We start from the raw sequence: 57,671 nt of genomic DNA on the forward strand, positions 1-57,671 counted from the left end.
AAAGCGCAGCGCAAGGAGCACTTCACTCGTCACCTTCCACTCCAATCAACGAGTTTGCAACTACCCACTATCCACAACTAACAACCAAATATAAAAGAAATCAACCCTGTCAACCTATTTTTATATAAACAAAAAGCAGAGGCTACGATTGAACCTCTGCTTTTTGTTTCTTACTTATTGTGTACCTGTCGAATACGTTTCGTAAACTTACAGGTTTTTGATTAGCTCGTCAGCGAACTCAGAAGTCTTCACTTCAGTTGCGCCTTCCATCAAACGGGCGAAGTCATATGTGACCACTTTAGAAGCAATCGTCTTTTCGATCGACTTCGTGATCATGTCTGCAGCTTCGTTCCAGCCAAGGTGCTCCAGCATCATAACTCCAGAAAGGATTACAGACGATGGGTTCACTTTGTCAAGTCCCGCGTACTTCGGTGCAGTACCGTGAGTAGCTTCAAAGATTGCGTGTCCAGTCAGGTAGTTGATGTTAGCGCCTGGTGCGATTCCGATACCGCCTACTTGTGCAGCAAGAGCATCTGAAACGTAGTCACCATTCAAGTTCATCGTTGCAACAACGTCGAATTCCTTCGGACGCGTCAAGATCTGCTGAAGGAAGATATCAGCGATGGAATCTTTAACGATGATTTTACCTGCAGCTTCAGCGTCAGATTGCGCTTTGTTTGCAGCGTCCGTGCCTTTTTCTTCTTTAATCCGGTCATATTCGTTCCATGTGAATACTTTGTCGCCGAATTCTTCTTCAGCCACTTCATATCCCCAGTTTTTGAATGCGCCTTCTGTGAATTTCATGATGTTTCCTTTGTGGACAAGAGTCAATGATTTGCGTCCTTCTTTGATAGCATAATTCAAAGCACCGCGGACGAGGCGTTTAGTACCCTCTTCAGAAATCGGCTTAATGCCGAGTCCAGAAGTTTCAGGGAAACGGATATTTTTAACATCCAGCTCGTCTTGAAGGAATTTAATAAGTTTCTTGACTTCGTCAGAACCTTCTTTATACTCGATTCCTGCATAAATGTCTTCTGTGTTCTCACGGAAGATGACCATATCACAATCTTCAGGACGTTTCACTGGTGAAGGTACACCTTCGAAGTAACGTACTGGACGCAAACATGTATAGAGATCGAGTTCTTGACGAAGTGCTACGTTCAATGAACGGAATCCACCGCCAATTGGAGTAGTCAATGGACCTTTAATCGCAATCAGGTATTCTTCGATCGTATCAAGTGTCGCTTGTGGAAGCCATTCTCCAGTTTCGTTGAAAGCTTTCTCTCCTGCCAACACTTCTTTCCAAACTAGCTTACGTTTACCGTTGTAAGCTTTTTCCACTGCACCTTCAAGAACGCGAGAAGCTGCATGCCAGATATCCGGGCCTGTTCCGTCACCAATGATGAATGGAACTGTTGCGTGATCGGGAACGTTTAATACACCGTTTGTTACTGTGATTTTACCTTCGTTAGCCATTATAATTCCTCCCAAATTCATGAGTTTAGGGCCGGTATGTTGAGATACCGACCCAAAGATTTTTGCTGATTAGCGCTGATCGATTGGCACATATTTCTGCATATCAGGTCCGATGTATTCCGCACGCGGACGGATCAGACGGTTGTTTTCATACTGCTCTAGAATGTGTGCAATCCATCCTGAAATGCGGGAAACCGCAAAAATCGGAGTGAATAGATCGTGATCGATCCCAAGTGAATGATAAACCGAAGCTGAGTAAAAATCAACGTTTGGCGGTAATTTCTTCTCACCTGTAACGATTTTTTCAATTTGCTCGGACATACGGAAATACTTGCCTTCTCCGCGAAGTTCAGTCAGTTTTTCAGACATTTCGCGAAGGTGCTTGGCACGTGGATCCCCTTTACGATAGACACGGTGGCCAAAGCCCATGATCTTTTCTTTGTTCGCGAGTTTGTTATGAATGTACTCGTCCACTTTGTCTTCATCGCCAATTTCCATAAGCATGTTCATGACTTGCTCATTTGCACCACCGTGCAATGGACCTTTAAGAGCTCCGATTGCAGCTGTAACACCTGAATACATATCAGAAAGAGTTGCCACACAAACACGAGCTGTAAACGTGGATGCGTTCAATTCATGATCTGCATGCAGGACAAGTGCTTTGTTGAAAGCTTCCTCTTCGATTGGCTCAGGTTTTTTGCCATTCAACATGTAAAGGAAGTTTGCTGCATATCCCAGTGTTGTATCTGGAGCTATAGGCTCAAGACCTTTGCGAATACGTGCAAATGCAGTAACAACAGTTGCAATTTTCGCTTGTAGTTTAATCGCTTTCAGATAGTTCTGTTCTTTGGACATATCTTCAGCGTTCGCGTCATATAACCCTAATAAGGAGATTGCTGTGCGCAATGCCGCCATTGGGTGGACGTCTTTGATTGGATACGTTTTGAAATGAGCGAGAACTTCTTCTGGCACGGACATGTTGTCTGCCAATTGCTGCTTCAATTCAGCTAGCTCTTGTTCTTTTGGTAGACGCAGGTGCCAGAGAAGATAGACGACTTCCTCGAAACTTGCATTGTTTGCAAGATCGTCAATGTCGTACCCGACGTATGTAAGGGTATCATCGATGATTGAACTGATCGCGGATTGTGTCGCTACAATTCCTTCTAAACCTTTAGTAGATGTCATGAAACTCTCTCCTTCAGTCAGCAGCCGTCTAACCTACCCGTAGATTTATTTAACGTTAGGGGGCTTCGGCTAATCTGCTAATATTGTTTCCGCCTAAAAACGCTTACAAAATTCATTATAATCAACTTTGTCGGTTTTGTGAATGAAAATGCATACGATTTCCAGGAAATCTATAGAATCGGAGTGAAAACCAATAAAAAAATTGAATAAGACATCGTTTTACAAACAGTATATATTGCCGTTCCTACCTGGAGTTATCGGGGGAATTTTTATATTTCTCGTCCCCCCCGCCGGTATCGCAATCATTCTTGCGTACTTTGCCGCGCCTGTGGTGAACTTTACCAACAACATCCTGCGTTTACCTAGAACACTTTCCACTTTAGTCGCCATGTCCGTGATCATCAGTGGGGTAGTCGGGATTTCCACAATGGCTATACAAGGTTTAATGGACACATTACCAATCGCAGAGCGTCATTTGGAACCTTATACAGGCAACCAGGATTGGTCAGGGGTCGCGATTACGTTTTTAAAAGAACATGTCCTCACTGCGGGGCATACACTTATCGAACATACCTTCGCTTTTACAGGAGTCCTTTTTCAGCAAGTGTTCACTCTCTTCATATTTCTAGTCGCCTTTTTCTTTGCACTCCGAGAAACGGGAAAAGATCGATTTTGGTTCCTCGTCTATTTTCCGGCATCTATGCGTCGTCAGGCACATCGACTCTTCAAGAAATCCGGTGAACTTATCGGACATTTCATTTCAATCGAGGCACGTCTCGTCTGTTTAACATTTCTTCTGTTGTGTATCGGTTTCTTTTTCCTATCGTTTTCTTCCCCTATCGGAACTGCATTTCTTGTATCTCTTGCAGATAGTCTGCCATTTTTAGGAATCGGATTATTCCTATTGCCGATGATGCTCTTCTATTTTTACACTGGAGAATATATTTTCGGCTCAGCACTCTTATTGCTTTATATACTGACACTTGTGAGTCGGCAAATTGCTGAGTCCTATTTGTGGGCATCCACTTTTCGGGTAAAGCCTGTCCATGCATTTCTAATCACTGCAAGCTCTTTCTACCTTTTTGGAATACCTGGGATTTTGCTGACGCCATTCCTCCTGTTTACAGCGATGAAAATCAGAAACCATCCAAAGTTCATCGAATGATAAGCGTCCCTTTTTTCATTTTCTTGTAAATTTGATGAATGATAAACGGACGAATCATTTTTCTTGGCCAACTGAAAAGCAGCAGCAAACCCATCATGTCTGTAAGGAAACCTGGAACAAGTAACAGCAACCCCCCTGCAAAAATACACAATCCATCAATAATCGGGGGCCCTGGTGCATCTCCGGCTGCAATTCGTTCCCTGAATTCCGTGATTGCCTTGAATCCTTGCTTTTTCGCTAAATAAGCGCCGCCGATTCCAGTAAGTAGAATAATCGCAAGAGTCGGCATTACGCCTAATTGGTTTCCTACAACAAGAAGTAACGTGAGTTCACTTGCAGGAACGATCAAAAATAGAAGTACTAACCATTTCATTTTCATGTCTCCTCTTTGAGAAAAACCGCTATCCTAAAATTAGGCAGCGGTTTTTGTTTATAGCACTTTAGCATGACCTTTATAGATAACGCCAGTTTCAGCGTCCATCGTAATTTCCTTATCATGCTTAATGATTTCAGTTGCATTCTTCACACCGACAATGACTGGAATTCCCAAGTTCAATCCTACGATTGCCCCATGACTTGTTAGTCCGCCCTCTTCGGTAATGAGGCCGGAACACTTTTCAAGTACCGGTAGCATATCACGGTCAGTGGAGTTCGTCACGAGGATTGCTCCTTCAGCATCGAACGCTTCCGCTTCCGCTGCACTGCGAGCGACAATTGCTCGACCATAGGCCACTGACTTCCCAATCCCTTGCCCTTTTGCAAGAAGATCACCAATGACATGGATCTTCATCAGATTGGTAGTTCCAGCTTCTCCCACGGGGACTCCCGCTGTGATGATGACAACATCGCCGTGCGTCACATATTTATGCTTAACACTTTCTTCGACGGATTCTTCAAGAATCGAGTCAATTGAACTGACACGTCTGCCAACGATTGGATACGCTCCCCAAACAAGTGTGAGACGGCGAGCGACTTGCGCAGAAGATGTTACGGCAATGATAGGACATCCAGGACGATATTTTGAAATCATCCGGGCAGTTGTTCCGCTTTCAGTAGGTGCAATCACAGCGTTCACATTCAAGTTAATCGCAGTGTAGGCAGCAGCTTGTCCAATGGCATCCGTCAAGTTACCATGCTTTTCTCTGCGACGCGTTGAGATGAACGAACGGTAATCGAAAGATTCTTCGATCTTGTTAGCAATTCGAACCATTGTTTCTACAGATTCTACAGGATATAAACCAGCTGCAGTTTCACCTGACAGCATGATCGCGTCAGTACCGTCAAAAATCGCATTCGCCACGTCACTCGCTTCAGCACGTGTCGGACGCGGATTCCGCTGCATCGAATCGAGCATCTGTGTCGCCGTGATAACAGGTTTCCCTGCCTGATTACACTTTTTAATGAGCTGCTTTTGAATGACTGGTACTTCTTCAGCAGGAATCTCAACACCAAGATCTCCTCGAGCGACCATTAAACCGTCGGATACTTCGATGATTGCGTCAATATTATCAACGCCTTCTTGGTTTTCAATTTTTGGAATGATATGGATATTTGAACCTGCATTTTTTTCTAACAGTTCCCGTATTTCCAATACATCTTCTGCACGTCGAACGAAGGAAGCAGCTACGAAATCGATCTCCTGTGCAATACCGAAAAGGATGTCTTCCTTATCTTTTTCCGTGATTCCAGGAAGCTGTACTGAAACGCCCGGTACGTTGACGCCTTTTTTATTCTTCAGTTCACCCGAGTTCATCACTTCAGTGTGAATCAATCCTTCAGCTTCACTTTTACCGAGCACTTTTAACATAACGAGACCGTCATCCAGAAGAATGGTATCGTCCTTATCCACATCGTCAATCAGCTGGTCATACGTAATGGAGAATCGCTCTTTTGTCCCAACGACTTCATGCATGGATACGTCAATCTTTTGACCGGCTGTCAATTCGATTAAACCATTTTCCATTGAATGAGTTCGAATTTCAGGTCCTTTCGTATCGAGTAGAATCCCGACAGTCTTTTGTTTAGCAGCAGCTACTTTGCGGATCGCTTTTATGCGTAGAAGGTGTTCGTCATGATCTCCATGGGAGAAATTCAAGCGCGCCACGTTCATACCTGCATCAATTAGTTGCCCCAGACGTTCTGGTGATTCACTTGCCGGACCGATTGTACAAACGATTTTAGTTTTTCTCATTGGTTAGGACCACTTCCTTTTCACTGATTTCCATCAAATAGATAATTCTTTAGATAACGTATACATATCATTCTCAAATTCAGAAGCTTCATCAAAAACACGAGCTAAGTTATATTCGACGACTTGTTGATTTTTCATGCCTATTGCGACGGTTTTGCCGCCGTTTTTCAGCGCTTCAACTGCGCGTGCGCCAAATTGGCTAGCAATAACGCGATCCCTGGCAGATGGAGAGCCTCCGCGCTGGATATGACCCAATACGGAAACACGTGTATCAATGCCTTCTTCTGTATTCAGCTTCTCGGCAAGCAAGGAAGCAGACATTACACCTTCCGCGACAATAATGATACTATGCTTTTTACCACGTTCCGTCCCTCTTCTCAGACGTTCCAGGATATCCGGTAAATCATACGTTTCTTCAGGGATGAGAATGGTCTCCGCCCCGCCCGCAAGACCTGCCCAAAGAGCTAAATCCCCGGCATTTCTCCCCATCACTTCTACGATGAAAGTCCGCTCGTGTGATGTTGCTGTATCCCTTATTTTATCAATTGCATCGATGACAGTATTCAGCGCAGTGTCGAAACCGATTGTGAAGTCCGTTCCGTTAATATCATTATCAATTGTAGCCGGAACACAAGCACAAGGAATTCCAAGTTTCGATAATTCCAATGCACCTCTGAACGATCCGTCCCCACCAATGACTACCACACCTTCAATACCATTCAACTTCAGCTGCTTAAGCGCCTGTTCACGCCCTGCAATTGTAGTGAATTCCGGACAACGCGCTGAACGCAGCATGGTGCCGCCACGCTGGATAATATCACCTACAGACCCCAGTTGCAAAAGTTCGATTTTACCATCGATCAATCCCTGGTATCCGTTGTAAACGCCTGCAACTTCAAGCCCTTCATAAATCGCTTTCCGAACGACGGCACGTACAGCAGCATTCATTCCAGGAGCGTCTCCGCCACTTGTTAATACAGCGATTTTCTTCATCCGTAACTCCTCCTTACAGGAAAGTCAAATTGCACTCATCACTCCGCGAACACACCGATCCTCCTGAATTTATCATAACGGTCTTGAACAAGTCCATCCGCATCCAGCTTACCTAAATCTCTAAGAGCATTTGCTAAAACAACTTTCATGTTCTTCGCCTGTTGTTTCGGGTCGCGATGTCCTCCACCTAATACTTCCGGAATGATATCATCAATGATTTCCATCTTTAACAAATCCGGTGCAGTGATTTTCATCGCTTCTGCCGCTTCTTTTGCATAAGCAGCATCTTTCCAAAGGATGGAAGCTGCGCCTTCCGGCGAAATGACCGAATAGGTAGAGTGCTCAAGCATATAAACCCGATTCGCAACACCTAGAGCCAGTGCGCCGCCACTTCCTCCTTCTCCAATAACTATAGAGATAACCGGAACTGTAAGACTTGCCATTTCCACAAGGTTGCGAGCAATCGCTTCACTTTGTCCACGCTCTTCTGCTGCGCGTCCAGGGTATGCCCCTTTTGTATCGATCAGACATATGATTGGTCTTCTGAACTTTTCAGCCTGTTTCATAAGTCGCAGCGCTTTTCGATAGCCTTCGGGATGCGGCATTCCAAAAGTGCGTTTCACATTTTCTTTTGTATCTTTTCCACGTTGATGGCCGATAATTGTAACCGGTTCTCCATCAAACGAACCGATCCCGCCTACTATCGCAGCATCATCTCCAAAAGCCCGGTCCCCATGGAGTTCGATGAAGTCCACGAATAACTCTCCAATATAGTCGTAGGTTGTAGGGCGCTCAGGGTGACGCGCCACTTGGACACGTTCCCACGTTTCCATATTGCCATAGATATCGTTTTCAAGCTTGGCTAAACGATCATTCAAGTTCCGGATCTCATCGGATAAATCGACTTCGTTCGTTTCAGTGAACTCTTTTAGTTCCTGGATTTTTTCTCGTAATTTTATAATAGGTTCTTCAAATGACATGGTCTTTTTCATTGTGCCGCCTCCCCCTTCGTATGAAGTCGGATAATGCGGGATAGCATATCCTGCAAGTCTACACGGTGGACCACTGCATCCAACTGACCATGGGCCAGCAGGAATTCAGCCGTTTGAAAGTCTTCAGGTAACTTTTCCCTCACAGTTTGCTCAATCACCCGGCGGCCTGCAAATCCAATGAGTGCTTTTGGTTCAGCAAGGTTAATGTCACCGACAGAAGCAAAACTTGCTGAAACTCCTCCAGTTGTCGGGTAAGTCATTATGGATATATACAAAAGTCCTTTTTCTGAGTGACGGTTTAACGCAACACTTGTTTTGGCCATCTGCATTAGGGACAGAACACCTTCTTGCATGCGTGCACCTCCACTTGCAGAAAAAATAAGCATTGGAATCCCAAGCTCTGTCGCTTTTTCTACTGCTCTTGTGATCTTTTCGCCTACAACTGAGCCCATGGATCCCATACGAAAATGGGGGTCCATGACAGCAATCGCTACCTCGTTGCCATCAATCTTTCCAGTACCTGTCAGCACAGCTTCATTGAGTCCCGTTTTTTCCGCGTCTTTTTTCACTTTCGCTGCGTATGCAGGAAACTCCAATGGATTTTCAGTTACTAAATGGTCATCCATGGAAACGAAAGTTCCTTCATCGATTAACGAGTCAATTCGTTCTTGCGCAGTCATTTTGAAATGGAAATCACATTTAGGACAAACTTTAAGCAGCTTGCCCAACTCTTTTGTCGGTTCAACGTGCTTGCATGATGGACATTTCGTCATAATCCCTTCAGGTACATCGCTTTTAGACTTCGCATTCGGCATGATTGCCTGCTGTTTTTTCACATTTGTAAATAGATCCCTTAGCATTCCTGTTCGCCCCTTCTTTCACCATTGACAATGTTAAGCCATTCCGTATACCGCATAACGGCTAGCTGGCTGTTGCCGTTCATCATCTCATTGAGTAAATTCGATGCAACATCTCTTTCTTCTTCCGCCATAACTTCATGGAACGGAACGCGGCTATATTGCTTCAACAAGAACCAAATTTTCAACGACAAACGATTTCCTGAAATCACGACGATTTCTTGAAACAATTCTTCCCTGACAATCGGTTCAGTGCCTTTGAGTTTCACTAAAAAACTTTCCCAAACTGGCAGGGTTCTTCGCTCTGCATCATTTGAGATACTTTCAATAGCCGCTCTTTCATGAATCCGTCGAGTATCATCCACGTATTTCAATGATTGCGGATTTTGCAAAATGAACGTAGAAAGAATTTCCACTAGTTGATGCTTTTTATAGTCAGCGAGAAACGTTCCCTCTCCCCTTCTTGTTTCAATCAGTCCAAGAAGTTCCAGACTTCGGAGTGCTTCTCGAATTGTGGATCTACCCACTTGCAACCGATCCGCCAGTACACGTTCAGAAGGCAACTTATCCCCAATGACGGCACCTTCTTCTTTAATGATCGTACGCAGATCCGAAACAATATCCAAAAACCGTTTCGATGATGGACGAGTGTTTTCCATGTCCAAACTCCTTTTATGCTGCATTTTAAAGTGGTCAGACCACTATCCTTTATTAGCATACAAAAAAGCACGCCTGCCGTAAAGTGATATCTGGAAATCATTTTTCTGTTTGTTACGGAGTGGTCTGCACTCTTGCCCCTAGAAAAAGGCGCGTGAAAAATCCTATTAGTCTGCCACAATCTCCTGAACGACAAGCTGCGGCCTGCCGTTCCTCACTTCCACAGTACCTTGAAAAACGATGAATGACTGTTCCTTGAGCTCACTGCTGCAAGCAGCATATTGTCTCGGAAATAACGTGCACGAAATTTCGCCAGTCTCGTCTTGTAATTCGAGAAACGCCATCGCTTCTCCTTTTTTTGTCCGGATGCGTTTCAATTCCAGTACAAGCCCTGCTAGCACCACTTTAGCTCCAGATGATTTCACCAGTGAGTCTGCAATCGTATCCGATTCAATAGAGAGTTTCTTTTTAAAAGAAGCAATGGGATGTTCTGATAAGTAGAATCCGAGTGTCTCTTTCTCATATTCCAGTCGCTGCATATCTGACATCGTTCCGCCGGGACTATATTTAGGACTCGCCATCCCTTTCATCATTCCAGCGAGGAGGTCTGTTTCATCAGTTGACGGTCTAACAAAGAGCGCATGTTTTCTTGCTGCTTCTATTGTAGCCAGGAGGACTTCGCGCGTTTGGCCGAATTCGTCCAATGCTCCTGACTTCACGAGAGGAGGAATTGTTTTTTCAGTGAAACTCTCGGCCCCGAGTGCGACAGACAAATCAAATAGAGTTTTTAATTTCAATTCTTGCTTCCGTGCCCGTTTCAGAATTGTATAAAACGGATAACTGATTCCTTTTACTGCACTCAAACCAAGTCGGATGGAACCATTTTCTGCAGTCGCCGACCAGTGACTTTTTGTAATGGAAGGGCCAAGGACAGGGATTCCCTTCGCTTTCACTTCACGCATGAACTCCACCGTCTTCTCCGGAGAACCCGCTAACACGGATAGGCATCCCGCATAGAAATACTCAGGTTTGTTCGCCTTCAAATAGGCAAGCTGATAGGAAATCAACGAGTAGGCAACTGCGTGACTCTTCGGAAATCCATAATCCGCGAACTTGACAATCAAATCATAAATTTCTCCAGCAATCCTTTTAGGAAAACCGTTTCGCTGTGCACTATCTGTAAAATGGACGCGTTCCTGCATCAGCACATCACGCTTCTTTTTACTGATCGCGCGCCGTAATAAATCCGCTTCTCCTAAAGTGAATCCTGCAATCTGAACAGCGATCTGCAAAATCTGTTCTTGGTAAACAATAATGCCATAGGTCTCTTTCAAAATCGGTTCCAGCGCGGGATGCATGTAGTGAATCGGCTCAATCCCCTTTTTCCTTCTGCTATATAGAGGGATATTTTCCATAGGACCCGGACGGTATAAGGCGGTGATTGCATAGATGTCTTCGAATGCATCCGGGGAAATCTCACGGAGCGCTTTCCTCATGCCGGGCGATTCAAATTGAAAAATCCCGGACATGTCCCCTTTCCTGAACAACTCCATCGTTCCCTCATCTTGCAGAGGGATTGTGTCGAGTGAAAGGTCATCCCCAGTTTGGAAACGAATCATTTTTCGTATCCTATCCAGCAAAGTAAGATTACGCAATCCGAGGAAATCCATTTTTAACAGTCCCGCTTCTTCCGAATCATTCATCGCCCACTGCGTTAAATAGATGGAGTCCCCGCCACTTTGAAGCGGAACAGTTTCAACGAGTGGTGTTGGTGATAATATGACTCCAGCAGCGTGTGTTGAAGCGTTTCGCGGTAATCCTTCCAATGCCAGAGACGCTTTGTACCAGCTGGCACGGACAGATTCTTTTTCAATCCACTTTTTAAGTTGTGAGGACTGACTCACTTTTTCGTGAAGTGTTTTTCCGGGAGCTTCAGACAATGCTTTAGATAGGAACGACATATCATCATTTGAAAAACCGAATACCCTAGCTGTGTTTCGCGCAACGGATTTAGCTGATAACGTACCAAATGTAATAATTTGAGCTACATGTGCTTTCCCATACTTTTGAGCGACATACTCGACAACTTCCATTCTTCGCGTATCGGCAAAATCGACGTCAATATCCGGCATTGTCACTCTGCTTTTATTTAGAAACCGCTCAAAAATCAGCCCGTATTTCAAAGGATCTACTGCAGTGATCCCAAGCGAGAATGCAACTAGCGAGCCGGCAGAGGATCCACGGCCAGGTCCAACTTCAATATCTTGTTGTTTTGCATAAGCGATGAAATCTTCCACGATTAAGAAATAATCCTGATAGCCCATGTCCACGATGACATCCAATTCGTACCGGAGCCGTTCTTCGTATGCGGAGGAAATCTCAGAAAATCGTTTTTGCAAACCGGTGCGACAATGGTCTTCAAGCAGTTGCGCTGCAGACCTTTCTTCGCCCACAGGAAACTTCGGCATGAGTAATTGTTTTTCCGGCAATTGGACATCACAAGCCAATAGCACATCTGCCGCCTTCTCTAGCCAATGTGGTTTGTCCGCAAACCATTGTTCCAGCACTTGCTGTTCAGGTACATAAGCGTCCGTGTATAGATTGGCAGGACGTGCAGGGTCATTCAGCTTGTAGCCTTCGCGAATCGCTTGCGCTGTTTCAAAACTGAAGGCATCTTCAGGATCGATGAACCTTGCTTCACTGCACGCCACAATAGCCAAATCTTCTATTTCAGCTAGATGTTCAATTACCGTTTCTTCAGGATGCACGGACCCTGCAGGTCTTGAAATCCCTATATACAGGTTTTCGGTAGCGCAGTGCCTCTTCAATCGCTGGAGCGTTTCTTCAGTTCGGATTTCCTTCCAAGAGGGGTCTGTAAGCGGGAAAATAACGGAACAGTTCGCGGTATAGGATTTCAACCATTTTTCAGGTAAGTTCGCAGCGTCTCTTGTTGCAGCAGCACTACTGATCTTTAATAACTGACGGAAACCTATTTCGTTTTCAGCATAGATGTAACATAAAGGCGTTTCTCCAGTTGATAATTCAATTTTTACGGAGAGTCCGATAACAGGGTGAATGCCATATTTCTTCATCACTTTCCAAAACGAGCGGATTCCAGAAAGGGTCGAGTTCACAATTGCAGCTGAAACAGCCCCTCTTCTTTGCAGAAGAGGAGCTAATCGGTCAAGCTTTATAATGCCATTCAGCAAATCGGCACCTGTTATAATTTGCGGATAAACAAGCTTCATTGTCTATCCCTCCATTCACTAGTTACGTGCACATAACGTTTGTACTTTCCGGATCACTTTATCGGCTTCTTCCCAATTCTTCACAGAGGCACCTGCAGCAAGCGGATGTCCGCCGCCACCGTATTCAGCAGCCAGTCCGTTGATGACAATTCCTTTTGAACGCAGTCGGACACGGATCTGGTCCTTCTCTTCAACAAAAATCAACCAGGCACATATGCCTTTGACATCTCCAAGTGAACTGACGAGTGAAGAGGTTTCTTCCGCCTTCACATTGAATTGATCCAATATTGTTTTCGTGAGTTTAATGTACGCTGCTCCATTTTCATCTATGGAAAAATTCTGGTAGACATACCCTTGTAGGTGAAGAAGATTTCGTTCCACTTCATACATTCCAGCAAAGATCTGCTGGCGATCAAAATTATACTTGATCAATTCACTTGAAATTTCAAACGTTTTTCCAGTCGCGCTCGGATACATGAACCGTCCTGTATCCCCTACTATTCCTGCAAACAGGAGTCTAGCTGATTCGTCAGGAAGCTTCCATCCTTTAACATCTCTTCCTTCAACAAATAATTCATAGATCATTTCCGAACAAGAACTCGCATCCGTATCAATCCATAAGATATCCCCATATGGATCCACATTCGGATGATGGTCGATCTTTGCTAAAAAGCTCCCTTTCTTGTAGGACTGGCCATCTACTCTCTCAGTGTTTGCTGTATCCGTGACAATGACTAGCGCACCTTCATACATGTCATCGGTAACATGATCTTGACCAGACAAAAATGACAGCTGGCCATCATCACTCCCTGCCGCATACACATTTTTTTCAGGATAATTTGCTTCTATGAGTTTTTTCAACCCAACCTGTGAGCCAAATGCGTCCGGATCCGGGCGGACATGCCTATGTATAATAATGGTTGAATACTGTTCAATTGTGTCAATGATTTGTCTTTTCATTTTCCATTTCCTCCATTATTTAAAGAATTGCGGTCGCATTTGTGCTGTAAAGCCGCTACAATAGAAGAAGTGCTGGATTCTTTTGGAGGGCTATGTTGTGAAAACTTTTAATTTCATACTTGTGTTTTTGATTATTGCTTCGGCGGTATTCTACTTCTATTTTAAAACGAGGCAGTTCCGGACAAGCCATGTATTTCCGATCCGTAAAAAGATGTATGCGTCAAAAGCGGGAACTTTTTTAGGACTCTTGCTCGTCTCCTTCGGTATCAATCAGCTGTTGCTGTTCGGCGGAGTAACGACTTACATAATCTCCGGAATTTTCATCGTACTCGGAGGCTATGTATCCATCTTTAACTGGAAAGCCGTACAGTATTACAAAAAATTCGTGGACGAAGAGACAGAATTGAACAAGCGCTGATGCTCATGCATCGGCGTTTTTCTATCGTTCCAATAACTGATATGTGACTAGGGCTTTGCCAATCATATCACCTTCTGAGTATAAGGAAATATCCATTTTCACAACACGGCGGCTCATATGTAGAATATGAGGTTCAACAGTTACCTTACTCCCAAGCTGGACATGTCTCATAAAGTAGATTGACAAGTTCTCCGGAACACTTTCTCCCCGCTTATAGAGCTTGATGGCACGGTTGCCTGTTTCAGCTAGCAATGTGGTCAGGGCTCCATAGGACAAGGAACCAAGTTGGTTGGTCATCTGAGGAACCACTTCAAAAACCACATTTTGAGGGTTTTCCGTATCGGAATGCATTTGGTTTTTTACGATGTCATCAATTGTTTGACCTTGCTGCGGCTGCCGTTGTGCCAATTGAAATGCTTTCAGCACGTCTTGCCTGCTAATAACACCATCCAGCTGCCCTGCCTCAGTAACGACAGGGAGTAAATCGATTCCTTCCCACACCATGATGTGGCCAGCTGAAGCGACACTCATCTTTCCGGTTGCCGTGATCGGTGAAGAAGTCATGACTTTTCCAATCGGTTCGGATTCTTGTTTTCCGACAACATCTTTGGATGTAACCATTCCTACTACTTTCCCATTCCGTTCAATTACTGGAAACGCAGAGTGGGAAGTTCTGCGGCTCAGTTCGTTAAATTGTCCAACCGTTTCTTGTATGAACAATGTAGAAGTATTGGGAAGTTGATGTTGAATATCTTCTACGAGAAGAATTTCTTTTTCAATCATCTGGTCGGATATCGCCCGGTTGAGCATGGTAGCAACTGTAAACGAATCATAACTGGTCGTGATGACCGGCAAATCGAGTGAATTGGCGAGTTTTTTCACTTCATCAGTCGTATCAAAACCACCCGTTACAAGTACCGCGGCCCCTTCACTGATTGCTAATTGATGTGCTTTTTGCCGGTTCCCGACTATAAGCAAGCTTCCTGCATCGATATAACGGCGGATATCTTCCAGCTGCATCGCCCCGATCAGGAATTTAGTCAGCGTTTTGTGTAAGCCTCCACTTCCGCCAAGCACACTGCCATCTACTATATTCACCACTTCGGCAAATGTCAGCCGCTCGATATTCTCTTTTTTCTTCTTTTCAATGCGCACTGTACCGACACGCTCGATTGTATTGACAAGTTTGTTATTTTCAGCTTCCTTAATCGCTCTGTAGGCAGTCCCTTCACTTACCGTGAGGGCTCTGGCAATTTGCCTAACTGAAATTTTTTCACCTACAGCCAGCTCTTCAATGTGGCGCAAAATTTGTTCATGCTTCGTCGACATTGCATTCACCTTTTTCTATGTATGCCTTGTCTTCAGTTTACCATAAATCCATAAAAAATAACCGAGCTGAAAGAGATTTATCTCTGCCAGCCCAGTTGACTCATAACCGCGTCACTTCACCTGCATTCATGACAAGTACTTCATGGTCTTTCACAAGCTTTTTGAAGTCTTCAGGATCTTGCACAATCGGTGGGAAGGTATTGTAATGTACCGGTACTGTCAGCTTCGGAGTGAGCAGTTCCACAGCATACGCAGCATCTTCAGGTCCCATTGTGAAATTATCACCTATCGGTAAAAATGCGAGATCGATAGTGTGACGTTTGCCGATCAGCTCCATGTCTCCAAATAGGGACGTATCTCCTGCATGATAAATCGTCTTCCCTTCTGCCATAAAAAGAATTCCTGCAGGCATGCCCATGTAAATCAGCTGCTGATCATGCGTAGTATAGGATGAACTATGGAACGCTTTTGTGAACTTCACCGTTCCAAAATCGAATTCACACGCTCCTCCGATATTCATGCCATGCGTTTCTAGTCCTTGCCATCCGAGCCATAATGCAAGTTCGTTAGGAGCGACAACTAATGCCCCGCTCGCTTTTGCTATCTCGACCGTATCGCCTACATGGTCATTGTGTCCATGCGTCAATAAGATAACATCCGGTTTTTCAGTTTCCACTACCAGATCCGTCAAGTCATTTCCTGTAATATAAGGATCGATCAAAATCACCTTACCGCCTGTTTTGATTTTTACAATAGAGTGTCCATGATATGAAATTTCCATCGGGTTCTCCCCCTTCACTTATTGTTCTATCCTTTCTACCAATTCGTGAAACCAGATTTAAACCCTCTTTTTTGGTATGATACATAAGTGTACTAAGGAGGAATAATTATGAAGAAACTTACGAAAATTCAACAGTATTTACAGGACAATAACGTGGAAGCAGCATTTGTAACGACGCCTGATAACGTGTTTTATGTGTCCGGTTTTAGCAGTGATCCCCACGAACGACTTCTTGGAGTAATGATTTTCAAAGATGCAGAGCCATTCATCGTCTGTCCGCTCATGGAAGTTCCCGATGTGAAATCTGCGGGATGGACATTCGGAACGGTCGGTTACGAAGACACAGATGACGCATGGGAGTTTGTAAAGGCCGAAGTGAAAAGGAAAATGAGTGAACTCACTTCGATTGCAATTGAAAAATCACATCTTACCGTCGAACGTTTGGAACGTATGGAAGAACTTTTCCCAGCAGCTCAGTTCACCCGATTGGATGAACAGTTGAACACTATGCGGAGCCATAAGGATGCTTCAGAAATTCAGTTACTGCGCGAAGCTGCACAATTAGCGGACTACGCAATTGAAGTGGCGTGTGAAAATATTGCTGAAGGTGTTACAGAACTGGAACTCCAAACAGCAATCGAGTTTGCATTAAAGAAAAAAGGCGTCCAGAAGATGTCGTTTGACACGACGGTCCTATCAGGTCCTAAAACCGCATCTCCACACGGGACTCCGGGTGAACGGAAAATCCAACAAGGCGATTTCGTCCTGATGGACCTCGGTGTTGTGCATAAAGGATATTGTTCAGATATTACAAGAACGGTATCGTATGGTGAACCTTCAGCTGAACAACGGAGTATCTACGAAGCTGTTCGTATGGCAAACCAGGCAGCAATCGATTTGGTGAAGCCTGGGGTCCGAGCTAGCGACCTCGACAAAGCTGCACGCGAAGTGATTACTAAGGCTGGGTATGGAGAGTACTTCACTCACCGTCTCGGACATGGACTCGGTATTTCAGTTCATGAATTCCCTTCGATTCATGGAGCTAATGATTTCCAGCTGGAAGAAAGCATGGTATTCACGATTGAACCAGGCATCTACAACTCTGCAATTACTGGTGTTCGCATTGAAGATGACGTCGTCGTTACGGCGGATGGTATTGAAGTGCTAACAAAATTCCCGAAAGAACTTAAAATCATCAAGTGAAATAGAAGAAGCAGGGGCTCAACTTGCAGCCTCTGCTTCTTTGTTTATTATATGATTATCGGTTCAACAAAGATTGAGCGGATACGTATTCGATAGCCTGTGCGTCCGCTACCGCTTGATACGTCAAGTAGCCCTCTAGAGTGTTTACCCCTTTTAGCAACGCTTCATTGTCCAAACAAGCTTGCTTGTACCCTTTGTTCGCAATTTGCAATGCGTATGGGACTGTCACATTCGTCAGTGCCATAGTAGATGTGCGGGGCACAGCACCTGGCATATTAGCAACAGCGTAGTGGACCACTCCGAATTTTTCATAAGTTGGATCGTCATGTGTCGTAATCCGATCGGAAGTTTCAAAAATCCCGCCTTGGTCAATAGCTATATCGACAAGTACAGAACCTGGAGACATCGATTTAACCATATCCTCGCTTACAAGTTTAGGAGCACGAGCCCCCGGAATAAGAACACACCCGATAACTAGATCAGACTCCTTGACGGAATTTGCAATATTGAATGGATTGGATACGAGAGTTTGTACGTCATTTCCGAATAATTCATCCAGTTGACGAAGTCTTTCTACTGAAAGATCCAGAACAGTGACACGCGCACCCATGCCAATCGCAATACGGGCTGCATTGGTACCAGCTTGTCCTCCACCAATCACAGTCACGTTTCCACGTTGAACACCTGGGACGCCGGACAATAGGATTCCTTTTCCGCCTTCCATCTTCTCCAAGTATTGAGCTCCGATTTGAGTTGCCATGCGCCCAGCTACTTCACTCATCGGTGCGAGCAGAGGCAGCGAACGATTCGGCAATTGAACCGTCTCATAAGCAATCCCGATCACTTTGTTCTCGAGTAATGCTTTAGTTAACTCCACTTCCGATGCGAGATGCAGATACGTGAACAAAATGAGACCTTCACGGAAATAACCATACTCCGAAGAAACAGGCTCTTTCACTTTCATGACCATTTCTGCTGCCCAGGCTTCCGCAGCAGTTTCAACAATGACTGCTCCCGCTTCACGATATTCTTCATCGGTAAAGCTAGAGCCGATTCCTGCTTGAGTTTCAATTAGCACCTCATGTCCCGCTGATTTCAAGTTAAATACGCCAGCTGGTGTCATTGCGACACGATTCTCGTTGTTTTTAATCTCTTTGGGTACCCCAATACGCATAGTTAGTTCCTCCTCAAATGAATGTGTCCGGCTGTCCAGTATGTACCGTTCAAACCTTTTCACCATAAGTGTAGCAGATAGCATTCTTTTTTGCCGTACTTTTTGTTCCGATAAACAAATATTTTTAATTTGCCGATTTTTAATAGTTAAGCAGGTAATAACAAGAGATTTGGCGAATGGTATCTATAGCAGGATAATAAAAATGTAGGAGTGTGATCCCCATGTCATTAGTATATAACCAGATCATTGTTGCGGTAGATGGATCGAAAGAGTCGGAATGGGCATTTAAAAAAGCGGTAGCGATTGCTAAACGTAACGACGCTAACCTGAACCTCGTCAACATTATCGACACACGTTCGTACTCCGCTGTGGAGGCATATGACCGTTCAATCGCTGAACGCGCCCAATCTTACGCTGTGGAGTTGCTGGAAGGCTACAAAGCACAGGCAGCAACAGCTGGGTTAACTCACGTGAATGTGATAGTGGAATATGGATCACCTAAAACTATGATTCCGAGGGAAATCCCGAAAAAGATTGAGGCAGATCTGATTATTTGTGGCGCAACGGGGTTAAACCCGGTAGAACGATTCCTAATCGGAAGTGTTTCCGAGAACATTGTCCGCTCTGCAAAATGTGACGTACTCGTTGTCCGTACACCTGAAAGCGAATAACCAATAGCAAAAAGCGTCCTTCATTTTTAGAGAAGGACGCTTTTTTACTTACTTCGCAGTTCCTTTTGACCAATCTTCCATTTTTGAGAAGAAAGAAATCATCGCCTGTTTATCCGTCATATCCGGAACGGCAGCGAGCAATACATCTGGAGTCGGCATCGCGTGTTCTGAAGGTTTTTGCAAGATCAGTATACTTTTCGATTGTGCGGCATTCTTGAATAGTGTTTGCGGCAATTGCAGAATACCGCGAATAACCGTATGTTTTTTCAAATACGCGTGCAGCTCACCTGATTGTGCAGATTCGAATATTGAAGACGGAACGATGAATATACCGTACCCTTCAGGCTTCAGATGATGAATCGTTTGTTCAATGAACAAATGATGGGCATACGCATGTCCTTCAGCAGGCATCATTTCAAAATTCAATGCATTTTCATCATCTGGATAATACCCGACAGGTAAATCACATACGGCCAGATCGACCGGATCCACCAGCAATGGGCGAAGTGCGTCTTGAACGAAAATGCGAATCGATTGTTCCATGAGATCGGCACCCGCTACCATCAATCTCGCTAATAACTCATCAATTTCCACGGCTGTTGAAGACACTGGCATATCCAGTGAGTTCATGACAGTTAACAATAAATTACCGGTTCCCGCGGCAGGATCCAGCAATTGAACCATTTCTTTTTCAGGAAGTAGAAAACTTGAGATACGCGCGATCAGCATCCCAATGGCGTCCGGAGTCATTTGATGGTGAGGCTGAACATTTTGTCTCATCCCTTTTAATATCGCAAGCTGCAAACCACGGCGGATTTCCTCTTTTGTGGCTTCGCCTTGAATGTCAGGACCAGCTGTCCCTTGTGCCCAATTTTGACTGGCCACTATGAGCTGCTCTAAGTAAAGCGACTCCTTTTCACTAGATGCTTCATCTAAATAAGTAAATATCTGTTCTGTGTTTGTTTTCATCATAATCCCTCTACTTCCTTCTTTTCGATCAGTAAAACCACTTAACAGCCGCCATGAAAAACCCATCCGACAACCGGATGGGTTTTCTGCTAGCGGCAGCTGCCTGAAGACTACGCTTTCAATTTCGCTACAGCTTCCAATGCCTCTTGGTAGTCCGGGTGATCGGTAACCTCACTCACGTATTCCGAGTACGCAATCTTATCTTCTTTATCAATCACAAAAATTGAACGAGCGAGCAGCCGAAGTTCTTGTATCGCGACACCATATGCTTCTCCAAATGAGAGATCCCGGTGATCCGATAGAATTTGGATGTTCCCTATTTCTTCGGCAGAACGATATCGGGCTTGAGCGAATGGCAGGTCGACGGAAATCGTCAATACTTCCACGCTGTCTCCTAGCTTCCCAGCTTCCTCGTTGAACTTATGGGTCTGTTTTGAGCATACTCCAGTGTCAATTGATGGGACAACGCTAATCAGACGGATTTTCCCTTTCGAATCACCTAGCGTAACAGGTTGAAGGTCATTTGCCAATACTGTGAAGTCTGGAGCTTTGTCGCCTGCTCGCAGCTGTTTTCCGACCAATGTAACAGGATTATTCTTGAATGTGATAGCAGTCATTAAGATTCTCCTTTCAGTATCCATCTATCTTACTAGATTGACTGATCGCCTTGCAACTGACGGCTCTCATTTGCGTGTCCGCGTTTAGCTATATCCAGTTTCTCATAAATCTGCTCGTGAACGACTTCCGTATCAGCAAACAAGTCATGCAACGATTCCTTACGAGGCATAAAGATGACAAGTAAATATGGAATCAGTAGTGTTTTTGAAATATAACGACCGACGACTTCCCGGAAAATGAGGGTTCCCCAACCAAGTGGCTCTCCGGACTTCTTGACGACTCGTATCCCCATGATCATCTTTCCTGCTGTTTGACTGAAAAACTTGGTCATGAGCAAGAAATACGCGAGAAATAGTGCAAGCATAATGAGCTTGTAGGGACTGTATAACAAAAAGATCGGATCTTTAATAGGGAAGTCAATCACTCTGAAAATCGGTTTCACCAATAACCCGCTGACGGCTCCGACAATAATGATATCAATCAAATACGCCCAAAACCGAATCCAGAATCCAGCAGGTTTCTTCATGAACCCCTGCTCATGTGATGCAGACGATTCGAGTGCAATCGTTTTCTGTTGAACTTGAGTTTCTATGACTTCCTCAACTGGCTGTTCCATTTGTTCAGACATTATGTCAACACCTCTCCTTAACGTTCACCATACAAATACATCATGCGCGGTGCTTGGTAGTCAGTCAGAAGTTTTTGGATCAACTCTGTTTCCGCATTTTTCTTGAACAATCCGGAGACACTCGTTCCGAAGATGGACGACAAGCTATCTGAAGAGCTGTATTCAAAGACAGTTGGATTTTTAAACCCTTGTTCTGTAATTAATGCATCGATGACTTCGGGTAATTTCCCATAATCATCTGCAAGTCCTGACTCGATCGCTTGACGACCATTCATGATTCTTCCATCCGCCACTTTTTTGACATTAGCAACTGACATGCCGCGACCATCCGCTACGATGCCTACAAATCGTTCATAAGAATCGTTGATCATTTCTTGCAGCATATCCCGCTCTGTTTTCGTCATATCACGGTTAGGACTCATCATATCTTTGTACGGGCCGGTTTTGATCGTATTGAAGTCAATACCGATTTTGTCAGCGAGTTCTGCATAATTCATGCTCTCCATGATTACGCCGATTGAACCGGTAATGGTCTCCGGGTGAACAAAGATTTTATCAGCAGGAGCTGAAATATAATAGCCCCCAGAAGCGGCCATCGACCCCATCGATACATAAATCGGAATGTCCCGATTTTCTTGTATCGAAATGAGTTCATCGTAAATATCAGAGGACTCCACTACACCCCCGCCTGGTGAGTCTACATGTAAAACAATCCCTTTTATTGTCTGATCTCCTTGGATATCAGCTAATTGACTCAACAGGTTCTGGTGATTGTACCCTGCTGCAGCAAATGGAGAAGCTGGCCCTGTGTCCTGGATGACACCACTTACATCCAATATTGCTATGCGTTCGTTGGAATCCCCTTGGTCCAATACGGTTTCTTCGTAAGTCGCTGTCCCTATCGCAAAGCTATCTTCAAAAAGAGCATTAAAATCTCTAGTGAATATGTAGGATAGCGAGTTCACACCGATTGAAACAACAACTAAAGCTGCAGCCGAAATGAGTGCAATCCATCGTTTCGTTGACATTTCAAATTCCTCCTTCGTTTCATTGTACGTATACGTTCCAGTTAACAGAATGTTTCATCCATATCAAGATTGGTGTGAAGATTCCTGCTTCTGCAGACGCATCATCGTCCGTTTGTTCCTTGCATAACGCAACACTTCAGGTACAGTAAATACTAATAACGCGATCCATATGAATGCGAAACTGAGCCACTCAAACTTACCGAATGTTTCTCCGTATATAGCAACACCAATGATAAGCATCATTGTAGGCGCGATATATTGGAGAAAACCCGTGACATATAGTGGAATCGAAGGCACTCCTTTTGCAAAAAACACTAACGGTAAAGCTGTTGCTATACCTGTTAAAACGAGCAATACAACAGTCAACGGATCAGTATCCATTATAACAGCGTCTCCCGTTGAAAAAATCCAGCCATACGCGATAAGTGCAATGGGTACTGTAAAGGCTGTCTCAATCGCAAGCCCTCTTGTTGCATCTAATTTGATTTGTTTTTTAATAAGACCATATAAGGCGAATGTGATTGCCAAGACAAATGAAATCCAAGGGAAAACACCGTAATGGAATGTTAGAATCGTAACACCTACTGCCGCCAGTACGAAAGCAGCCTTCTGATTGCGACTTAACGACTCTTTCAAGAAAATAATTCCTAACAAAACAGAAACTAACGGATTTATGTAATAACCCAGGCTCGCCTGCACGATAAAATCATGATTGACTGACCATATGTACGTAAACCAATTGAGCGTAACAAGTAAAGAAGCGGCACAAAGACTCCAAAATTGCTTTTGTGTCATCCAAAGTTCCTTTAAGTCCTGAATCAGCCTTTTACCTTGACCAACCACTAGAAGTGCCAAAACAGTTAAAAGGAAGGCCCAGATGATCCTGTTCACTAAAATTTCACCACTACTCACATGGTGAAGACTTTTCCAGTAAATCGGCATGAATCCCCACATTACATATGCAGCGAACACCCAAAGTGCGCCTTGTTGTTGAGTTTGCAAATGTCTCACCCCTTGTTGTCAGCATTTAGCTGCACGAAATATCTCTTAATTATACGGGCGCATATTAGCAAGGTAAAGTTTTTCGCAAAGAAAAGGACTGAGATCATTAAAATCCCAGTCCAAAACATTACATTGTCTCTTGCTTTCGAAGTTGGACACGCATAATTTTCCCTGATGCAGTCTTCGGCAGTTCATCGACAAATTCAATCTTCCGAGGATACTTATACGGAGCAGTAGCTTGTTGCACATGCTCCTGCAATTCCTTCACCAATGAACCATCTTCTTTGCGTGATGGCTCCTGCAGTACGATGAATGCTTTTACAACACTCCCTCTGACCTCATCCGGACTTCCAACAACAGCACATTCCTTTACGGCAGGATGATTCGTAAGAGCGTCTTCCACTTCAAACGGTCCAATTGTATAACCGGAACTGATGATAATATCATCCCCGCGTCCTTCAAACCAGAAATAACCTTCCTCATCCTTCTTAGCCCGATCTCCTGTAATGTAATATTCTCCTCGGAACTGCATGGAAGTCCGTTCTGGATCTTTTAAGTATTCTTTGAACAAAGCAGGTGTTGAAACGTGGACTGCGATGTCTCCGACTTCACCTGCTTGCGCCAGTTCACCTTCATCATTGACGATTTCCACACGGTTTCCCGGTGTGGGCTTTCCCATGGATCCAGGTTTTGCATCCATTCCAACCATTGTTCCGACTAATAATGTATTTTCGGTTTGTCCATATCCATCTCTCACTTGAAGAGAAAACACATTTTCAAATGTATCGATGACTTCTTTGTTCAGCGGTTCCCCTGCGGAAACTGCACTGCGTAATGAGGACAAGTCATAACTGGCCAGGTTTTCCGCTTTCGCCATGAATCTGTATTCTGTCGGGGTGCAGCACAAAACATTCACGTTATAGATCTTGATCATATCCATGTAGGTTTTCACGTCAAATTTCCCATTGTAAACAAGTCCCGTCGCGCCACTTCCAAGCACAGCGAGGAAAGGTGTCCAGATCCACTTTTGCCATCCGGGTGCCGCTGTAGCCCACACCATATCCCCCTCATGAATACCAAGCCAATTTTCACTAGTCGTCCTGAGATGAGCATATCCCCAACCATGTGTATGCACAACACCTTTAGGCTTGCCTGTCGTTCCGGATGTATAAGATAGGAACGCCATGTCACTCGCCTTTGTAGGCGTTGCCTCATATTGTACGGGGGCATTCCTCATCTCTTCTGTAAGAGAGATGCTTCCTCCATCTGCTTTTCCTACTACAAATAAGGTCACTTCTTCGATGCCACTCACTTCATTCAGTTGACTCGTAAATGCTTCATACGCGACGATGGCTTTTGCTCCGCTATGCGCTAATCGATATTCAATATCGGATGCGCGCAGCATTTCCGATGAAGGGATGACCGCGATTCCTGCTTTTAAAGCTCCGATATAAGCAACATATGCTTCAATCAGCCTTGGAACCATCACTAAGAGGACGTCGCCTTTTTTCACCCCGTTCGCTTCATAAACTGAAGCCGCACGATTTGCATCTTCCATCAACTTGTCATATGTATATTCTTTTTGATTTCCTTCTGAATCGACGTAGATCAATGCTTTCTTATTCGTTCCATCTGCATATTTTTCGATTTCAGATACGATGTTATAAATTTCAGGCGCCAGCAATTCTTCTCTTTTCACGATTACTCCCCCTTTTTACGTTATAGTCAGTATACATCTAAAATTTATTCAATTCAAAAATAAATGACGAGTCATGATTAAACTATTTCTCCACATACTAAAAAAACTGTCCCCACTTTCGGGGACAGTCCGATCCGTTACTTATTTTTGGTAGCCATTCATTTGTTGTTGAGCTTGACGTACCAATCGCTTTGTAATTTCTCCGCCTACGGAACCGTTGGCACGCGATGAAGCGTCTGCTCCAAGCTGAACTCCAAATTCTGATGCGATTTCGTTTTTCATTTGGTCAAGCGCTTGTTGTACACCTGGTACAAGAAGTTGGTTTGAATTGCCGCTGTTTGAGTTTGTCATGTCGATGTCACCTCCCTTGTGAACATAGAATGTACCGTTTCGGTAAATTCATGCACAGAAAGGAAATGGTATCTTTTTCATATTTGTATTCTTCTCAGAGCTGGTGTTAATCCGACCCTCAGATTGACACTTTCAAGGGAAGGTGAACTGCAGTTACGGTTATAACGGATGAAGGTTTGCGAAGCGGTTTTCCGCTATCATCGTTCTTAACACAGTCGATCTCCTGATGGGACACACTCCGAAATTAGGTTATTTACAATAAGTCACTGAACTCATCCGGCTTTTCTTCAATAAAGCAATCGATAATTTCACGATTTTGAATCACTTCTGCAATCATCGGTTCGAAATCGATGAAGCTTTCGTAGTACTCAACTTTTTCGAGACGTGGTTTGGTTTTCGGGCTGGATGGTGTGAATACGGTACAGCAATCTTCAAAAGGCTGGATGGATGTCTCGTACGTCCCGATTTTTTTTGCGATTTCGATAATCTCCAATTTGTCCGTTGCAATTAGCGGACGCAAAATCGGTGTCGTTGTGACTGCATTAATCGCGGTAAAACTTTCAAGTGTCTGGCTCGCTACTTGTCCCAAACTTTCCCCAGTTACAATAGCAAGTGCACCTATTTCTTCACGGAGCTGATCTGCGATTCGCAACATAATCCTTCGAGTAGATGTGATTGAAACATTATCCGGAACTTGCTTGACAATGGCTTGTTGAATTTCAGTAAAAGGGATGACATGTAACTTGATTCGCCCGCCAAATGCACTAATCTTACGGCCCAGTTCAACTACTTTCTCTTGTGCTTGCTCACTTGTGAATGGTGGGCTTGCGAAATGGATTGCTTCTATGGTGACTCCGCGTTTCATCATCAAATAGCCAGCTACAGGGCTGTCGATTCCGCCGGAAAGCATCAGAAGTGATTTACCATTTGATCCTACAGGCATTCCTCCCGCGCCTTTATACACTTTTGAAGATAGGAAAGAACCGCCTTCCCGAATATCGATATGAAGTAAAATATCCGGTTTTTTTACGTTCACGCTCAGGTTGGAATGGGCCTTTAAAACAGTTCCACCTATTTCTCTTTGCAATTCTCCTGTTACTAATGGAAATGACTTGTCCGTTCTGCGCACTTCCACTTTAAACGTTTTCTCTTCTGTATCTTCAGTTTCAAAAATCGCAAGGGCAGTTTGCTGTATCGCTTCAACAGTTGACTCACATTTTGCAATCGGACTATAGGATTGAATGCCTGCGACGTCCGCCAACCGCTCAATCGCTTCTTCGAGATCCTCACTTGTAGCATATAAGAACATTCGGTCACGCTCCGCCTTCAGTTTAACGGATTGTAAATCATGAAGAACGTGCTTAATATTCGTAGTCAGCTTCTGTATGAATACTTTCCGATTCCGCCCTTTAAGTGACATTTCTCCATATCTAATGAGAAGTTCATTCCATATCATGCTGCTTCATCCCCTTCTTGATGATCTCTATAAATTCCTTTATCACTCGAGTGATTGTATCAATTTCTTGATCTGTGTTCATATTACCGAAACTTATCCGGATTACTCCTCTACGGTAGTCATCCGGAACACGAATCGCCTGGATGACAGGACTTACTTTGTTAGTTTTTGAAGAACACGCACTCGAAGTGGAAACCATGATGCCCTGTTCTTGAAAATAATTCACAGCAACTTCTCCAGTAATCCCTTTAAATGCAACTGCAAAAATATGCGGAGCTCCCTCAATTGGCGAACAGATCCGAACCAAATTTTCATCTTCCACTGCTTTCCGCAACCGTGTGTTCCATCGCCTATAGGCTGAAATGTTTTTTCTTTCGATAATTAAACGAATTGCTTTCGCAAACGCGGCTGATCCAGGAGCATTCGCGGTCCCACTCCTGATTCCGCGCTCTTGTCCTCCGCCAAAAGAGATAGCTTCAGGCTCGTTGAATTTTTTCGTCAGTAAGCAGCCCGTCCCTTTCAGTCCATGAATCTTATGTGCAGAAAGCGTCACCGCATCCACCCATTCTGGATAGGGCAGTTCAAGTTTCCCTAAACTCTGAACACAATCCGAATGGAAAAGCGCACGGGAATGCTCACGGATCACTTTTGAACACGCCTCAATCGGTTGGATAGTTCCAATTTCATTGTTCACATGCATGATACTGACTAATATCGTATCTTTCCTGATCTTCTCTTTGAGTTCCTCTGGAGACACTTCACCTGCTTCATTGACAGAGAGGAAATCGATTTCAAATCCTTCCGTTTTTAGATGAAGACAGGCATTCCGGATCGAATCATGCTCAATCACGGTCGTAATAATATGATTGCCCCGATGCTTTAGGCTCTTTGCATACCCTATAATCGCCAAATTATTAGCTTCCGTCCCACCAGAAGTAAAAATCACAGTGCTTTCCGAGTCTCCAAGAAGAGTTGCGATTTGCTTCCTTGCAGATTCCAATAGCTGTTCTGCTTTGTTACCCGCTTGGTGAAGGGATGCTGGATTCGCATAATACGTCCGGTTCGCTTGCGCAAATGTCCGGAGAACTTCTTCTTCTGGAATAGTAGAAGCACTATTATCTAAATATATCATCATGAATCCAACCTTTCATGCACCGTAAGCGGCACAAAGCCACCTGCACTCATAGTGCGGGTGGCTGAAGATGACACTTACTGTACGACGTGTTCTTGTAATAACTCTTCAATTCGCTTCATCGCTCCTGGCTCCACTTCTTCAACAGCTGTAGCGGCTTCTTCCAGGGCTTTTGCATAACGGAATTGCCTGAACGCCATCTCCGCCTCCAATAATCGGGCATGCATTGCTGGATGAGCTGCGCGATATCGGTTCCCATACTGGATAATCTGCTCTGTCAGTAATGCATTTTCCAACATTTCATTAATTTTCAATGAAACTTCATGAACTTCTTTTTCAGCGTTACTGATGTAGTCTTCAACAAGAGCCATATTTAGCGGGACTTCTTCCAATCCGTTCTGAACTATGAAGAGTTGTTCGTCCGCTTCTTCTAACCGTACTTCAATATCATCCGGTATGCCTGGTATATTCGCTCTTAGGAGTTTACGCTCAGCTTCTTGCAATGTCTTTGCAAGCTCTTCCAAGCGTTTCCTAACTGTTATTTCGTCAGTTCTCAGATTTTTGATACGTTCCTGGAACGCAATGGTTTCCATTTCAACGCGCTCTAATGTTTCAGCTACACTGCGTAAATCCTGGGCAAGCCCTGAATAAGCGGATTCGCCCTTTTCCCCTTGACTAGTTAGCAATTCAAATCGCTTAGTAGCTTCAGATAGGTCCACGAGAAACCTTTTTGGTATTGCTGCTTCTTTCTCATCTAATCGGTAACTTTGTTGTACGAATAATGCTTCGTCCGCGATTTCTTTGGCAAACGCTTGGACCGCTACTAACTTATTCGCAACATCTCCATAAACTTCTTCCATATACTGGCGTTCTTTCACTTCTTCTTCAAGTGCATCATAGAAGGAATCCAATGTCGCATCGATTTCAGCTAACCGCTGTTGAACGGGCTCCACGTCAAGAATTTCAACTTTCCCAAGTAATTCTTCCGATTCACGTTCAATAGCATACATCGTAGATTTCATGTTCAAGTGTTCAAGATAGTAACCATCTTGCTTCATTTCCTCTACTCCAATACGCAGTTCGCGAAGCGTAGCGGGTAATTTACTTTGCAACTCACTTAGTAAGGAAGGAATCTCCCGGATCAGCGGAAACAATTCGTTCGCTTTAGAAGATACTGCAATCACATTTTCCCTCGCCTGTAAGTAATTCCCGTTATCCGTCAAATCATCGTACTCTTCAAATGCCGGTTGGAAATATCCAAGTTCGTTTTCTAATGCTGGAACAGCTCTTCCGAATGAATGTTGATGAGCCAATACGGATTTCCGAGCTTCCCTGAACTCTTCTTTCAAAGATTCCATTTCCAAACGATTTTTTTCTTCACTGCCGATCAGTTCGTTCAATTCGGTTAGTATCGAATTTTTACGTTCCTCACACACTGACAGTTGTTGTTCGATGTCTTTTTCAATTCCAGTTGCTTTCTTAAATCGGAATCGGTCGATCATTTCTTCAGTATCAAATAACAAGGAATCGATTTTCGGAACGAGCACATCGACGACTTCAGTCCATTCGTTGCGCCAACGTTCGAATTTCTCCTCTGTTTGACCAGTCATATTCAGCTGTTTGACTTTTGTCATTTCCTCAAATATCGGTTCATGCTGGATTTGAAGCTTTTTATGCTCCAGCTTACTAATTTCCTGGATATGCTTTCGTCTCAACAAAAACATTGCAACAGCCAGCACAATCACTATGATGATTGGAATGATGAAATAGTTCACCATTGTCCATCCCCCTATTCCGCAACGACTCTACAATTGATAATACCTTATATAGTAACACGTTTAAAGAATTTTCGTGTTGAAAAAGGGCGAATCTTAGTTGAAAATTTGTTTACTTGTGTGAAACACCTCGAAAATTGTATAATTCTATAAGATATCCTGCTTTTTTTCAGGAACTATTTAAGTTTAATATAATCACTCCTTCCGGTTGCCGTTGTTTTCAGTTCCTAACAACCTAGATACCTCAGCCCGTTGGTATGATTACATCATCGTATGAAATTACACAGAAATGAGGGAGCAAATATGTTTATGGGAATCGAATATTCGAAGGATTCGGTAGAAAGTTACCGACAACTTGCAGATCAGCTCCAACTTTTGTTAGATGGCGAAAAAAATCGTATTGCAAATTTAAGTAATGCATCCGCTTTGTTAAGCAATTTCTTGGACCGTACAAATTGGACGGGGTTCTATCTTATGGATGAGGGCGAACTTGTTCTCGGACCATTCCAAGGCCTTCCAGCTTGCATCCGCATTCCGATGGGCCGAGGCGTATGCGGAACATCAGCTAAACGCAGGGAGACCCTTGTCGTAGAAGATGTAAATACGTTTGAAGGACATATTGCATGTGACTCCGCTTCCCAGTCTGAAATTGTAATTCCGCTTGTGAAAAATAATGAGTTAATCGGCGTTTTAGACATAGACAGTCCCGAAATCGGTCGCTTTTCGGAAGAAGATCGTGTGGGTCTTGAACAATTTGTTACCGTTCTTTTGCGTCACATCTAATCTTGATTCATCCAAACAAAAGCAGCGAAGTATATACACTTCACTGCTTTCTGTTTCTTCTATTATTATTAGTTTGGTAATATATGCTGCACTTCAGCTACTTGTAGAAAAGCTTGCTCCAAATCCTCAATTAGATCCTCCGCGTGCTCTAATCCCGCTGACAGACGAAGAAGACCATCACTGATGCCCATTTTCCCGCGATCCTCTGATGGCACTCCTGAATGTGTCATGGTTGCAGGATGCTGAATCAGCGTTTCTGCGTCGCCTAAACTGACTGCAATTTTAATCAGGTTCAATTGATTCATAAATGCTTGCGCTACAGGTCGCCCTCCTTTTATTGTAAAGGAGACGAGTCCTCCACCGGCTGTCATTTGCTTCTTGGCAATTTCAACTTGAGGATTGTTCTCATCAAACGGATAAAAGACCGATTCCACCATTTCCTGAGTCTTCAAGTATTCGGTCAATCGGGTCGCATTCTCAGTGTGCCGCTGCATTCGGACAGAAAGTGTTTTCAGTCCCCGTATCAGTAACCAAGCATCGAAAGGAGAGATGATGCCACCGTAGTCTTTTTGTACACTTCCTCTGATCCGGTCCATTTCCTCTTTATCCTTACCCGTCAGTACACCAGCTATGACATCTCCATGTCCATTAATATATTTAGTTGCGCTATGCAGCACAAAATCCGCACCGAAATCGATTGGATTTTGCAAATAAGGGGATGCAAACGTATTATCCACGACAACTTTCAGCTGATGCCTTTTTGCGACTGCTGCAACTGCTCCAAAGTCTGCAAGTTCCATAGTCGGGTTGATGGGTGACTCGATGTAGATACAGACTGTTTCAGGTGTTACAGCTGCTTCAATTTCCTCTTCCGTCCCCATGGATGTAAGAGCATGGGTAATGTTATATTTCTGTTCCATTATTCCAAGGAGACCGAACGTGCATCCGTAAATGCCACGTGAACAAATGATGTGATCCCCGGTTTTCGTTAAATGAGTCAGGATTGCACTGACAGCTGCCATTCCGGAACCGAAAGCGAGAGATCCAGCTCCATTCTCAAGCATTGTCATTCGTTCTTCCAATACTCGAACCGTCGGATTCCCTAATCTCGAATAGATCCCCCCTCCTTCCTCGCCTGCAAACCGTCTTGCTCCTTGTTCTGCAGTATCGAATTCATAAGTTGAGGTTTGGTATAAAGGGACTGCTAAACTCCCATGATGTGAATTACTATCATAGCCTGTGTGAACCGTTGCGGTATCTTTATGGATTTTTTCATTCACCGTAAATCATCCACCTTCCACTTTATGAAGTAAACGCTTACATTCATTGTATCCCTATCGTATATAAAATACAAAGACTATCGGTACTTGCAAGTCATTCCGCAAGTACCGATCCACTGACGATTATTCGATTCTTCCCCCCTGATTTTGCTGAGTAAAGCGCTTCATCTGTGTTTTGAAAAAGTTGCTGATAGGTTTCCTCATTAGTAGATGGCTGCCATACACTGACTCCAATTGAAACAGTCACAGAAGGTTGTGTAACTCGGGGCATTTCGAGCAGCAATTGTTTTGCAAGCCTTTTGCCTTCTTTGAGAGTTGCGCCCGGTAAGTATATTGCGAATTCTTCGCCACCCCAGCGTCCAGCAATATCCTTTTCTGTAATGCTTGACATGAGAAGTTCAGCAGTTTGTTGAAGTACACAATCACCAACGGAATGACCGAATTGGTCATTCACCTGTTTGAAGTCGTCTACGTCCAATAGAAGGAAAGCACCGCCAATTCCATTCTTATACGCTGAAGACATATGCCTATCCAAGTATCCTCGCGCGTATAATCCCGTCATCTGGTCTTTGTTTGCGAGGTCCTGTAACTTCTCTCGGAGCGCGGAATTGGAGAGCGCAAGTGATGAATGACTAATTATCGCTTTGACCAGTTTAAAGTCTTCGAATGTGAAATGGTACTTTTCAGTATGCATGAGCAGCGCAAATCCCGCTATTTTTTCCGTGATGATGATAGGAGCAATCATTAAAGAACGATACGGAGTGAATCCCTCAATCTCCTCGTTCTTCAAATCAGCGATAAAGACCGCCCCATTTTCTTTTCTGATACGGCTCTCTGCATAATCTAAATAACGCACTCCGGCCTGCGTCAGAAAATACGAAGTCGATTCTTTCGATAGTACAGGAGGATCCTGCTCCCGAAAATAGACAAAAGCCACTTCTTCAGGCTCGAAAGTTTCTTTCAGCCGGTCATTTATATATGTGATCATCTCTACAAATGACAGGCGTTCAGTAAGTTTCTTAGAGACCACATTCACCAATTGCAATTCATGTATCAACCGATGGGATTGGTCATACAAGCTCGTGTTTTCAATTGCATGGCCGGCACTTTCCGAAATATTACGGACAAATTCTTTTTGCATCAAAGAAAATTTCTGATGACTAGGAGCGGAAAGCTGTAGAATGCCATATGTCCCTTGCATCCCTTTCACAGGGGCACTTAGAATGGCTGCATCATTTTCGGTATCTTTTCCAAGGGTCAGCTCTCCTGAAAGAAACGCTTCAACTGTTGACGGAAGTTCATTGGTATAATCGAATAATCTATAAGGACAAGAAGTATCCATTTGCTCCTGGGAAAGGATCAGTTCCACTCTAATCGGTCCAAGATTTTTAGAGACTGTGGAGACAAGCTGAGAATGGATGACTCCCAATTCCATAGTCGAGTTAAACGTCTTAGTTGCTTCAAGCAGGCTTTCGTAATTTTGGGCATGCTTATAGAGTGACTGATACCCTTTAATCGTTTCAATTAGTCTGCCCAGCAGCAGTTGGAATTCCTTGAAGTATTCTGATGATGCAAATGCATGCCACTCATCTGTCGACTTCACTAGTACCATCGCAACGGGTTCCCGTTTCTCGTTTCGAATCATTAACGTATCATCAGCAAAATCTAACGAATCATCGGTCTCAGAAAAAGTCCCGGACAGCATAGGCGAGGTCAACGTTTCAAGGACACCGACACGTTTCCTGCTATCTTCTTTCAGTAATGCGGCTGCAGGGTGGAATTGGTTATCTTCATATAGAAAGAACTCAATTTTGGAGACATTAAAGTGGGTTTTGAACAGTTCCTCAAATACCCGGATGAATTCACTGTCTTTTAGATTCTCCATCACACCTAGCATTGAATCCAGTAAGTTACTCTTAATCGAATCATACATTTGCTCAGTAGTTTTCATATAGACACCCTCTATCATTCAGTAAACACAGTGAATAACTTCCCCTCATTTTAAAGCATCGCATTTTAAAATGCAACTTTACGACTAGTTCTATATATCCATTTTACAACACGGATTCCAAAAGGTCCGAAGCCTCTTTCTTGAAAGCACTTGACTATGTTGTCCAATATTGGTATGATAATCGTTGTGTAAAATAATTGCAGCAGTTGTGTGTTCTCTATTGTTCAGTCTGTTCCTCAATTTGAGGTGTATCCTGTAACCCTTGGCTGCAGAGGTGAAGATACATGAAAACAGAATGTCTTAGGGATTGAACGCATCTGGTCTTATTTTACAACAAAATAAAACCAACAGAGGAGGAGTCATTCATGGCTCGTTATACAGGTCCATCTTGGAAACAATCTCGTCGTCTTGGTATCTCACTAAGCGGCACTGGTAAAGAAATCGAAAAGCGTCCTTACGCTCCAGGTCAACACGGCCCGAACCAGCGTAAAAAACTTTCTGAATACGGTCTTCAACTACAAGAGAAACAAAAACTTCGCTTCATGTACGGTGTGAATGAGCGTCAGTTCCGCACACTGTTCAACAAAGCAGGTAAAATGCAAGGTATCCATGGTGAAAACTTCATGATCCTTCTTGAAACTCGCTTGGACAACATCGTTTACCGCCTTGGTCTTGCTCGCACTCGTCGTGCAGCACGCCAGCTTGTAAACCACGGTCACATCATGGTAGATGGCAAGCGTGTAGATATCCCATCTTACAGCGTGAAGCCAGGTCAAGAGATTTCTCTTCGTGAAAAATCACAAAACCTTGACATCGTTAACGAATCAATCGAAATCAACAGCTACTTACCTGAGTTCGTAACGTTCAACGCTGACACTAAAGTCGGTAGCTTCGTACGTCTTCCAGAGCGCAGCGAACTTTCAGCTGAAATCAACGAAGCTCTAATCGTTGAATTCTACTCTCGTTAATAAAAGCGCGTAGTAAACGCCGCTTTCCTAAACCCTCGAAACTGCTTAACCGCAGCCTTTTCGGGGGTTTTTGCATTCATTTCATTTGTGAATCCGACTACTGAAGGGGTACTCGGAGGAGCCTTTTTGCAATCAGATATATTGAACTTGAAACTTATAAAGAAGAGGTATTCCCCTTTCTTTTCATTCTCTCCAAATCCTCTTCATTGCAGAGCCGAAATAAGCTTGGATCATTTAAAGGTATTTCTCAAACGCTTCAGATTGTTCCCATCTCAACGCTTTTATTTGTTTTTGCTTTCTTGAAGAAGTTTGGACTCTCCTGTACGTTCCCATGCCTCTACTGTTTCATATGCCTTTTCAGGAGAATATCCTTTTCCAACTAGAACACCCATTAAAATGAATTCCTGAAGAATATGTGTCATATTAATTCCTCGTTTGACGTCTTCCAAGCCTTCTTTTACTAGAAATTCTGTGTACGTTATCCATTCATCCGGAGTCCTTTCAAGACCTGCTGGATTCTTTTCTTTCATTCCCAGGTCATAGTTTTCGATTGGAACCATTGCATCTGCTTTAGTCCGATGAACAGTACCCATTGGATGATTTGGCGGGGCATATATCGAGTATAGTTTTAAAGGGGTATTTCCAGTATTAATGACATTATGCCAAGATCCAGCCGGTATTAGAATGGCAGAATCATCGGAAATTTCCCTTTGAAAACTTAAGTGATCTCTATCTTTACCCATTTGTACAACCCCTCGGCCTTGTTCAACCCTTAAAAACTGATCCACATTCGGATGCATCTCCAAACCGATATACTCACCGGCATTGACGCTCATTAATGTTAGTTGCAAATGATTACCTGTCCATAGTGCTGTTCGAAACGTATTGTTCTGTTTAGTTGCTTCCGCGATATTCATGACAACAGGCATTGCTCCATAATCTTTCAATAGCATCTCATGATGATAATTATAGGACTGATACGAACCGTTTCCTTTCTCATGATCAATCCAAAAAACAGGAAAGGTCCCAAGATTCTGCACAGGTATTTTCACATAATAAGGATATGAATACACACAAGGTATACAGTACATCTACTTCAATCCCTTCAAATAGCTTTTTTATCAACAAAGTATCTTATGCAATGCACTTGAGGAGTGTACTCGACAGTATACGCCTGGAGATTAAAAATCCTGTTTCAATGGAATATCACTCCACCTCGCAATTCAAGGGGAGAAAAGCGGAAAATCCAAAAAAAGAGAGAAGGGAGCACTCCCCCTTCCCTCTCTGCGTCCAATATGATTATTTGAACTTAATCATTGTATACTTCTTCTTACCACGACGAACAACTGTAAAGGCATCTTCCAAACGATCATCTGCGCTAACATCATATCCTGTATCCAATACCTTATCACCGTTCAAAGAGATAGCACCGTTTGTCACGTCCTCACGAGCTTGACGTTTGGAAGGTGAAATCCCAGCTTCCACTAGCAACTCAACAATATTGTGATCTTCTTTCGCCATTTCAAAAGTCGGTACATCCTTGAAGGCATCCTTCATTTCCGATGCCGTCAATTTCTTCAAATCCCCACTGAATAGCGCTGCAGAAATACGGATTGCCTGATCGAGTGATTCTTGACCGTGAATAAGACGAGTCATTTCTTCAGCAAGTGTCTTCTGCGCTTTACGTAAGTGTGGCTCATCTGCAACCGAACACTCGAGTTCTTCAATTTCAGAACGATCCAGGAACGTGAAGATCTTCAAATAGTGCACAACATCCGCGTCTGCGGCGTTGATCCAGAATTGGTAAAACTCATACGGGGAAGTTTTGACAGCATCCAACCACACTGCTCCACCGGCAGTTTTACCGAATTTTGTACCATCTGATTTCGTTACTAGCGGAATCGTGATGCCGAATGCTTTCGTCTCTTCTTCGTGCGTCTTACGGATGACTTCGAGCCCAGTCGTAATATTCCCCCACTGGTCAGAACCTCCGATTTGTACTCGGCAGCCATAGTGATCGTATAAGTGATTGAAATCGATCCCTTGGATGAGCATATATGTGAATTCCGTAAACGAAAGTCCGGTTTCCAGGCGGGATGCCACGTTTTCTTTCCCTAACATATAGTTGATGTTCAACAATTTACCGTAGTCCCTCAAGAATCCGATTGCACTCATCGGACCCATCCAGTCTTTGTTATTGACGAGACGCGCTCCATTCTCATCCTTGAAGTCGAACAGCCGCTCAAGCTGAACTTTCAATCCTTTTACATTTTCATCCACTTGTGCTTCCGTTTGAAGTTGGCGTTCATCCGCACGGAACGATGGATCTCCGATCATACCTGTCGCGCCGCCAATGAGCAGAATAGGTCGATGACCATGAAGCTGGAATCTGCGAAGTGTAAGAAGTGGTACGATGTGTCCGATATGCATGCTGTCAGCTGTCGGATCCACGCCGCAATAGAGCGATACTTTTTGTTCATCCAGCAGCTTAGCCATCCCTTCTTCGTCCGTTTGCTGATAAAGCAGCCCTCTCCACTTCAAATCATCTAGTAAGTTTGCCGTCATATGACTTCCTCCTCCATTTTTTCGCTTCACGAATACAAAAAATCCCCACACGATCTGAAACAGATCATGCAGGGACGCCCATTGTACATGTAAGCGCGGTACCACCCAGCTTGAGATAAATCATCTCCGCTCTATTAGCAATAACGCCGCTATCCGCGCAACACTCCAAAGCTGTAATTCGTGAACAAGGTACCGAACAGCTTCCACCAACCGCTGCCTCTCTATACGGATCGCCTGCCACTACTGCGGCTTCTTCACTGTGAAGAGTAACTACATCATATTGTAGTCGAAAATGGAAATTTGTCAAACAAATTCAGTCACCGCCTATTAGAATATGCTATAATTAATTAGATTTTTAGGGGGGAACGAATTGACTAAACAGGACAAAAAACGGGTTGAAGAACTTGAAGATAAATTCGAAGCGATAAAGAAAACCAAATGGGCCAAAAATACCCGGATTGCCTCTGGTGTAATCTGGAATCTATTGATGCTTTTCTTAGTTATCGGTTTGACGTTAACGGTTTTTGGCGCTTCCGTAGGGGCAGGATATTTTGCCTCGCTTGTTGAAAAGGAACCACTTCGTTCCAAAGCAGAAATGCGCAGTGAAATACTCAGTTATGAAGAAACATCCGAAATTTATACAAACGGAAAGTACTTAAGGAAAGTACGCTCTGATATCGACCGGAAAGAGGTCAAACTTAAAGATGTGTCTCCTTACGTCATCAATGCCGTTTACGCAACCGAAGATGAATACTTCAATACACATAAAGGCATTGTCCCTAAAGCTGTCTTTCGGGGACTCTTTCAAGATGTTACCAACTCAGACAACCAAACGGGTGGCTCGACGCTGACTCAACAGCTTATAAAAAACCAGATTTTAACGAATGAAATCTCTTATGAGCGGAAAGCGAAAGAACTTTTGCTTGCGATGCGTTTAGAGCACTTCATGACTAAAGATGAAATTCTGGAAGCTTATTTGAATATCATTCCATACGGACGTAATTCGAATGGTGGAAACATTGCTGGAATCGAAGCAGCCGCTGAAGGGATCTTCAATAAGCCCGCGAAAGAGTTGAATCTCGCTCAATCTGCATATATTGCAGGGATTCCCCAAGCTCCTTTCGCATATACACCGTTTTACAACGGTTCAAATGGACTAAAAGACGACAAAGGATTGAAACCCGGTATCAATCGGATGAAGACCGTCCTATTCCGAATGAAAGAAACGGAATATATAACTGAAAAAGAGTACCAAGAAGCGATGGCTTACGATATTACAAAAGATTTCAGAACTGCTGCCGAGGCACCTAAAAGCAGAGATGAATTTTTAACAGATGAAATACAGCGCAGCACGATTGCCATACTTGCTGATAAAATAGCTGAAGAAGATGGCATCGACGCAGACCGTTTGAAAGAAGATAAGAAGCTCAAGGAAAAGTATGATATTCTCGCAGAGCGTTCCATGAGAAATGATGGATACCGTATTTATTCAACTGTGGATCTGCAGTTGTATAACGCGATGAACGATGTTGCCGAAAATTTCACCCAGTATGGATTCACTTATTCAGAGAATTCAACTAATCAACAGACAGGTGAAAAGAAAACAGAAAAGTTGCCAGTACAAGTAGGCGCAACGTTGCTGGATAATAAAACAGGAAAAATCTTGGCGTTTGTAGGCGGTCGTGATCATGAATTGGAATCTGTCAATCACTCCACGCAAACGATTCGTCAACCTGGATCGACGATCAAGCCACTACTAGTTTACGCACCGGCAATTGAATATGGTGTTATCGGCGCAGGCAGCCCCGTGGTCGATGTTAAATTCAATCTTCGAGGGTGGAAACCAGTCAATTTCTTGCCATACCAAGAACTCGGTATCATTTCAGCCCGACAAGCACTTACGACTTCCCAAAACTTAGCAGCAGCTCGGCTTTATAATCAAATTCAAGACCGTCGCCCCGCCGATTTCCTGAAGAAAATGGGTTATGCCAACTTAACGCCGCAAGATTACGAAAGCCCTTCTGCGGCACTAGGTGGATTGAGTCATGGCGGTAGTGTGCAAGAGAATACGAGTGCCTATTCGACTCTTGCAAATGGCGGCCAGCATGTCGATCCTTACATTATCGAAAAAATAGAAGACAAGAATGGCGAAATAGTATATCAACATAAAGTTGATCCTGTACAAGTTTTCAGCCCTCAAACGGCCTACATTGTTACAGATATGCTCAGGGATGTAGCGTCTAGCGGTACTGCAAAAGTGATGAAAAGCAAATTGAATTTCAATGTGGATATTGCAGCAAAAAGTGGGACAACGAACTCATTCAGCGATGCTTGGCTGCTTGGGTATAATCCTAATATATCCCTTGGCGTGTGGTTAGGTTACAAGTACCAAACCAAATCTCTGGAAAGCCCAGGAAATGCCCAATATGGCACCGCAAGCTCACGTACGAATGCTTTATATGCAAAGTTCATGAATGCCATTAACCAGGCTCGACCTGAAACAATCGGCCAAAATGTCCGTTTCCAGCGGCCGCAAGGTGTCGTGAACCGTTCATTCTGTGGAATTTCCGGGCTTGCCCCGTCAGCTGCATGTTCATCGGCAGGGTTGGTAAGATCCGATCTTTTCAATGCAAATGTCATGCTTCCTAACAAAGCCGATGACAGCATTATTTCATCCGCTTCCGTATCCGTGAAAGGGACAAGGTATGCAGCATTGCCTTCAACGCCTTCTGAATTCATAACAGCTGGCGGTGTAGGAGTCAATCAAGAGTTCATTAAACGGATGCTTGGACCTCTTGGCGGAGATGCTTCCAAGTTATTCCCGACTCGATCCGGTTTTGCATCTCAGGTCGTATCGGGAGCTATCTTCCCTGCGGACGGTGTGGCACCTGCTGGTGTGAGTGCCTCACAAAATGGCTCTGTATTGACATGGAGCCCGTCTCCTTCAAGTGATGTCATTGGTTATTATGTCTATAATGGCGGAACGCGCGTCGGAACGATCCGGGATGGTCAGTCACTCTCCTTCCCTATAGGAAGTGGAACGTATACTGTACGAGCTGTAGATATAACAGGTCTAACTTCTGCGTCTTCAAATGCAGTGACAACAGTTGCTAAAGTACCTGATCCCGTACCGCCTAGCGACGCCAACAATGGTTCAGGAGACAGTGATGGCGATACAGGTACGACGCCTCCTGATTCAAACACAGATACAGATTCAAAACCGAAACCGCCTGCAAATGGCAGTGGGGATGGGAAACCGAAGCCTCCTGCGAATGGCAGTGGGGATGGGAAGCCGAAGCCCCCTGCAAATGGCGGCGATGGCAAACCGAAACCACCGGCTACCGGTGGTGACGGAAAACCGAAGCCTCCTGCTAACGGCGGCGATGGCAAACCGAAGCCTCCTGCAAGTGGCGGCGATGGGGATAGCAATTCAGGCGGAGACTAATGAACACCGTCTCCCCTTTTTGCAAATATCATTGCAAGAAAAAGCTGGACAATCCCCCCAACGGGGAACTGTCCAGCTTTCTTTTTGTTTTTCAATCTTCCATAGTCGATAAATCACCAGTTGGTAAATCCAGTTCCCAAGCTTTAAGCACACGTCTCATAATTTTACCGCTTCGTGTCTTAGGCAGTTTGTCCTTGAATTCGATCTCTCTTGGGGCTGCATGACCGGCAAGCTCTTTTTTCACAAATTGCCGGATTTCTTCTTTCAATTCATCCGTCGGTTCATAACCATCATGTAACGCGATGAATGCCTTGATGATCTCCCCTCGCACCGGATCAGGCTTACCGATAACCCCTGCTTCAACAATTGCCGGATGCTCTATCAGTTTACTTTCGATTTCAAATGGTCCTACCCGTTCTCCGCTTGTCATGATAACATCATCCACACGACCTTGGAAAAAGAAGTACCCTTCCTCATCCATATATGCCGAATCCCCTGATACGTACCATTCACCATTCAAGAAGTAGGAATCATATTTTTCAGGGTTGTTCCAAATCGCTCTCATCATCGCTGGCCAGCCTTTTTTCAGCGCTAAGTTCCCCATTTGGTTCGGAGGCAATACATTCCCTTGGTCGTCAACAATTGCTGCTTCAATTCCCGGAACCGGCTTTCCCATCGAACCTGGCTTCAATGGAAGTGATCCAAAGTTACAGATCATCTGGGCTCCTGTTTCAGTCATCCACCAGGTATCATGAATTCGCATATTGAACGTTTCCATTCCCCATCGGACAACTTCAGGATTCAATGGCTCTCCTACCGATAAAATGTGTCGGAGTGACGAAAGATCGTGCCCTTCCATGGCAGCACTTCCTGCTCCCATCAACATACGGAAAGCGGTCGGTGCGCTGTACCAGACAGATACACCAAACTCTTCGACTGCACCATACCAGCTATCCGTCGAGAAACGTCCGCCAACAATCAGGTTTGTCGTCCCTGCTAATAACGGGCCAAAAATCCCGTACGCCGTACCTGTCACCCAACCTGGGTCTGCGGTACACCAAAATACATCTTCTTCCCGAAGGTCGAGAACCCATTTTGCAGTTTGAAGTTGTTGGACCATCGCTTCCTGTACATGCAGGACACCTTTAGGCTTTCCCGTAGAACCTGATGTATAGTGCAGCAAAGTCGGTGACTCGCGTTCTAGCCATTCCACTTCGAAATCGTTAGAAGCCTTCTCAAAATGCTTGTTAAAACTGATCACTTTACCTTCTTCTGAGACATCGTCCCCCACGACGAATACAGTTTCAAGGTTGGGCAAACGGTCGACAGGGATTCGGTCCAGCAGTTCCGGAGTCGTAACAATCGCTTTAGCATCGCTATCATCTAACCGATCATAGACAGCGCCCTCCATGAAGGCCTCAAATAACGGTCCTACAATCGCTCCGACTTTCAAAGCACCTAAAAGCGCAAAGTATAATTCAGGTGAACGCGGCATAAAGACGAAAATCCGATCCCCTTTTTCCAAAGTTGAATAGTTTTTCAATACATTCGCAGCTTTGTTCGACTTTTTCTTCAAGTCTCCAAATGTATACGTTTCGTTGCGTGAGCCGTCTTTATAGTAGAGCGCTACTTTGTTTTTTCGAAATGAATCAGCATGTCGATCAACCGCTTCGTGTGCAATATTCACTTTTCCCGTTTCATACCAGCTAAACTCTTTTTCAGCTTCTTTCCAATCGAAAGTAGCCGCCAATTTGTCATAGTCTTGCATTTGATAATCGGACTGCTGAGCCGGAATTGTCTTTAAAACCATAACAGAACCCCCCTAAATATGTACTAACACTTTTATTCTACATGAATCCATCTTAAATTAGCAAACAAATACTATTTTTCCGACAGTTCTTCGTTTTGTAATAAATATCATCAAAATAGGCGTACATTTCATGTATACTGTAAGCAGATGGATTATCAGTCGAAGGCGGTGAAATGGTTGGAGCATGTAAAAACCTATAATGCATTGGAATTGAAGCATAGGAATGGAAATTTAATTATTGAAGGGCCTATTCGCACTTCAGATCTTGAAAATTATGATTTTCACGAAGGATTAGTAGCCTTCAGAGCACCTGTTCAACAACACAAAGCTCTAATTGGGATATCTAAGTTACCGGAAGGCCGGATTATCATCGCCCGTTATCAGGACCAAATCGTTGGCTATGTTACCTATCTGTACCCAGACCCACTTGAACGTTGGTCTGAAGGAAACATGGAAAATTTGATTGAATTAGGTGCGATTGAGGTCATTGCAAAGTATCGGGGCGGCGGTGTAGGCAAGGCTCTTTTGGAGGTCTCAATGATGGATGAGGCAATGGAAGACTACATTGTCATTACCACTGAATACTATTGGCATTGGGATTTGAAAGAGACCAAACTCACTGTATGGGAATATCGCAAAGTGATGGAAAAAATGATGCAGCACGGAGGACTTGAATATTTTGCAACAGATGATCCTGAAATCTGTTCACATCCTGCAAATTGTTTAATGGCGCGAATTGGCAAACGTATCGGGCAAGAAGATGTCCAACGGTTCGATAGCTTACGATTTAAAAACAGATATCTGTACTAAGAAAGAAGGGATAGTATGTTAATCGAAGAAATCATGAAAACTGATGTCATTACGTTAACACCCGGACATACAATTAAAGAAGCTGCAGATTTAATGAGGACTTCCCATATAAGGCATCTCCCGATCGTAAGCGACGACAATCAGCTCGTTGGGATTATCACGGACCGTGATTTAAAAGAGATTATGCCCCATGGGGATCTTCCTGCAGAAAATAGAGCCGCTATTTATGCAAAGCCACTTTCTGAATGTATGGTCAAGAAGCCCATCACAGGTCATCCTATGGATTTTGTGGAGGAATCCGCCTTAGTTTTTTATCATAACCAAATTGGTTGTTTACCTATCGTTTCAAATCAAAAATTGGTCGGTATAATTACAGAAACCGATCTATTATACAAATACATCGAACTGACAGGCGCTCATCACCCCGGCTCCCAAATCGAAGTACGTGTCCCCAACATTCCCGGTATACTGCATGAAGTGACGAAAGTTTTCAATGAGTTCCAAACAAACGTCCAAAGTGTCCTAGTCTATCCTGATAAAGAAAATGAGGCTAATAAAATTCTTGTGCTCCGCATTAAAACAATGAATCCCATTTCAATTATCCAAGGTCTCAAAGGGCGTGGATTCGACGTTCTTTGGCCGAACTTCCCAGGGACAGAAGTATGAAAAGAGATGCGGTATTCGTATTTTCGGAAGATCAGCTAGGTTACTCATTTTCAGATACACATCCTTTCAATCAAAAAAGAATTACGTTAACACTGGATCTACTAAAGGCGATGCGTGCAATAACTGATGACGATATTATTCCCCCTCGCATGGCAACGGACGAAGAGCTACTGCTAGTTCATGAACCTAAGTTTGTCGAAATGGTAAAAAAAGCAGGTAAAGGTGAAATGGGACTTGAGATTGGCAGTGTATATGGAATAGGGACAGAAGATACGCCGATTTTCCTTAATATGCATGAAGCAAGCGCCATGCTCGTGGGTGGTACACTGACGGCTGTCGATGAAGTGATGCAAAATCGTGCTGGCTATGCTTTGAATCTTGGAGGCGGACTGCATCATGGTTTCCAAGGGAAGGCCTCGGGATTTTGTGTATACAATGATAGCTCTGTTGCCATCCGTTATTTACAGAAAAACTATAATGCGCGGGTACTGTACATCGATACAGATGCACACCATGGCGATGGGGTTCAGTGGACATTTTATGATGATCCTGATGTATGTACTTTGTCCATCCATGAAACAGGACGGTATCTATTCCCTGGAACCGGGCACGTGACCGAGCGTGGAAATGGAAAGGGGTATGGAACTTCGTTCAACTTCCCGATCGACGCGTTCACTGAAGACGAATCCTTTCTGACCATTTATGAAACCGCTTTCCGAGAAGTCGTTGAATGGTTCAGACCGGATGTGATTTTAACACAAAATGGCGCGGATGCTCATTTTTTCGATCCGTTAACCCATTTGTACGGCACTATGGAAATCTTTAAGGAGATTCCTAGAATCGCCCGTGAACTTGCAGACGAGTATTGCGGAGGGCGATGGATTGCAGTAGGAGGCGGAGGTTATGATATATGGCGTGTGGTCCCTCGAGCTTGGTCCCATATCTGGTATTCCATGAAGAAACTTCCTGCACCGGCAGGGCCCCTTCCTAATGAATGGCTTGATCGCTGGCAGCAGGATTCACCTGTTCCGCTTATCGAGACATGGGAAGATCCAAATCCGCTATACAAACCGATACCAAGAAAGGCGGAAATCGAAGAGAAGAATGCACAAGTCATGGAACGTTCACTACACTACATAAGAAGTGAGCAGCAACCTCGATAAAGTGAAATTCCCTCCATTTTTCCACAAAACAAAAGCAGAGTGGCTAAACTGCCTCTCTGCTTTTGTTTATAAATCATTTCGCTTTCAGTATACATCATTTTCTTCTGACGGAATCTCGGTACTCCAGTTGATACGGCAGCATTACTTGTTTCTGTTCAACTTCTTCGCCATTCATCAATTTCGTTAAGAGCCTCATCGATACAGCACCTAAATCATACAACGGCACACGAATAGCTGTTAACTGAGGACGGACAGCTCTGGCAAGAATGGAGTGCTGGAAACAAATCAGCTCGATATCATTCGGTACCGTAAGCCCTGCATCACGGATTCCATTCATTAGACCGACAGCTATTTCATCATTTCCTGCAAAAATGGCTGTTGGAGGTTCCGGAAGATTTTTCAAACGGTTCCATACTTCATACGCATCATCGTATGTATTATCCGTTTCCATTATATATCCATCTGGAATAGAGAATCCCGCTTCTGACATAGCCTCTTCATATCCTGTCTTTTTAGAAAGGCGATTAATATCACGGCTAAAAGGACCCGATATGAATGCAATGCGTTCGTGATCGTTTTCAATCAGTTCTTTCACTGCCAAATAGGCTGCGTCTTTGTTTTCAATGTTCACAGTCGGAAACTCGAACTCAGAATCCAACGTCCCCGCCAATACAATGGGAACATTAGCAGATTTCATTTCCTTTCGAACATCATCTGAAATCGAATCACTCATAAAGATCAACCCATCCACTTGCTTTCCGAGATGATCTTCAATCAGTTCAATTTCCCTTAAAGGACGCTTATCTGAATTGGAAAGGATAATATTGTACTCGTACATCGTCGCAACATCTGCGATTCCTCTTGAAAGTTCCGCATAATAGCTTTTTGAAATATCCGGTACAATCACACCTACAGTAGTCGTTTTTCTACTGGCGAGGCCGCGTGCTACAGCATTGGGCCGATAGCCGAGCCGTTCAATGCATGCTGTTACCTTCTTACGCGTTGCCGGTTTCACGTTGGGGTTACCATTGACCACCCGTGATACAGTAGCCATTGAGACGTTCGCCTCTCGAGCCACGTCATAAATTGTTACCGCCATACTGACCTCCCCTTTCGCCGTCTTTTTTATCTTTCTTTCCTAGTATACCAAAACGCCGGAGCGATGTAAGCTCCGGCGATAAATTATACAATTTGGTGCGTATTCATGAAACGTTTCATTTCTTCATAGAATTCGTCAAATTGTTCTATGTTCATTTGTTGAGCTGAATCAGACAATGCAACTGCTGGATCCGGATGCACTTCAGCCATCACTCCATCCGCCCCTACAGCAATTGCAGCCTTAGCAGTGGGAATCAGAAGATCTTTTCTGCCTGTAGAATGTGTAACGTCAACAAATACAGGAAGATGTGTTTCTTGTTTCAAAATCGGAACAGCAGAAATATCTAGTGTATTGCGAGTCGCACGTTCATAAGTACGGATTCCCCGCTCACAAAGCATGATCTGTGTGTTCCCTTTTGACATGATGTATTCTGCTGCATGAATGAATTCATCGATTGTTGCAGCCAATCCACGTTTCAACAATACTGGTTTATTCGCTTTTCCTGCTTCTTTAAGAAGCTCGAAGTTTTGCATATTCCGTGCACCAATTTGAATGACATCTATATAGTCAAGCGCTTCTTCCAAATGGGAGGGTGTAATAATCTCTGTTACGATGGACAAACCTGTCTCATCGGATACACGCTTCAAAATCTTCAATCCTTCCAATCCTAATCCTTGGAAGTCATAAGGAGATGTACGCGGCTTATATGCCCCGCCCCGCATCATCGTCAATCCTTTCGCCTTGATGGACTCAGCAACTGCCAGCACTTGTTCATAAGATTCTACAGCACATGGTCCAAATACGAATGAAGGAGTGCCATTGCCGATCTTTTCACCATTGATATCGACGATTGTGTCTTCCGCTTTCCTTTTCCGTGAAACGAGAAGCGCTTTTTTCTGTTCATCTTCTTGGACCTCAAGAGCTGACATGAAAATCCCTTTGAATACTTGTTCCAGAATACCATTCGGAATGGGTCCCTTGTTTGCTTCTTTCAAGAAATCCAGCATTTCTCTTTCTCGAACCGGATCATAACGATTTACACCTTGTTTTTCTTTTACTTTACCGATTTCTTGCACTACAGCTGTACGGTCATTAATGAGATCCAAAATCTTTACATTCAGTTCAGTCACCTGGGACCGCAGCTCTTCCAAATTATGTTGGCGCATAGTCATTCTCCTCCCCATTCATAGCATTCCCTTTTCGCATCGGAGAATGTATGGTACATTTTATAATAATAGACCTAGTATAATGAACCTCAGTTGAAAAGTCACGCTATTTAGCAAAATAGTTATATTTAATATATCGGAAAGACTTAGGAGGTACTAATATGGCGCCTTTGTTTGCACTGGATATCGGAACTCGTTCCGTTGTTGGAATAATTTTGGAAGAATCCGAATCCGGGTATCATGTCGTCGATCTTGAAATCATAGAGCATAAAGAGCGCTCGATGATCGATGGACAAATACATAACATCGTCAGCGTGGCTGCAGTAATCGAGGAAATGAAATCATTGCTAGAGCAACGACACGGACCTCTGAAAAAAGTAAGTGTAGCAGCTGCTGGACGAGCGCTGAAAACTGCTACTGGAACAATGTCGGTGGATATTACAGAGCACGCACTCATCAATCGTGAAGACATTAATCGGCTGGAACTCGGAGCAGTCCAAAAAGCACAGCAGGAACTACTTTCTTCTGACGCGAACACAACCGAAAGTCAATACTATTGTGTAGGGTATTCTGTACTTCACTATTTATTGGATAACGAAAGAATTGGTAGCTTAATCGACCAGACCGGCCGATTAGCGAGTGTAGAAGTAATCGCTACGTTCTTGCCCAGAGTCGTAGTGGAGTCCCTGCTTTCCGCCCTGAAAAGAGCCGATCTGGAAATGGAAGCACTCACTCTAGAGCCGATCGCTGCTATCAATGTCCTCATTCCGCAATCGATGAGACGGTTAAATGTTGCGTTAGTCGATATTGGAGCAGGAACTTCGGATATTGCACTTACTAATCATAACACGGTTTCTGCATTTGGTATGGTTCCAGTGGCTGGGGATGAAATAACTGAAGCATTGAGTTCCAACTATTTACTGGACTTTCCTGAAGCGGAGCGCATAAAGCGATTGTTGTTTGAAGAAGGTTCTGTTGTCATGAACGATATATTAGGGTTTGAACAACAGTTTCCCTCACAAGATGTCATTGCCGCCATCACTCCTGCCATCGATCGGCTAGCAGAGTCGATTGCTGATGAAATCAAGCGATTGAACAATACGTCCCCACAAGCGGTCATGTTAGTTGGAGGAGGCAGTTTGACCCCCACTTTGACCGCTAAGCTCAGTGCTGCACTGGACCTTCCATTACAGCGAGTCGCTGTACGCGGGCTCGATGCACTGACTGAAGTGACCCTTGCAGAACAAATCAGTTCGTCTCCTGCACTGGTCACGCCAATCGGCATTGCAATCGCCGCAAAACGCGCACCTATTCAGTACATATCCGTGAGCGTGAACGATAAAACGATCCGTCTCTTTGAATTAAAAGAAATGACCGTGGGGGATGCCCTTCTTGCAGCTGGCGTAAAAGCTAGACAGTTGTACGGAAAACCAGGCCTGGCGCTGCGTTTCACACTGAATGGACAAGAGATCACAATACCGGGCAGTCACGGGACACCTTCTGTTATTCTTAAAAACAAAATCAAGGTCAGTACTAAAGATTCCATACGTAACGGGGATTCCATTCAACTTCTTTTAGGAACAGATGGACATTCCGCAAAAGCGGTTATTGCAGATATAGTGGAATTAGAATCGCAACCAATTTCAGTAAAGATAAATGATAAGACAGTCCTATTGAATACGGAAGTGATGGTTAATAACGAATATAGAGATATTCAAACAGCCATTCAAGATCGGGATGATATCAAGGTTCATCGACCTATGACATTGCGAGACGCCTTACATGTACTGAATGGATACCCCGACAATCGTGAGGCATTGCAGGCGATTGTTCTAAATGGCAAACGGATCCATTTGAAATCCAAGCCTCCCGTCTATTCGCGGAATGGCTTCCCCATTTCACTCTCATCACGACTGGAAGATGGAGATTGCATTTCTTGCGAACAAAATTCCTTCTCTACAGTTGAAGCTGTTGCAAAGGAACTGGGTATTCAATTGATTGAACAGATAACCGTTGTTTTCAACGGTAAGCAAGTGACCATTACGAAACCTCGTTATTCAGTCATGCTGAATGACAAGTCCGTTGAAACAACTGCTCGGATTACAGAAGCTGATCAGTTGAATGTGACACCTTTAACAGGTCAACCGATCACATTCAGTGATGTCTTTTCTTTCGTCGACTACCAACTGCCTGCTCGATCTGCGTCCTCCTATAAACTCCTCCGCAATAATCAGCCGATACAATTTCATGATCAGCTGTTCGGGGGAGATGAATTAGAAATTCGTATTACGTAAAAAGCCATCCAATGTGAATTGGATGGCTTTTTAGATCAGTTTTTCTTAGGTTTTTCGTTAGAAACAGGGTTCTGATTGATGTATTTGTCTTTTCCGATGTTACCGGAGTTGTCATAGGCTACCTTGCTATTCTTTGTAGTCTGATTGCTAGCTTCTTTTTTCTCAACAGACTTTTCGGAATCGCTATTGTTGTTTTGTTTGTTTTTATTGTCCGTAGCGACAATAGGTTCTTCACCTTCAGAAGAAGCTGTACCATCATCCATTGGAGCCGATTTTTTTGAGGTCATCGACTTCACTTTGTCAGTTTGTTCTTGAACATTCTTCTTTAGATCCCCGGACTTTTCCATCGCTGCTGAAGATAACTGTGTAGCTTTATCTTTAGCAGAACTCGATAGGTCCACTGCCTTGTCTTTAGCTGTCAATGTGAGGTCAGCTGCTTTATCCTTAGCAGTTGCTGTTAAATCCACAGCTTTGTCTTTAGCTGTGGAGCTGAGCTCGATACTTTTGTTCTTCAATTGAACTGCCTGTGTGGAAAAATCATCACGCATCTCTTTACCTGTCTTAGGTGCCAGGAAAAGGGCTGCCGCTGCACCGATAACACCGCCTACTAACGCTCCCATTAAAAAGCTTCCTGAACTTGAACTTTCTTCATCATAGAAGCGATCCGTATCTGTAGGGAAATAATTGTAGTTCATCGGTAATTGAGAAGGTTCACCATATGAATTTTGATACATATCATTCGGGTTAAGTCCGTTAGTCTGATTTGGTTTGCTGTAGTTGTCGCTCATGCGATCTCCTCCTTGAAATGTTGTTCTTGTGTTAGTCATCATGCCGTGACTTGTTTCGTCTGTCGATACGGTTGGTCACTTCGCTGAAAACTTGTTCTCAGCCAACATCCGTTATGTACAACAGATTGAAGCAGTTCACTCCTCCCTGCCCACTTTCTTATGAGTACTTTTACCCTGACATGGTACAAACTAAACTTTGATCATTATTCTCCTTTCGACAACGGGCGAGTATTCCCTTTAAAAGAAGGTAAGTTTTCATCAAAAAAAATAAAACAGCCTGATGTACTCAGACTGTTTTTTGCTCAGCGATATGCTGCTGATAAGCTTTCAAATACTTTTGGACATCTCCTGCACCCATGAACAAAATAACTGCATCTTCATGACCATCAAGTGCTTCGATCGCATCTAGTGTCAAATGTGCAGATTCTGGTATTTTCTCAGTAAGATCATTCACTGTCAGGGTACCTGACTTTTCTCGAGCGGATCCAAATATATCACACAGATATACTTGATCAGCTTCAGTAAGACTTGCCGCAAATTCATCCATTAGTGCAGCTGTTCTTGAAAATGTATGGGGTTGGAAGACCGCAATGATTTCACGCTCAGGGTACTTCTGTCTTGCAGACTGGAGCGTTGCACGGATTTCAGTAGGATGATGTGCATAATCATCGATTAGGATTGCATCGTCTGTTTTAATTTCAGTGAATCTCCGTTTTACCCCATTGAAACTCTTTAACCGTTCTTCGACTATGGCCGGTTCCAAACCTTCGTACTGACAGAGTGCAATGACTGCCAAAGCGTTTTTAATGGCATGATCTCCGGGCATTGGAATCGTGAACGAATGGTAGAATTCATTGCGTACGAACACATCAAAAGAAGTGCCCTCGGCGTTTTTAATGATATTTGACGCACTGAAATCATTCCCCTCGCCTAGACCGTAGAGGACGACGGGGACGTTTGCTTGAATCGCTAAACAGTTCTGATCATCCCCACATGCGATGATTGCTTTTTTAACATTCAACGCCATATCACCAAATGCATTCAACACATCCGACATATCTTTAAAATAATCGGGGTGATCGTAATCTATATTTGTAATGATTGCGTAATCTGGTTCGTACGCTAAGAAATGCCGTTTGTACTCGCATGATTCAAATACAAAGAACTCGCTATCTTGAACACCTTTCCCAGTACCATCCCCTATTAAGTAGGAGATGGGAGCAAAGCCTGAAAGGACATGAGCTAGAAGACCTGTCGTAGACGTCTTTCCATGAGTCCCTGTAATTGCTACAGAAACGGATTGTTTCATGTACTCCGCTAAAAAGTCGTGATACCGGATTACTTCCAGCCCTAGTTCCTTAGCTTTCACTAATTCAGGATGTGTATCCGGGAAGGCATTCCCTGCAATAACTGTAAGGCCTTCCGTAATATTGGCTTCACTGAAGGGAAGAACAGTAATCGCGCGTTCATGAAGTGGTTCCTCGGTGAAAAAGTGTTTTTCCACATCTGATCCTTGGACTTCGTTTGATGAATCATGAAGAATCTGAGCAAGCGAGCTCATCCCTGATCCTTTAATACCTGTAAAGTGATATTTCGTCATTGTGCAACCTCCTGGGAGCAACCTGTTCCCTAAAATCTCTCATTGATAATACGTGTTGAAAATTCATATACCTATACTTATGCTTCATGATCAGGATTCAGAAACGACTCCAAGTCCGCTTCTGTTAAATAGACATCCCGGGAACGACTTCCTCGCTGTTCTGAGATGAAGCCATGCGCTTCCATACGGTCCATAATTTTTGCGGCCCGATTGTATCCAATACTAAAATGGCGCTGCATGAGTGAAGTCGACGCACTCCCCTGTTCGATGATGAAGGAACAAGCTTGCGTGAACAATGGATCTGATTCCTCTTCTTCCACAACGGCAGCGAGTAAATCCTCCTGACCGAATAAGTATTCCGGCGATGCTTCACTTTTGACGTGCTCAATAATGGATTCAATTTCATCATCCGTTACGAATGTACCTTGCAAGCGGACCGGTGAAGATTGCCCGTTCCCGACGTAAAGCATGTCCCCCCGGCCAAGAAGACGTTCTGCTCCTGCGCCATCTATAATTGTACGGGAATCAATTTGAGATGAAACAGCAAATGCAATCCGCGTTGGTATGTTGGCCTTGATGATGCCAGTAATCACGTCAACGGAAGGTCGCTGAGTGGCGATTATCAAGTGGATACCGCACGCACGTGCCTTTTGTGCAATCCGACTGATTGATACTTCAACATCGCTCGGCGCAACCATCATTAAATCCGCCAGCTCATCGATTACGATGAGCAAGTACGGCATCTTTTGATCAAATTGTCGATTCGCTTCAGCCATATCATTATATCGTTCAATATTCCGTGCTCCCGCATGAGCAAATAGCTCATATCGTCTTTCCATTTCGTCGACTGCCCATTTTAACGCAGCCGTCGCAGCCTTGACGTCGGTAATGACGGGGCTAATGAGATGAGGGATCCCATTGAATGGCGCCAGTTCCACCATTTTCGGGTCGATCAGCATCATTTTCAGCTCTGTAGGAGAAGCTTTATAAAGCAAACTCACAAGTATCGAGTTAATGCAAACCGATTTCCCTGAACCTGTTGCACCTGCAATCATTCCATGAGGCATTTTCCGCAAGTCGATTGTTACCGGCTCTCCAGTTAAACTCAATCCCAATACGGCTTCGAGTGGAGAATCAGAACTGGCGAATTTGTCCGTATCAATGACTTCTGAAATTCGGACTGGACGAGTCTTCCGATTCGGGATTTCAATACCAATGGAACTTGTTCCTGGAATTGGAGCTTGAATCCGTATATCTTCTGCTGCAAGAGCTAATTTCAGATCATCGGTCAAATTACGTACTTTACTGACCTTTATTCCAAAACCTACCGTCAACTCAAACCGTGTAACAGTCGGTCCTTGAACCGCTTCTAATATCTCTGCTTCCACAGCAAAATGAGACAGAGCTTCGACTAGTTTCTCAGATTGAGAAGTTAGCCATTCCGTATCTTCATGTTGCAATTCAGCTGGCAGCAATTCTTCCATTGAGGGAAATACATAATGAGGCAGCACTTGCTGCTCATCCGCTGACATCTCGGATAACTTCGTTAAACTAGCAAGCGGGGGCGTTTGAACCGCTTCTGCAGGTTGCTTCCTCTGTGATTCAGTCTTTACAAGTTGAATTTCTTTGCTGCTTGAAGATAACTGTCCATTGTTCACAGGTACCCCTGCAGGTTCTTTGAATTCGGGAGTAATAGAAGCCGCAAGAGAACGTAACTGGTGCTTCTCTTTATCCGATTTCAACATGACGACATTAAAAGGAACAATCTTTTCATCTTTACTTTTCTCGGATTCCAGAGTAGAAGAAGATTCCTCAATAATTGGATAACTGTCATCCTCTACTTCGCTCTGTTCACCGTACTCTGCCTCAGAAACTTCAATTATTCTCTCCGTCTGCTCAGCAACTTCTTCGTGGTTCTTCTCTTCGAACAGTTCCTCAGAAACTTCGGTAAAGGGGTCATTGTGAATGTCGTTCTCTTTTTGAACTATAACAGGATCAGGTTCTAAAACCGCAATCTGTATACTCTCTTGGACCAATTCTTCGTCCACCTGTGTAACCGGATAAGAAACCGGAGTTGACTGGAGCGTCGTTGGTCTTGACGGATCGCTTTCTTCCACTTCAACGAATTCAGCTTCAGACTGTTCTGGTTCTTTAATAGCTGGTTCGTAACGTTCTTCACTAACTTCTACTACGTCATCCATAGCATCCTGGCTCTCTGGATACCGGTCGGGTACGTGAGTTCCAATAGATGATGCTGTGATTTTCCTGCCGGAAGGTAAAACATCTGTTGCTGCAAATTGACTCTTTGATGGCATATTCTCATTGCTGGAAGTGATTTCGTGTTCAATTTTCACAGCATTTCGTTTCGGTTGTGAGAATCCATATACAGGCGACGGTACTTCCGTTGGAGTAAACGGTTTGTTAGTCCGCTGTTTGACGATTTCGGTTTTACGGCCAGCCGGTTTATCCAATTTGGAAATGGCAGGTTTTGCGATTTTCGGAAGTTCCTTATACTTCGTCCTATTGCCGGCACGATGGATTTCCCCTGCAGGCGGTTCTGAAGGCCATCTGTTATTTTTGTATAACGGTATATTTTCAGACGTGTCTTCTTTTTCCACTAAAGGAGTGTCTTGATGTTTAATGTGCACTGGTTCATCGGAATGTTCATCCCATCCATAAATTTCAGCATCAGTTATCATTGGAAATCTAAATGCCGGCCGCTGCGGCGGAATTTCATCATGCGGTTGTTCTTGCTCGTATACGTGATCGGCAGTGTCTTCTAATTCCTCATCAGATTGCGAGCCGAACAAGCGACCCATTGTTTTTTTTATCCAACTCACTCTATCACTCTTTTCATTTCAATCAACCTATTTTAACAGAAATACAAGGTTAAAATCAAATAGTCATGTGCTGGGAATGAAACGTAAAAGCTTCATAGGTCGCTCCAACTATGTTTTATTGATAAACAGAACATAAAGCATGATGAATTTCCCATCAAAAAACAGAGGACTGTGCCAGCTCCTCTGTTTGTAAAAACCTATTCAGCTTGTAAATGCGCTGCCAACTTCAGCCTCTGCAGGCAAAACAAGAATTCCTTTTTCTGCAGGTGCATCCGGTAATGCCAATTCTTTTGCGGAACAAATCATTCCTGATGATGGAACCCCGCGCAGTTCTGCGTCACGAATGATCATACCAGAGGGCATCACTGCACCTACTTTCGCTACAACAACTTTTTGGTCACTCTCAACGTTCGGTGCCCCGCAAACGATTTGTAACGTTTCGCTTCCGACGTCTACGGTACAAATATTGAGTTTGTCCGCATTTGGATGCTTCTCTTTTGAGATAACATGTCCTATCACGAATTTCGGACTGAAATCGACATCCAATTCAAGCGAGACATTGTTCTTTTTAAGTGCTTCTTGAATCTCAGCAACGAGTTCAGGTGTCAATTCAATTGAACCATCTGCATGCTCCCCAACGTATTGTGTTGCATGAAAAATGTTGAGGGCTACCGGTTCTCCACTTTGTGAAGACTTGATAAGTGTCACATCACCTTTGGATTCAATTACTGTTTGTTCAGGACGCTCTGTTGTCAGTTGTACCATCAGCACGTCACCGACACCATGTTTGTTAATAAAGACATTCATTTCTTTTTCTCTCCTTTTTCTGCGACACGATTTTTAGCCATGATGAAAATAGGCTCCAGTTCCCCGTCATTATAGAGGAATGACAATGATGTAATCGGCACTAATCCTACAGTGAAGAAGTGCATCGTCATTTGAGCAAGGACATCATAGCCTGTGTCATTTTGGATATCACCGATGATCAGCACGTCCTGGTGAGGCACAGAAACCGTCATATGACCGTCGATCCGGGCAGCCATCTCTTTTAAAAATGCCGCATTCAATATACGGCTTGCATCATATCCATCATTTATATTGAGGAAATAATATTTATTGCCGGCTACTTCATCTACTTTAACATCTGTAGGAAGTTTGCGGGCATTAAATAATGCCGCTTCTGTAATCTCGCTTTCCGTCTTACCTAGAGCTGCAAGCATACTTTCATCAATGAGCCGATACGTTTTTCCTTGGTCCAATGCATAATAGATCGCCGTTTCAGCCGTGTGGGCTTTCACTAGGAATGGGCTCCCTGCCTTCGATTGTTTCGGGAAGGATGTTGAGCGGATAACCGGAAGAATGGCAGCATCCGAATCGAATCCTTGCTGCTGTTCAGCCTCCATTGCATTAAAGGTCTCTTGAATGGTATAGACGACTTCTTCAATTGCCGCATCTTTTTTTGTTTCATACTTTGCGAGTATTTCAGGAAGGGAAATGTCCATCCCTCTCTTGAGCTCTTTATGATCGAGCCGAATGCGATCCGCTTTGTTGTCAAGCTTCCATTCAAAGTTTTGAGAAGAAAGCCGCTTTTTCAGTTCTTCCACTAATTGTTCTGATTTCAACGATTTCACCTCTCCTATAATAATGCTATTTTACGAAGCAAGTTGCATAGAGCGAGCGATTTCCATCATTCGCTCAATAGCTGCCACAAGATCTTCCTTTTCCACTATGGCCGTCACTTGGATAGGACCTGATCCCGTCACCACCTCGACAGAAGAAGTTCCATGTGCACGAATTGCCGCAAACCCGAATACCCCTGAATCAGAAAAGGTTTGCTGCTGGATGAATTCTTTTTCTGAATCTGCCATTAACAAGTCGTAATACGCATGGGAGTCTTGCTTGGCAGTTGGATCATACTGTGCAGTATAGGTTTGACTGCGTTTTGAAATCAGAAACGTGTGATGGTCTTTCTGCATGTCCACTTTCCATCCGACAGGTTTATAGAATTCAACTCCCTCTATGGATTCTGTCGGCTGTTTACGGTTCATCTCAAACGCTTCTCGTGCTGATAGCATTGCTTCATCTGTTTGTTCTTCTACAGTTTGTCCACAGCCCGTCAGGACAAGTAATAAAAGTGCAGCCGGTAAAAAGAAGGTAACTTTCCTGTTCATGACTTCGCCTCCGTTTCAGTGCAGTATGTTCAGTTTAGCTGTCAGCAGTTGTCCGCGCAACAATCAGGACCGCAAATTACAAGAATGCACATTAAAAAGCCGATAACAGAAAAACCTGTTACCGGCTGATTCATATTGTTGTGCCGCACTAGGAAGTTAAACGTTCTGCTTAATCGTTTCGAGTGTTGCGCTGTCACAGGTCGTCACTAATTTTACGAGAAGTTCCTTTGCAGCCGCATAATCGTCAGTGTGAATGATCGAAGAAGACGTATGAATGTAACGGGAACAGATACCGATAATAGCGCTCGGCACAC

Annotated in this window: 48 protein-coding genes and 1 other annotated feature (1 of these 49 running past the window's edge); of the genes, 11 read left to right on the forward strand and 37 right to left on the reverse strand. The window is 43.9% G+C overall.

The window, feature by feature from the left end:
- Nucleotides 1–207: 207 nt before the first annotated feature.
- Nucleotides 208–1,476 (reverse strand): NADP-dependent isocitrate dehydrogenase, encoded by a 1,269-nt coding sequence (gene icd / locus ABE021_RS12475; RefSeq protein WP_430289053.1) that lies wholly within the window; start codon nucleotides 1,474–1,476, stop codon nucleotides 208–210.
- Between the two features lie 69 nt (nucleotides 1,477–1,545).
- The gene (citZ, locus tag ABE021_RS12480; RefSeq protein ID WP_430289054.1) at nucleotides 1,546–2,661 is read right to left on the reverse strand and encodes a citrate synthase; all 1,116 of its coding nucleotides are present in this window, start codon (nucleotides 2,659–2,661) and stop codon (nucleotides 1,546–1,548) included.
- 235 nt (nucleotides 2,662–2,896) lie between these two features.
- Here citZ and ABE021_RS12485 point away from each other — a divergent pair, with 235 nt between their 5' ends.
- A complete protein-coding gene (locus ABE021_RS12485; RefSeq protein WP_430289135.1) occupies nucleotides 2,897–3,826 on the forward strand; it encodes an AI-2E family transporter in 930 nt (309 codons plus the stop codon).
- On the opposite strand, the gene ABE021_RS12490 is transcribed toward ABE021_RS12485, so the two are convergent.
- The 8 genes from ABE021_RS12490 to ABE021_RS12525 all read right to left on the reverse strand — a co-directional run bounded on the left by ABE021_RS12490 (nucleotide 3,816) and on the right by ABE021_RS12525 (nucleotide 13,724).
- Nucleotides 3,816–4,199 carry an FxsA family protein gene (locus ABE021_RS12490; RefSeq protein ID WP_430289056.1) on the reverse strand — a complete coding sequence of 128 codons (384 nt, stop codon included), beginning with the start codon at nucleotides 4,197–4,199 and terminating at the stop codon, nucleotides 3,816–3,818. The genes ABE021_RS12485 and ABE021_RS12490 overlap by 11 nt on opposite strands.
- 57 nt (nucleotides 4,200–4,256) lie before the next feature.
- On the reverse strand, nucleotides 4,257–6,017 hold the full coding sequence (gene pyk / locus ABE021_RS12495; protein WP_430289058.1) for a pyruvate kinase: 1,761 nt from the start codon (nucleotides 6,015–6,017) through the stop codon (nucleotides 4,257–4,259).
- 33 nt (nucleotides 6,018–6,050) lie between these two features.
- Nucleotides 6,051–7,010: a 6-phosphofructokinase gene (pfkA, locus tag ABE021_RS12500; protein WP_430289059.1), complete on the reverse strand. Its 960-nt coding sequence runs from the start codon at nucleotides 7,008–7,010 to the stop codon at nucleotides 6,051–6,053.
- A gap of 38 nt (nucleotides 7,011–7,048) precedes the next feature.
- Entirely contained in the window at nucleotides 7,049–8,002 is a 954-nt protein-coding gene (locus tag ABE021_RS12505; RefSeq protein WP_430289060.1) for an acetyl-CoA carboxylase carboxyltransferase subunit alpha, read from the reverse strand.
- Nucleotides 7,999–8,862, reverse strand: a complete 864-nt coding sequence (gene accD, locus ABE021_RS12510; protein ID WP_430289062.1) for an acetyl-CoA carboxylase, carboxyltransferase subunit beta — start codon at nucleotides 8,860–8,862, stop codon at nucleotides 7,999–8,001. Before accD ends, ABE021_RS12505 begins: the two co-directional genes overlap by 4 nt.
- Nucleotides 8,856–9,518, reverse strand: a complete 663-nt coding sequence (locus ABE021_RS12515; RefSeq protein ID WP_430289064.1) for a FadR/GntR family transcriptional regulator — start codon at nucleotides 9,516–9,518, stop codon at nucleotides 8,856–8,858. The genes accD and ABE021_RS12515 overlap by 7 nt, the downstream gene beginning before the upstream one ends.
- 165 nt (nucleotides 9,519–9,683) lie before the next feature.
- A complete protein-coding gene (locus tag ABE021_RS12520) occupies nucleotides 9,684–12,764 on the reverse strand; it encodes a DNA polymerase III subunit alpha (RefSeq protein ID WP_430289065.1) in 3,081 nt (1,026 codons plus the stop codon).
- Between the two features lie 18 nt (nucleotides 12,765–12,782).
- Nucleotides 12,783–13,724 carry a DHH family phosphoesterase gene (locus tag ABE021_RS12525; RefSeq protein WP_430289067.1) on the reverse strand — a complete coding sequence of 314 codons (942 nt, stop codon included), beginning with the start codon at nucleotides 13,722–13,724 and terminating at the stop codon, nucleotides 12,783–12,785.
- A gap of 97 nt (nucleotides 13,725–13,821) precedes the next feature.
- Between ABE021_RS12525 and ABE021_RS12530 the strand changes: the two genes are divergently transcribed.
- Nucleotides 13,822–14,142, forward strand: coding sequence for a YtpI family protein (locus tag ABE021_RS12530; protein WP_430289069.1), 321 nt, complete (start codon nucleotides 13,822–13,824; stop codon nucleotides 14,140–14,142).
- Between the two features lie 21 nt (nucleotides 14,143–14,163).
- Here ABE021_RS12530 and ABE021_RS12535 read toward each other — a convergent pair whose 3' ends face one another.
- Entirely contained in the window at nucleotides 14,164–15,471 is a 1,308-nt protein-coding gene (locus tag ABE021_RS12535; RefSeq protein ID WP_430289071.1) for a DRTGG domain-containing protein, read from the reverse strand.
- 100 nt (nucleotides 15,472–15,571) lie between these two features.
- On the reverse strand, nucleotides 15,572–16,252 hold the full coding sequence (locus ABE021_RS12540; RefSeq protein ID WP_430289073.1) for a metal-dependent hydrolase: 681 nt from the start codon (nucleotides 16,250–16,252) through the stop codon (nucleotides 15,572–15,574).
- Between the two features lie 108 nt (nucleotides 16,253–16,360).
- On the opposite strand from ABE021_RS12540, the gene ABE021_RS12545 reads away from it, so the two are divergent.
- Entirely contained in the window at nucleotides 16,361–17,455 is a 1,095-nt protein-coding gene (locus ABE021_RS12545) for a M24 family metallopeptidase (RefSeq protein WP_430289074.1), read from the forward strand.
- Nucleotides 17,456–17,510: 55 nt separating this feature from the next.
- Here the strand turns inward: ABE021_RS12545 and ald are convergent, their stop codons facing one another.
- Nucleotides 17,511–18,629 (reverse strand): alanine dehydrogenase, encoded by a 1,119-nt coding sequence (gene ald, locus ABE021_RS12550; protein ID WP_430289076.1) that lies wholly within the window; start codon nucleotides 18,627–18,629, stop codon nucleotides 17,511–17,513.
- 221 nt (nucleotides 18,630–18,850) lie between these two features.
- Between ald and ABE021_RS12555 the strand changes: the two genes are divergently transcribed.
- Nucleotides 18,851–19,300 carry a universal stress protein gene (locus ABE021_RS12555; protein WP_430289078.1) on the forward strand — a complete coding sequence of 150 codons (450 nt, stop codon included), beginning with the start codon at nucleotides 18,851–18,853 and terminating at the stop codon, nucleotides 19,298–19,300.
- 48 nt (nucleotides 19,301–19,348) lie between these two features.
- Here the strand turns inward: ABE021_RS12555 and ABE021_RS12560 are convergent, their stop codons facing one another.
- The 10 genes from ABE021_RS12560 to ezrA all read right to left on the reverse strand — a co-directional run bounded on the left by ABE021_RS12560 (nucleotide 19,349) and on the right by ezrA (nucleotide 29,961).
- A complete protein-coding gene (locus tag ABE021_RS12560) occupies nucleotides 19,349–20,272 on the reverse strand; it encodes a class I SAM-dependent methyltransferase (protein ID WP_430289079.1) in 924 nt (307 codons plus the stop codon).
- Nucleotides 20,273–20,379: 107 nt separating this feature from the next.
- Nucleotides 20,380–20,886, reverse strand: a complete 507-nt coding sequence (tpx, locus tag ABE021_RS12565) for a thiol peroxidase (protein ID WP_430289080.1) — start codon at nucleotides 20,884–20,886, stop codon at nucleotides 20,380–20,382.
- A 32-nt stretch (nucleotides 20,887–20,918) separates the two neighbouring features.
- A complete protein-coding gene (locus ABE021_RS12570) occupies nucleotides 20,919–21,515 on the reverse strand; it encodes an RDD family protein (RefSeq protein WP_430289082.1) in 597 nt (198 codons plus the stop codon).
- A 17-nt stretch (nucleotides 21,516–21,532) separates the two neighbouring features.
- The gene (gene sppA, locus ABE021_RS12575; RefSeq protein WP_430289083.1) at nucleotides 21,533–22,543 is read right to left on the reverse strand and encodes a signal peptide peptidase SppA; all 1,011 of its coding nucleotides are present in this window, start codon (nucleotides 22,541–22,543) and stop codon (nucleotides 21,533–21,535) included.
- A 63-nt stretch (nucleotides 22,544–22,606) separates the two neighbouring features.
- A complete protein-coding gene (gene rarD, locus ABE021_RS12580) occupies nucleotides 22,607–23,554 on the reverse strand; it encodes an EamA family transporter RarD (RefSeq protein ID WP_430289085.1) in 948 nt (315 codons plus the stop codon).
- 118 nt (nucleotides 23,555–23,672) lie between these two features.
- Nucleotides 23,673–25,244 (reverse strand): acyl-CoA synthetase MbcS, encoded by a 1,572-nt coding sequence (gene mbcS, locus ABE021_RS12585; RefSeq protein WP_430289087.1) that lies wholly within the window; start codon nucleotides 25,242–25,244, stop codon nucleotides 23,673–23,675.
- A 141-nt stretch (nucleotides 25,245–25,385) separates the two neighbouring features.
- Nucleotides 25,386–25,595, reverse strand: coding sequence for an alpha/beta-type small acid-soluble spore protein (locus tag ABE021_RS12590; RefSeq protein WP_039043946.1), 210 nt, complete (start codon nucleotides 25,593–25,595; stop codon nucleotides 25,386–25,388).
- Nucleotides 25,596–25,848: 253 nt separating this feature from the next.
- Entirely contained in the window at nucleotides 25,849–27,051 is a 1,203-nt protein-coding gene (gene thiI / locus ABE021_RS12595) for a tRNA uracil 4-sulfurtransferase ThiI (protein ID WP_430289088.1), read from the reverse strand.
- Nucleotides 27,038–28,186 carry a cysteine desulfurase family protein gene (locus ABE021_RS12600; protein WP_430289089.1) on the reverse strand — a complete coding sequence of 383 codons (1,149 nt, stop codon included), beginning with the start codon at nucleotides 28,184–28,186 and terminating at the stop codon, nucleotides 27,038–27,040. The genes thiI and ABE021_RS12600 overlap by 14 nt, the downstream gene beginning before the upstream one ends.
- A gap of 74 nt (nucleotides 28,187–28,260) precedes the next feature.
- Nucleotides 28,261–29,961: a septation ring formation regulator EzrA gene (ezrA, locus tag ABE021_RS12605; RefSeq protein ID WP_430289090.1), complete on the reverse strand. Its 1,701-nt coding sequence runs from the start codon at nucleotides 29,959–29,961 to the stop codon at nucleotides 28,261–28,263.
- Nucleotides 29,962–30,261: 300 nt separating this feature from the next.
- Here ezrA and ABE021_RS12610 point away from each other — a divergent pair, with 300 nt between their 5' ends.
- Complete coding sequence (locus ABE021_RS12610) at nucleotides 30,262–30,741, forward strand: GAF domain-containing protein (RefSeq protein ID WP_430289091.1); 480 nt, start codon at nucleotides 30,262–30,264, stop codon at nucleotides 30,739–30,741.
- A 68-nt stretch (nucleotides 30,742–30,809) separates the two neighbouring features.
- Here the strand turns inward: ABE021_RS12610 and ABE021_RS12615 are convergent, their stop codons facing one another.
- Together ABE021_RS12615 and ABE021_RS12620 are read right to left on the reverse strand one after the other, a co-directional pair.
- The gene (locus tag ABE021_RS12615; RefSeq protein ID WP_430289092.1) at nucleotides 30,810–32,021 is read right to left on the reverse strand and encodes a PLP-dependent transferase; all 1,212 of its coding nucleotides are present in this window, start codon (nucleotides 32,019–32,021) and stop codon (nucleotides 30,810–30,812) included.
- 94 nt (nucleotides 32,022–32,115) lie between these two features.
- Nucleotides 32,116–33,972: a sensor domain-containing diguanylate cyclase gene (locus ABE021_RS12620; RefSeq protein ID WP_430289093.1), complete on the reverse strand. Its 1,857-nt coding sequence runs from the start codon at nucleotides 33,970–33,972 to the stop codon at nucleotides 32,116–32,118.
- A gap of 365 nt (nucleotides 33,973–34,337) precedes the next feature.
- On the opposite strand from ABE021_RS12620, the gene rpsD reads away from it, so the two are divergent.
- Nucleotides 34,338–34,940 (forward strand): 30S ribosomal protein S4, encoded by a 603-nt coding sequence (gene rpsD, locus ABE021_RS12625; RefSeq protein ID WP_430289094.1) that lies wholly within the window; start codon nucleotides 34,338–34,340, stop codon nucleotides 34,938–34,940.
- Between the two features lie 281 nt (nucleotides 34,941–35,221).
- Here the strand turns inward: rpsD and ABE021_RS12630 are convergent, their stop codons facing one another.
- Complete coding sequence (locus ABE021_RS12630) at nucleotides 35,222–35,893, reverse strand: cupin domain-containing protein (protein ID WP_430289137.1); 672 nt, start codon at nucleotides 35,891–35,893, stop codon at nucleotides 35,222–35,224.
- Between the two features lie 346 nt (nucleotides 35,894–36,239).
- Entirely contained in the window at nucleotides 36,240–37,505 is a 1,266-nt protein-coding gene (gene tyrS / locus ABE021_RS12635) for a tyrosine--tRNA ligase (protein WP_430289097.1), read from the reverse strand.
- Nucleotides 37,506–37,572: 67 nt separating this feature from the next.
- Nucleotides 37,573–37,772: a binding site (T-box leader), on the reverse strand.
- Nucleotides 37,773–37,875: 103 nt separating this feature from the next.
- Between tyrS and ABE021_RS12640 the strand changes: the two genes are divergently transcribed.
- Nucleotides 37,876–40,950, forward strand: coding sequence for a transglycosylase domain-containing protein (locus ABE021_RS12640; protein ID WP_430289098.1), 3,075 nt, complete (start codon nucleotides 37,876–37,878; stop codon nucleotides 40,948–40,950).
- Between the two features lie 91 nt (nucleotides 40,951–41,041).
- On the opposite strand, the gene acsA is transcribed toward ABE021_RS12640, so the two are convergent.
- Nucleotides 41,042–42,760, reverse strand: a complete 1,719-nt coding sequence (gene acsA, locus ABE021_RS12645; protein ID WP_430289099.1) for an acetate--CoA ligase — start codon at nucleotides 42,758–42,760, stop codon at nucleotides 41,042–41,044.
- Between the two features lie 177 nt (nucleotides 42,761–42,937).
- On the opposite strand from acsA, the gene ABE021_RS12650 reads away from it, so the two are divergent.
- The 3 genes from ABE021_RS12650 to ABE021_RS12660 are packed head-to-tail and all read left to right on the forward strand — an operon-like array spanning nucleotide 42,938 to nucleotide 45,399.
- On the forward strand, nucleotides 42,938–43,570 hold the full coding sequence (locus ABE021_RS12650) for a GNAT family N-acetyltransferase (RefSeq protein ID WP_430289101.1): 633 nt from the start codon (nucleotides 42,938–42,940) through the stop codon (nucleotides 43,568–43,570).
- Nucleotides 43,571–43,585: 15 nt separating this feature from the next.
- A complete protein-coding gene (locus tag ABE021_RS12655) occupies nucleotides 43,586–44,236 on the forward strand; it encodes an acetoin utilization AcuB family protein (RefSeq protein ID WP_430289102.1) in 651 nt (216 codons plus the stop codon).
- Nucleotides 44,233–45,399 carry an acetoin utilization protein AcuC gene (locus ABE021_RS12660; protein ID WP_430289103.1) on the forward strand — a complete coding sequence of 389 codons (1,167 nt, stop codon included), beginning with the start codon at nucleotides 44,233–44,235 and terminating at the stop codon, nucleotides 45,397–45,399. Before ABE021_RS12655 ends, ABE021_RS12660 begins: the two co-directional genes overlap by 4 nt.
- 94 nt (nucleotides 45,400–45,493) lie before the next feature.
- On the opposite strand, the gene ccpA is transcribed toward ABE021_RS12660, so the two are convergent.
- Nucleotides 45,494–46,498 carry a catabolite control protein A gene (gene ccpA, locus ABE021_RS12665; RefSeq protein ID WP_430289104.1) on the reverse strand — a complete coding sequence of 335 codons (1,005 nt, stop codon included), beginning with the start codon at nucleotides 46,496–46,498 and terminating at the stop codon, nucleotides 45,494–45,496.
- Between the two features lie 83 nt (nucleotides 46,499–46,581).
- Nucleotides 46,582–47,664 (reverse strand): bifunctional 3-deoxy-7-phosphoheptulonate synthase/chorismate mutase, encoded by a 1,083-nt coding sequence (locus ABE021_RS12670; RefSeq protein ID WP_430289106.1) that lies wholly within the window; start codon nucleotides 47,662–47,664, stop codon nucleotides 46,582–46,584.
- 161 nt (nucleotides 47,665–47,825) lie between these two features.
- On the opposite strand from ABE021_RS12670, the gene ABE021_RS12675 reads away from it, so the two are divergent.
- Nucleotides 47,826–49,958: a cell division protein FtsA gene (locus ABE021_RS12675; protein ID WP_430289108.1), complete on the forward strand. Its 2,133-nt coding sequence runs from the start codon at nucleotides 47,826–47,828 to the stop codon at nucleotides 49,956–49,958.
- Between the two features lie 35 nt (nucleotides 49,959–49,993).
- On the opposite strand, the gene ABE021_RS12680 is transcribed toward ABE021_RS12675, so the two are convergent.
- From ABE021_RS12680 to ABE021_RS12710, 7 genes are all read right to left on the reverse strand, one after another.
- A complete protein-coding gene (locus ABE021_RS12680; RefSeq protein WP_430289109.1) occupies nucleotides 49,994–50,746 on the reverse strand; it encodes a YtxH domain-containing protein in 753 nt (250 codons plus the stop codon).
- Between the two features lie 286 nt (nucleotides 50,747–51,032).
- Complete coding sequence (gene murC, locus ABE021_RS12685) at nucleotides 51,033–52,346, reverse strand: UDP-N-acetylmuramate--L-alanine ligase (protein ID WP_430289111.1); 1,314 nt, start codon at nucleotides 52,344–52,346, stop codon at nucleotides 51,033–51,035.
- Between the two features lie 77 nt (nucleotides 52,347–52,423).
- Nucleotides 52,424–55,186: a DNA translocase FtsK gene (locus ABE021_RS12690; RefSeq protein ID WP_430289112.1), complete on the reverse strand. Its 2,763-nt coding sequence runs from the start codon at nucleotides 55,184–55,186 to the stop codon at nucleotides 52,424–52,426.
- 201 nt (nucleotides 55,187–55,387) lie between these two features.
- A complete protein-coding gene (ytpR, locus tag ABE021_RS12695; RefSeq protein ID WP_430289113.1) occupies nucleotides 55,388–55,993 on the reverse strand; it encodes a YtpR family tRNA-binding protein in 606 nt (201 codons plus the stop codon).
- Nucleotides 55,990–56,808, reverse strand: coding sequence for a DUF1444 domain-containing protein (locus tag ABE021_RS12700; RefSeq protein WP_430289115.1), 819 nt, complete (start codon nucleotides 56,806–56,808; stop codon nucleotides 55,990–55,992). The genes ytpR and ABE021_RS12700 overlap by 4 nt, the downstream gene beginning before the upstream one ends.
- A gap of 30 nt (nucleotides 56,809–56,838) precedes the next feature.
- Nucleotides 56,839–57,357 carry a hypothetical protein gene (locus ABE021_RS12705; protein ID WP_430289117.1) on the reverse strand — a complete coding sequence of 173 codons (519 nt, stop codon included), beginning with the start codon at nucleotides 57,355–57,357 and terminating at the stop codon, nucleotides 56,839–56,841.
- 156 nt (nucleotides 57,358–57,513) lie between these two features.
- On the reverse strand, nucleotides 57,514–57,671 hold the 3' portion of the coding sequence (locus ABE021_RS12710; RefSeq protein ID WP_430289119.1) for a M42 family metallopeptidase. Its footprint extends 916 nt past the window's final position; only the last 158 of its 1,074 coding nucleotides appear in the window; its start codon lies beyond the right edge, outside the window; its stop codon occupies nucleotides 57,514–57,516.

Source organism: Sporosarcina gallistercoris (genome assembly GCF_050459885.1).
Classification (GTDB): domain Bacteria; phylum Bacillota; class Bacilli; order Bacillales_A; family Planococcaceae; genus Sporosarcina; species Sporosarcina gallistercoris_A.

Excerpts from the sequence above, each read along its gene's own strand:
- ABE021_RS12670 (WP_430289106.1), bottom strand. The coding sequence starts at position 47,664 with ATGCGCCAACATAATTTGGAAGAGCTGCGGTCCCAGGTGACTGAACTG.
- ABE021_RS12660 (WP_430289103.1), top strand. The coding sequence starts at position 44,233 with ATGAAAAGAGATGCGGTATTCGTATTTTCGGAAGATCAGCTAGGTTAC.
- ABE021_RS12600 (WP_430289089.1), bottom strand. The coding sequence starts at position 28,186 with ATGATGATATATTTAGATAATAGTGCTTCTACTATTCCAGAAGAAGAA.
- tyrS (WP_430289097.1), bottom strand. The coding sequence starts at position 37,505 with ATGACGGCAAACTTACTAGATGATTTGAAGTGGAGAGGGCTGCTTTAT.
- ABE021_RS12525 (WP_430289067.1), bottom strand. The coding sequence starts at position 13,724 with ATGAAAAGACAAATCATTGACACAATTGAACAGTATTCAACCATTATT.
- accD (WP_430289062.1), bottom strand. The coding sequence starts at position 8,862 with ATGCTAAGGGATCTATTTACAAATGTGAAAAAACAGCAGGCAATCATG.
- ABE021_RS12620 (WP_430289093.1), bottom strand. The coding sequence starts at position 33,972 with ATGAAAACTACTGAGCAAATGTATGATTCGATTAAGAGTAACTTACTG.
- ABE021_RS12610 (WP_430289091.1), top strand. The coding sequence starts at position 30,262 with ATGTTTATGGGAATCGAATATTCGAAGGATTCGGTAGAAAGTTACCGA.
- acsA (WP_430289099.1), bottom strand. The coding sequence starts at position 42,760 with ATGGTTTTAAAGACAATTCCGGCTCAGCAGTCCGATTATCAAATGCAA.
- ytpR (WP_430289113.1), bottom strand. The coding sequence starts at position 55,993 with ATGAATGTCTTTATTAACAAACATGGTGTCGGTGACGTGCTGATGGTA.
- ABE021_RS12680 (WP_430289109.1), bottom strand. The coding sequence starts at position 50,746 with ATGAGCGACAACTACAGCAAACCAAATCAGACTAACGGACTTAACCCG.
- ABE021_RS12540 (WP_430289073.1), bottom strand. The coding sequence starts at position 16,252 with ATGGAAATTTCATATCATGGACACTCTATTGTAAAAATCAAAACAGGC.
- ABE021_RS12655 (WP_430289102.1), top strand. The coding sequence starts at position 43,586 with ATGTTAATCGAAGAAATCATGAAAACTGATGTCATTACGTTAACACCC.
- murC (WP_430289111.1), bottom strand. The coding sequence starts at position 52,346 with ATGACGAAATATCACTTTACAGGTATTAAAGGATCAGGGATGAGCTCG.
- ccpA (WP_430289104.1), bottom strand. The coding sequence starts at position 46,498 with ATGGCGGTAACAATTTATGACGTGGCTCGAGAGGCGAACGTCTCAATG.
- ABE021_RS12505 (WP_430289060.1), bottom strand. The coding sequence starts at position 8,002 with ATGAAAAAGACCATGTCATTTGAAGAACCTATTATAAAATTACGAGAA.
- ABE021_RS12545 (WP_430289074.1), top strand. The coding sequence starts at position 16,361 with ATGAAGAAACTTACGAAAATTCAACAGTATTTACAGGACAATAACGTG.
- icd (WP_430289053.1), bottom strand. The coding sequence starts at position 1,476 with ATGGCTAACGAAGGTAAAATCACAGTAACAAACGGTGTATTAAACGTT.
- tpx (WP_430289080.1), bottom strand. The coding sequence starts at position 20,886 with ATGACTGCTATCACATTCAAGAATAATCCTGTTACATTGGTCGGAAAA.
- ABE021_RS12630 (WP_430289137.1), bottom strand. The coding sequence starts at position 35,893 with ATGCTATTGAAAGATTATGGAGCAATGCCTGTTGTCATGAATATCGCG.
- thiI (WP_430289088.1), bottom strand. The coding sequence starts at position 27,051 with ATGATATGGAATGAACTTCTCATTAGATATGGAGAAATGTCACTTAAA.
- ABE021_RS12705 (WP_430289117.1), bottom strand. The coding sequence starts at position 57,357 with ATGAACAGGAAAGTTACCTTCTTTTTACCGGCTGCACTTTTATTACTT.
- ABE021_RS12560 (WP_430289079.1), bottom strand. The coding sequence starts at position 20,272 with ATGATGAAAACAAACACAGAACAGATATTTACTTATTTAGATGAAGCA.
- pfkA (WP_430289059.1), bottom strand. The coding sequence starts at position 7,010 with ATGAAGAAAATCGCTGTATTAACAAGTGGCGGAGACGCTCCTGGAATG.
- ABE021_RS12490 (WP_430289056.1), bottom strand. The coding sequence starts at position 4,199 with ATGAAATGGTTAGTACTTCTATTTTTGATCGTTCCTGCAAGTGAACTC.
- ABE021_RS12555 (WP_430289078.1), top strand. The coding sequence starts at position 18,851 with ATGTCATTAGTATATAACCAGATCATTGTTGCGGTAGATGGATCGAAA.
- ABE021_RS12515 (WP_430289064.1), bottom strand. The coding sequence starts at position 9,518 with ATGGAAAACACTCGTCCATCATCGAAACGGTTTTTGGATATTGTTTCG.
- ABE021_RS12570 (WP_430289082.1), bottom strand. The coding sequence starts at position 21,515 with ATGTCTGAACAAATGGAACAGCCAGTTGAGGAAGTCATAGAAACTCAA.
- ezrA (WP_430289090.1), bottom strand. The coding sequence starts at position 29,961 with ATGGTGAACTATTTCATCATTCCAATCATCATAGTGATTGTGCTGGCT.
- rpsD (WP_430289094.1), top strand. The coding sequence starts at position 34,338 with ATGGCTCGTTATACAGGTCCATCTTGGAAACAATCTCGTCGTCTTGGT.
- ald (WP_430289076.1), bottom strand. The coding sequence starts at position 18,629 with ATGCGTATTGGGGTACCCAAAGAGATTAAAAACAACGAGAATCGTGTC.
- ABE021_RS12535 (WP_430289071.1), bottom strand. The coding sequence starts at position 15,471 with ATGTCGACGAAGCATGAACAAATTTTGCGCCACATTGAAGAGCTGGCT.
- ABE021_RS12675 (WP_430289108.1), top strand. The coding sequence starts at position 47,826 with ATGGCGCCTTTGTTTGCACTGGATATCGGAACTCGTTCCGTTGTTGGA.
- ABE021_RS12590 (WP_039043946.1), bottom strand. The coding sequence starts at position 25,595 with ATGACAAACTCAAACAGCGGCAATTCAAACCAACTTCTTGTACCAGGT.
- pyk (WP_430289058.1), bottom strand. The coding sequence starts at position 6,017 with ATGAGAAAAACTAAAATCGTTTGTACAATCGGTCCGGCAAGTGAATCA.
- ABE021_RS12520 (WP_430289065.1), bottom strand. The coding sequence starts at position 12,764 with ATGAAGCTTGTTTATCCGCAAATTATAACAGGTGCCGATTTGCTGAAT.
- sppA (WP_430289083.1), bottom strand. The coding sequence starts at position 22,543 with ATGTCAACGAAACGATGGATTGCACTCATTTCGGCTGCAGCTTTAGTT.
- citZ (WP_430289054.1), bottom strand. The coding sequence starts at position 2,661 with ATGACATCTACTAAAGGTTTAGAAGGAATTGTAGCGACACAATCCGCG.